At 69.4% G+C, this 57,296-nt stretch carries 45 protein-coding genes and 2 pseudogenes (2 of these 47 only partly in view); 28 read left to right on the top strand and 19 right to left on the bottom strand.

Annotated elements, in window-relative coordinates; translation table 11 throughout:
• Nucleotides 1-2,226, bottom strand: partial view of an excinuclease ABC subunit UvrA gene (uvrA, locus tag ACE3SG_RS11620; RefSeq protein WP_374565107.1) — the 5' portion only. The gene continues 768 nt to the left of window position 1, outside the view; only the first 2,226 of its 2,994 coding nucleotides appear in the window; the start codon lies at nt 2,224-2,226; the stop codon falls past the left edge of the window.
• Nucleotides 2,227-2,381: 155 nt separating this feature from the next.
• Here uvrA and ACE3SG_RS11615 point away from each other — a divergent pair, with 155 nt between their 5' ends.
• A complete protein-coding gene (locus ACE3SG_RS11615; protein ID WP_374565106.1) occupies nt 2,382-2,624 on the top strand; it encodes a hypothetical protein in 243 nt (80 codons plus the stop codon).
• A 198-nt stretch (nt 2,625-2,822) separates the two neighbouring features.
• Here ACE3SG_RS11615 and ACE3SG_RS11610 read toward each other — a convergent pair whose 3' ends face one another.
• Nucleotides 2,823-3,002 carry a hypothetical protein gene (locus ACE3SG_RS11610; protein WP_374565104.1) on the bottom strand — a complete coding sequence of 60 codons (180 nt, stop codon included), beginning with the start codon at nt 3,000-3,002 and terminating at the stop codon, nt 2,823-2,825.
• Between the two features lie 131 nt (nt 3,003-3,133).
• The gene (gene recQ, locus ACE3SG_RS11605) at nt 3,134-5,023 is read right to left on the bottom strand and encodes a DNA helicase RecQ (protein ID WP_374565103.1); all 1,890 of its coding nucleotides are present in this window, start codon (nt 5,021-5,023) and stop codon (nt 3,134-3,136) included.
• Between the two features lie 317 nt (nt 5,024-5,340).
• Here recQ and ACE3SG_RS11600 point away from each other — a divergent pair, with 317 nt between their 5' ends.
• Both ACE3SG_RS11600 and ACE3SG_RS11595 read left to right on the top strand, forming a co-directional pair.
• A complete protein-coding gene (locus ACE3SG_RS11600; RefSeq protein ID WP_374565102.1) occupies nt 5,341-8,211 on the top strand; it encodes a TonB-dependent receptor in 2,871 nt (956 codons plus the stop codon).
• A gap of 257 nt (nt 8,212-8,468) precedes the next feature.
• A complete protein-coding gene (locus tag ACE3SG_RS11595) occupies nt 8,469-8,756 on the top strand; it encodes a metal-sensitive transcriptional regulator (RefSeq protein ID WP_374565100.1) in 288 nt (95 codons plus the stop codon).
• 10 nt (nt 8,757-8,766) lie between these two features.
• On the opposite strand, the gene ACE3SG_RS11590 is transcribed toward ACE3SG_RS11595, so the two are convergent.
• Both ACE3SG_RS11590 and ACE3SG_RS11585 read right to left on the bottom strand, forming a co-directional pair.
• A complete protein-coding gene (locus ACE3SG_RS11590; protein WP_374565099.1) occupies nt 8,767-11,124 on the bottom strand; it encodes a putative bifunctional diguanylate cyclase/phosphodiesterase in 2,358 nt (785 codons plus the stop codon).
• Between the two features lie 8 nt (nt 11,125-11,132).
• On the bottom strand, nt 11,133-11,762 hold the full coding sequence (locus ACE3SG_RS11585) for a methylamine utilization protein (protein WP_374565096.1): 630 nt from the start codon (nt 11,760-11,762) through the stop codon (nt 11,133-11,135).
• A 160-nt stretch (nt 11,763-11,922) separates the two neighbouring features.
• Between ACE3SG_RS11585 and ACE3SG_RS11580 the strand changes: the two genes are divergently transcribed.
• The 6 genes from ACE3SG_RS11580 (at nt 11,923) to ACE3SG_RS11555 (ending at nt 18,350) form a co-directional block, all read left to right on the top strand.
• Nucleotides 11,923-12,330, top strand: coding sequence for a thioredoxin family protein (locus ACE3SG_RS11580; RefSeq protein WP_374565095.1), 408 nt, complete (start codon nt 11,923-11,925; stop codon nt 12,328-12,330).
• A gap of 19 nt (nt 12,331-12,349) precedes the next feature.
• A complete protein-coding gene (locus ACE3SG_RS11575) occupies nt 12,350-12,688 on the top strand; it encodes a hypothetical protein (protein WP_374565094.1) in 339 nt (112 codons plus the stop codon).
• Nucleotides 12,678-14,282: a GMC family oxidoreductase gene (locus tag ACE3SG_RS11570; protein ID WP_374565093.1), complete on the top strand. Its 1,605-nt coding sequence runs from the start codon at nt 12,678-12,680 to the stop codon at nt 14,280-14,282. The genes ACE3SG_RS11575 and ACE3SG_RS11570 overlap by 11 nt, the downstream gene beginning before the upstream one ends.
• A gap of 180 nt (nt 14,283-14,462) precedes the next feature.
• Nucleotides 14,463-17,024 carry a response regulator gene (locus ACE3SG_RS11565; protein ID WP_374565092.1) on the top strand — a complete coding sequence of 854 codons (2,562 nt, stop codon included), beginning with the start codon at nt 14,463-14,465 and terminating at the stop codon, nt 17,022-17,024.
• Nucleotides 17,025-17,079: 55 nt separating this feature from the next.
• Nucleotides 17,080-17,481 carry an MAPEG family protein gene (locus ACE3SG_RS11560; protein ID WP_374565091.1) on the top strand — a complete coding sequence of 134 codons (402 nt, stop codon included), beginning with the start codon at nt 17,080-17,082 and terminating at the stop codon, nt 17,479-17,481.
• Between the two features lie 101 nt (nt 17,482-17,582).
• Nucleotides 17,583-18,350 (top strand): carbonic anhydrase, encoded by a 768-nt coding sequence (locus ACE3SG_RS11555; RefSeq protein WP_374565090.1) that lies wholly within the window; start codon nt 17,583-17,585, stop codon nt 18,348-18,350.
• A gap of 38 nt (nt 18,351-18,388) precedes the next feature.
• On the opposite strand, the gene ACE3SG_RS11550 is transcribed toward ACE3SG_RS11555, so the two are convergent.
• Nucleotides 18,389-20,218: an ABC transporter ATP-binding protein gene (locus ACE3SG_RS11550; RefSeq protein WP_374565089.1), complete on the bottom strand. Its 1,830-nt coding sequence runs from the start codon at nt 20,216-20,218 to the stop codon at nt 18,389-18,391.
• A 130-nt stretch (nt 20,219-20,348) separates the two neighbouring features.
• On the opposite strand from ACE3SG_RS11550, the gene ACE3SG_RS11545 reads away from it, so the two are divergent.
• The 4 genes from ACE3SG_RS11545 to ACE3SG_RS11530 all read left to right on the top strand — a co-directional run bounded on the left by ACE3SG_RS11545 (nt 20,349) and on the right by ACE3SG_RS11530 (nt 22,698).
• Complete coding sequence (locus ACE3SG_RS11545) at nt 20,349-20,660, top strand: hypothetical protein (protein WP_374565088.1); 312 nt, start codon at nt 20,349-20,351, stop codon at nt 20,658-20,660.
• A gap of 62 nt (nt 20,661-20,722) precedes the next feature.
• On the top strand, nt 20,723-20,941 hold the full coding sequence (locus ACE3SG_RS11540; RefSeq protein WP_329716021.1) for a molybdopterin-binding protein: 219 nt from the start codon (nt 20,723-20,725) through the stop codon (nt 20,939-20,941).
• 13 nt (nt 20,942-20,954) lie between these two features.
• The gene (locus tag ACE3SG_RS11535; RefSeq protein WP_374565087.1) at nt 20,955-21,569 is read left to right on the top strand and encodes an RBBP9/YdeN family alpha/beta hydrolase; all 615 of its coding nucleotides are present in this window, start codon (nt 20,955-20,957) and stop codon (nt 21,567-21,569) included.
• Between the two features lie 121 nt (nt 21,570-21,690).
• Nucleotides 21,691-22,698, top strand: a complete 1,008-nt coding sequence (locus ACE3SG_RS11530) for a sulfate ABC transporter substrate-binding protein (protein ID WP_374565086.1) — start codon at nt 21,691-21,693, stop codon at nt 22,696-22,698.
• Nucleotides 22,699-22,721: 23 nt separating this feature from the next.
• On the opposite strand, the gene ACE3SG_RS11525 is transcribed toward ACE3SG_RS11530, so the two are convergent.
• A complete protein-coding gene (locus ACE3SG_RS11525; protein WP_374565085.1) occupies nt 22,722-23,330 on the bottom strand; it encodes a hypothetical protein in 609 nt (202 codons plus the stop codon).
• A gap of 184 nt (nt 23,331-23,514) precedes the next feature.
• Here ACE3SG_RS11525 and ACE3SG_RS11520 point away from each other — a divergent pair.
• Nucleotides 23,515-24,087: pseudogene (locus ACE3SG_RS11520) on the top strand (ABC transporter permease); the annotation flags it as partial.
• A pseudogene (locus tag ACE3SG_RS11515) lies at nt 24,017-24,571 on the top strand (sulfate ABC transporter substrate-binding protein); the annotation flags it as partial. The pseudogenes ACE3SG_RS11520 and ACE3SG_RS11515, both read left to right, overlap by 71 nt.
• 66 nt (nt 24,572-24,637) lie before the next feature.
• On the opposite strand, the gene ACE3SG_RS11510 reads toward ACE3SG_RS11515, so the two are convergent.
• A complete protein-coding gene (locus ACE3SG_RS11510; RefSeq protein WP_374565084.1) occupies nt 24,638-25,174 on the bottom strand; it encodes a hypothetical protein in 537 nt (178 codons plus the stop codon).
• Nucleotides 25,175-25,387: 213 nt separating this feature from the next.
• Here ACE3SG_RS11510 and cysT point away from each other — a divergent pair, with 213 nt between their 5' ends.
• The 3 genes from cysT to ACE3SG_RS11495 are packed head-to-tail and all read left to right on the top strand — an operon-like array spanning nt 25,388 to nt 28,288.
• The gene (gene cysT / locus ACE3SG_RS11505) at nt 25,388-26,257 is read left to right on the top strand and encodes a sulfate ABC transporter permease subunit CysT (protein ID WP_374565083.1); all 870 of its coding nucleotides are present in this window, start codon (nt 25,388-25,390) and stop codon (nt 26,255-26,257) included.
• A gap of 36 nt (nt 26,258-26,293) precedes the next feature.
• Entirely contained in the window at nt 26,294-27,208 is a 915-nt protein-coding gene (gene cysW, locus ACE3SG_RS11500; RefSeq protein WP_374565082.1) for a sulfate ABC transporter permease subunit CysW, read from the top strand.
• Nucleotides 27,209-27,226: 18 nt separating this feature from the next.
• The gene (locus tag ACE3SG_RS11495) at nt 27,227-28,288 is read left to right on the top strand and encodes a sulfate/molybdate ABC transporter ATP-binding protein (protein ID WP_374565081.1); all 1,062 of its coding nucleotides are present in this window, start codon (nt 27,227-27,229) and stop codon (nt 28,286-28,288) included.
• A 365-nt stretch (nt 28,289-28,653) separates the two neighbouring features.
• Here the strand turns inward: ACE3SG_RS11495 and ACE3SG_RS11490 are convergent, their stop codons facing one another.
• Nucleotides 28,654-29,598, bottom strand: a complete 945-nt coding sequence (locus ACE3SG_RS11490) for a CysB family HTH-type transcriptional regulator (RefSeq protein ID WP_374565080.1) — start codon at nt 29,596-29,598, stop codon at nt 28,654-28,656.
• Nucleotides 29,599-29,712: 114 nt separating this feature from the next.
• Nucleotides 29,713-30,540 carry an MOSC domain-containing protein gene (locus ACE3SG_RS11485; protein ID WP_374565079.1) on the bottom strand — a complete coding sequence of 276 codons (828 nt, stop codon included), beginning with the start codon at nt 30,538-30,540 and terminating at the stop codon, nt 29,713-29,715.
• A gap of 126 nt (nt 30,541-30,666) precedes the next feature.
• Between ACE3SG_RS11485 and ACE3SG_RS11480 the strand changes: the two genes are divergently transcribed.
• Both ACE3SG_RS11480 and ACE3SG_RS11475 read left to right on the top strand, forming a co-directional pair.
• Entirely contained in the window at nt 30,667-32,868 is a 2,202-nt protein-coding gene (locus tag ACE3SG_RS11480; RefSeq protein ID WP_374565078.1) for a prolyl oligopeptidase family serine peptidase, read from the top strand.
• 98 nt (nt 32,869-32,966) lie between these two features.
• On the top strand, nt 32,967-33,929 hold the full coding sequence (locus tag ACE3SG_RS11475) for a hypothetical protein (RefSeq protein WP_374565076.1): 963 nt from the start codon (nt 32,967-32,969) through the stop codon (nt 33,927-33,929).
• Between the two features lie 61 nt (nt 33,930-33,990).
• Here the strand turns inward: ACE3SG_RS11475 and ACE3SG_RS11470 are convergent, their stop codons facing one another.
• From ACE3SG_RS11470 to ACE3SG_RS11460, 3 genes are all read right to left on the bottom strand, one after another.
• Nucleotides 33,991-36,273 (bottom strand): ATP-binding protein, encoded by a 2,283-nt coding sequence (locus ACE3SG_RS11470; RefSeq protein ID WP_374565075.1) that lies wholly within the window; start codon nt 36,271-36,273, stop codon nt 33,991-33,993.
• 7 nt (nt 36,274-36,280) lie between these two features.
• A complete protein-coding gene (locus ACE3SG_RS11465) occupies nt 36,281-37,075 on the bottom strand; it encodes a substrate-binding periplasmic protein (RefSeq protein ID WP_374565073.1) in 795 nt (264 codons plus the stop codon).
• Nucleotides 37,076-37,276: 201 nt separating this feature from the next.
• Nucleotides 37,277-39,139, bottom strand: a complete 1,863-nt coding sequence (locus ACE3SG_RS11460; protein WP_374565071.1) for a phosphoenolpyruvate carboxykinase (GTP) — start codon at nt 39,137-39,139, stop codon at nt 37,277-37,279.
• A 404-nt stretch (nt 39,140-39,543) separates the two neighbouring features.
• On the opposite strand from ACE3SG_RS11460, the gene ACE3SG_RS11455 reads away from it, so the two are divergent.
• Both ACE3SG_RS11455 and ACE3SG_RS11450 read left to right on the top strand, forming a co-directional pair.
• Complete coding sequence (locus ACE3SG_RS11455; RefSeq protein WP_374565070.1) at nt 39,544-41,247, top strand: diguanylate cyclase; 1,704 nt, start codon at nt 39,544-39,546, stop codon at nt 41,245-41,247.
• 94 nt (nt 41,248-41,341) lie between these two features.
• Nucleotides 41,342-41,866 (top strand): EVE domain-containing protein, encoded by a 525-nt coding sequence (locus ACE3SG_RS11450; protein WP_374565068.1) that lies wholly within the window; start codon nt 41,342-41,344, stop codon nt 41,864-41,866.
• An 83-nt stretch (nt 41,867-41,949) separates the two neighbouring features.
• Here ACE3SG_RS11450 and ACE3SG_RS11445 read toward each other — a convergent pair whose 3' ends face one another.
• The gene (locus tag ACE3SG_RS11445) at nt 41,950-44,517 is read right to left on the bottom strand and encodes a S8 family serine peptidase (protein ID WP_374565067.1); all 2,568 of its coding nucleotides are present in this window, start codon (nt 44,515-44,517) and stop codon (nt 41,950-41,952) included.
• A 307-nt stretch (nt 44,518-44,824) separates the two neighbouring features.
• Here ACE3SG_RS11445 and ACE3SG_RS11440 point away from each other — a divergent pair, with 307 nt between their 5' ends.
• Nucleotides 44,825-45,406: an MOSC domain-containing protein gene (locus ACE3SG_RS11440; protein ID WP_374565065.1), complete on the top strand. Its 582-nt coding sequence runs from the start codon at nt 44,825-44,827 to the stop codon at nt 45,404-45,406.
• An 81-nt stretch (nt 45,407-45,487) separates the two neighbouring features.
• On the opposite strand, the gene ACE3SG_RS11435 is transcribed toward ACE3SG_RS11440, so the two are convergent.
• Together ACE3SG_RS11435 and ACE3SG_RS11430 are read right to left on the bottom strand one after the other, a co-directional pair.
• Nucleotides 45,488-46,984 carry an FAD/NAD(P)-binding protein gene (locus ACE3SG_RS11435; protein ID WP_374565064.1) on the bottom strand — a complete coding sequence of 499 codons (1,497 nt, stop codon included), beginning with the start codon at nt 46,982-46,984 and terminating at the stop codon, nt 45,488-45,490.
• 137 nt (nt 46,985-47,121) lie between these two features.
• Nucleotides 47,122-47,823, bottom strand: a complete 702-nt coding sequence (locus ACE3SG_RS11430) for an MBL fold metallo-hydrolase (protein ID WP_374565062.1) — start codon at nt 47,821-47,823, stop codon at nt 47,122-47,124.
• Nucleotides 47,824-48,093: 270 nt separating this feature from the next.
• Between ACE3SG_RS11430 and ACE3SG_RS11425 the strand changes: the two genes are divergently transcribed.
• Nucleotides 48,094-48,561: a BON domain-containing protein gene (locus ACE3SG_RS11425; protein ID WP_374565264.1), complete on the top strand. Its 468-nt coding sequence runs from the start codon at nt 48,094-48,096 to the stop codon at nt 48,559-48,561.
• Nucleotides 48,562-48,682: 121 nt separating this feature from the next.
• On the opposite strand, the gene ACE3SG_RS11420 is transcribed toward ACE3SG_RS11425, so the two are convergent.
• Nucleotides 48,683-49,792, bottom strand: coding sequence for an alkene reductase (locus tag ACE3SG_RS11420; RefSeq protein ID WP_374565061.1), 1,110 nt, complete (start codon nt 49,790-49,792; stop codon nt 48,683-48,685).
• A 133-nt stretch (nt 49,793-49,925) separates the two neighbouring features.
• On the opposite strand from ACE3SG_RS11420, the gene ACE3SG_RS11415 reads away from it, so the two are divergent.
• From ACE3SG_RS11415 to ACE3SG_RS11400, 4 genes are all read left to right on the top strand, one after another.
• Complete coding sequence (locus ACE3SG_RS11415) at nt 49,926-50,813, top strand: 23S rRNA (adenine(2030)-N(6))-methyltransferase RlmJ (RefSeq protein ID WP_374565059.1); 888 nt, start codon at nt 49,926-49,928, stop codon at nt 50,811-50,813.
• A 153-nt stretch (nt 50,814-50,966) separates the two neighbouring features.
• A complete protein-coding gene (locus tag ACE3SG_RS11410) occupies nt 50,967-52,064 on the top strand; it encodes a TIGR03118 family protein (protein WP_374565057.1) in 1,098 nt (365 codons plus the stop codon).
• Between the two features lie 72 nt (nt 52,065-52,136).
• Entirely contained in the window at nt 52,137-54,200 is a 2,064-nt protein-coding gene (locus ACE3SG_RS11405) for a M61 family metallopeptidase (RefSeq protein WP_374565056.1), read from the top strand.
• Complete coding sequence (locus ACE3SG_RS11400) at nt 54,197-56,212, top strand: M61 family metallopeptidase (RefSeq protein ID WP_374565054.1); 2,016 nt, start codon at nt 54,197-54,199, stop codon at nt 56,210-56,212. The genes ACE3SG_RS11405 and ACE3SG_RS11400 overlap by 4 nt, the downstream gene beginning before the upstream one ends.
• 15 nt (nt 56,213-56,227) lie before the next feature.
• On the opposite strand, the gene ACE3SG_RS11395 is transcribed toward ACE3SG_RS11400, so the two are convergent.
• Entirely contained in the window at nt 56,228-56,656 is a 429-nt protein-coding gene (locus ACE3SG_RS11395; RefSeq protein ID WP_374565053.1) for a PaaI family thioesterase, read from the bottom strand.
• Nucleotides 56,657-56,745: 89 nt separating this feature from the next.
• Nucleotides 56,746-57,296, bottom strand: partial view of a hypothetical protein gene (locus tag ACE3SG_RS11390; protein ID WP_374565052.1) — the 3' portion only. It continues 244 nt past the right edge of the window; the window shows 551 of its 795 coding nt (coding positions 245-795); its start codon lies off the right edge, out of view; the stop codon is at nt 56,746-56,748.

Raw genomic sequence — 57,296 nt, 5'->3', positions numbered from 1 at the left:
GTTGATCACCTTGTCGAAAGCATCGAGGCCTTCGATCGAATCGTGCGGTGCCGCCTCGGCGTGGCTGTTGTAGAGCTTGCGGGCCACCGCGGCATACAGCGTGTCGTTGACCAGCGTGCTCTTGCCCGAGCCCGACACCCCGGTGACGCAGGTGAACAAGCCCACCGGCACATCGACCGTGACGCCCTTCAGGTTGTTGCCGCGGGCATTGACGATCGTCAGCATGCCGGCGCCGTCGCCGCCGGGCGCCTGGGCCGTGCGCGGCGGCAGCTCGATGCGCAGCACCCGGCCCAGGTACTGGCCGGTCAGCGAATCGGGGTGCGCGGCCACCTCGTCGGGCGTGCCGGCAACGATCACCTGGCCGCCATGTACGCCGGCGCCCGGCCCCATGTCCACGCACCAGTCGGCGGCGCGGATCATGTCTTCGTCGTGCTCGACCACCAGCACGCTGTTGCCCAGGTCGCGCAGGTGTTTGAGCGTGCCGATCAGGCGCTCGTTGTCGCGCTGATGCAGGCCGATGCTGGGCTCGTCGAGCACGTACATCACCCCCGTCAGGCCCGAGCCGATCTGGCTGGCCAGGCGGATGCGCTGGGCCTCACCACCCGACAAGGTGTCGGCGCTGCGATCAAGGCTCAGGTAATTGAGGCCCACATCGTTCAGGAACTTCAGCCGGGCGCGGATCTCGCGCACCACCTTGTCGGCGATCTCGGCTTTCGCACCGGTGAGCACCAGCTGCTCGAACCAGGCCAGCGCATCGGCCAGCGTCAGGTGCTCGGCCTCGTAGATCGGCTTGCCGCGCTCGGCCTCGGTGCCGGGCAAGAAGACATGGCGCGCCTCGCGCTTCAAACGAGTGCCCTGGCAATGGGCGCAGGGCTTGGCGCTCTGGTAGCGCGCCAGGTCTTCGCGCACCGCGACCGAATCGGTCTCGCGGTAGCGCCGCTCGAAGTTCGGCAAGATGCCTTCGAACGGGTGCGAGCGCTTGACGACGCGCGTGCGGCCGCCCTTGCCTTCGGCCTCGTACAGGAACTCGATCTCGTCGTCGCCCGAGCCTTGCAGCAGCACCTGCTGGGCCTGCGCCGGTAAGACCTCGAAGGGCTGGTCGATGTCGAAGCCATAGTGCTTGGCCACGCTCTCCAGCAGCGAGAAGGTGTAGGCGTTGCGCCGGTCCCAGCCCTTGACCGCGCCCGCGGCCATCGACAGCGACGGGAAGGCGACCACGCGCTCGGGGTCGAACACCGTCTGCACCCCCAGGCCGTCGCAGTGCTGGCAGGCGCCGACCGGCGAGTTGAACGAGAACAGCCGCGGCTCCAGCTCGGGCAGCGAATAGCTGCAGACCGGGCAGCCGAAACGAGCCGAGAACAGGTGTTCGCGGCCCGAATCCATTTCGAGCGCCACCGCGCGGCCGTCGGCAATGCGCAGCGCGGCTTCGAAGCTCTCGGCCAGCCGCTGCTTGACGTCGGGCCGGCTTTTCAGCCGGTCGATCACCACGTCGATGTCATGTTTCTCGGTCTTCTTCAGCTTCGGCAGCTCGGTCGCCTCGACGACCTGGCCGTCGACACGAAAGCGCACGTAGCCCTGGGCCTGCCAGTCGGCGAACGATTCGACGAACTCACCCTTGCGGTCGCGCACCACCGGCGCCAGCACCATCAGCCGGGTGTCTTCGGGCAGCGCCAGCACCGCGTCGACCATCTGGCTGACGCTTTGCGCGGCCAGCGGCAGCTCGTGGTCAGGGCAGAACGGCGTGCCGGCGCGGGCGTAAAGCAGGCGCAGGTAGTCGTGGATCTCGGTCACCGTGCCGACGGTCGAGCGCGGGTTGTGGCTGGTGGCCTTCTGCTCGATGCTGATCGCCGGCGACAAGCCCTCGATCACGTCGACATCGGGCTTGTCCATCAGCTGCAGAAACTGCCGGGCGTAAGCCGACAGGCTCTCGACATAACGCCGCTGGCCCTCGGCATACAGCGTGTCGAAGGCCAGGCTCGACTTGCCCGAGCCGGACAGCCCGGTGATCACCACCAAGGCGTGCTTGGGGATGTCGAGGTCGATGTTCTTCAGGTTGTGGGTGCGGGCCCCGCGTACGCGGATGGCGGGCGCGTCGGGGCCGTTCAGCACCCGGATCGCGGGCGCATCGGCGGTATGGGCGCCGCCGGCGGGCGCGCCAGCGGCAGTTCGCGCACGCTTCGCAGCGGTGGCAGAAGGGGTCTTGCGGGTCGGCAGCGGGTCGGGCATGGGGGTTCGCGAGGGCAACCGGCCATGATACCGATGGGCGCCTCCGGCCGCACCCGGGGCGCCGGGGCCGGCCTCAGCAGGCTGAGCGCGGGCACGATCCGGGGCGAGGCTGAAGGTTCACAAATTTTTGCGTTCGTGCCTTTTGCTTGTCATCCATGACCGAGACCCCCGCGTTGACCCTGTACCTTATCCCCAGAACAAGGGGGAAACAGGTCCCAACGATGTCCACGATCATGCAGAAGTCAGCCCTCACCAACCGTCAACCTCATTTGCGCGACGCCAAGCACGTGCTGCCGCCGCCGGAAAAAGGCCAGAAGTTCGAGCCGTTCTGGACGGCCGCTTTCGGCAGCGACCGGCAAAGCCTGGCCCGCCAGCAGAAGTCGGACCAGAAGCGCTGAACGCGCGCCATCGGCCCCGCGCCGCCCGGGAGGGTGGCGCTCGGTCAGGCGTGGCGAACGGCGGCGGTCAGACCTGGCCGTCGTCTACGCGCATTGCGGGCACCCACGGCCGCACGGCCGCCCCGCAGCAACCCGGCCTTCACCGCCGGGTCACTCTCGGCAAACGCCAGCAGCTCGTCAGGTAACGCGCTGCCAGCGTCAGTGCGACGCCGGGTAGGTTTCCTTTGAATTGACCAGGTGGCAGCGCTTCAGGTGGCCGGATTCGACCGCCTCCTTGCAGACCGCGAAACTGTCGCGCGTGGTGCAGCGCCGCTCATCGGGCTTGCCGGGCAGCGGCGGGCAGCCGGCGGCCGTCAGGCGTTGCGGCCAATCGGCCATCAGGCGCCCGGTCGGCTCAGAAGCCGGCGCGCCGCCATCGGCCAGGGCATGAGCAGCCCAAAGGCCGAGCACCAGCAATCCGGCGGCCCGCGACCCCCGCTTGGCAAGAGAACGTAACGCCATCGTCGGCCTCACCCTTCGTTCAGTTGTTCCAAAACCCGCAGGATCTGGCGGCCATAGGCCTCCAGCTTCTTCGCCCCGACGCCGCTGATGCCGGCCAGCGCCGACAACGAGTCGGGCGCGTTGGCGGCCATCTGCGCCAGCGTCGCGTCGTTGAACACGATGTACGCCGGCAGGTTGTGCTCTTTGGCGACCTCGCTGCGCCAGGTCTTCAGCGCGGCGAAGCGGGCCTGGCCCTGGGCGTCCAGCGTGGCGGCGGCGCGCGGCACCTTGGGCGATGCGCCGGCCTTGCTGCGTGAGCTGCGCGAGCGCGGCGTCGGCTCACGGGCCTCGCGGAGTTCGATCTTGACCTCGCCGCGCAGCACCGCGCGGGCGCTGTCGGTGAGGGCCAGCGTGTTGTATTCGCCCTCGCTGGCCAGGTGGCCGAGTGCGATCAGCTGGCGGATCACGCCGCGCCACTGCGCCTCGCTCAGGTCAGCGCCGATGCCGAAGGTCGACAGCTGCTCGTGGCCACGCTCGCGGGTCTTGTCGGTCGACTTGCCGCGCAGCACGTCGATCAGGTGGCCGGCGCCATAGCCGATGCCCGAGTGCTGGCGGAAGCGGTAGATGCACGACAGCGCCTTGCGCGCCGCTTCGGTCGCGTCCCAGCGCTGCGGCGGGCTCAGGCAGTTGTCGCAGTTGCCGCAGCGGTACCCGGCCGGCTTGCCCTCGCCAAAGTAGGCCAACAGGCGCTGGCGCCGGCAGTCCAGGCTTTCGGCCAGCGCCAGCAACGCGTCGAGCTTGCCGACCTGCAGGCGCTTGAAGTCTTCGCCGGCGGTGCTCTCGTCGATCATGCGGCGCTGGTTCACCACGTCGGCCAGGCCGTAGGTCATCCAGGCGTCGGCCGGCTCACCGTCGCGGCCGGCGCGGCCGGTCTCCTGGTAATAGCCTTCGATGTTCTTCGGCAGGTCCAGGTGGGCCACGAAACGCACGTCGGGCTTGTCGATGCCCATGCCGAAGGCCACCGTGGCCACCATCACCAGCCCGTCTTCGCGCAGGAAACGGTCCTGGTGGCGGCGGCGCACGTCGGCGTCCAGGCCGGCGTGGTAGGGCAAGGCGGCCAGGCCTTCGCCGCTCAACCACTCAGCCGTCTCTTCCACCTTGCGCCGGCTCTGGCAATAGACGATGCCGGCGTCGCCCTCGTGCTCGTCGCGCAGGAAGCGCAGCAGCTGGGTGCGCGCGTTGTCCTTCTCGACGATGGTGTAGCGGATGTTCGGCCGGTCGAAGCTCGAGACAAAGGCGCGCGCCTCGGTCAGCTGCAGCCGGTCGAGGATGTCGGCGCGCGTGTGCTCGTCGGCCGTGGCCGTCAGCGCGATGCGCGGCACGGTCGGATAACGATCGGCCAGCTGGCCCAGCTGCAGATACTCTTCGCGGAAGTCGTGGCCCCACTGGCTGACGCAGTGCGCCTCGTCGATCGCGATCAGGCTCAGGCGCCCACGCTCGTGCAGCGAATCGAGCATCGCCAGGAAACGCGGGTTGGTGATGCGCTCGGGCGCCGCGTACAACATCACCAGCCGGCCCGACAACAGCTCGCGCTCCACGGCCTGCGCGCCGGCCGAATCGAGCGTCGAGTTCAGGAAGGCGGCATGCACGCCGGCCTCTTCGAGCGCCCCCACCTGGTCATGCATCAGCGCGATCAGCGGGCTGACCACCACCGTGACGCCCTTCCCGGCGCGGTGGCGGGCGATCGCCGGCACCTGGTAACACAGGCTCTTGCCGCCGCCGGTGGGCATCAGCACCAGCGCGTCGCCGCCGGCAATCACATGGTCGACGATGTCGGCCTGGTGGCCTCGGAACTGGGCATAACCGAAAACCTCGTGCAGCAGCGCGGCCGGGTCGACGGCGGGAGAAATCGAAAGCATCGGGCCGGATGGTAGCGGCTCGCCCTGACCGGGCCGGCCGCCCCTCACCCGGCCCTGCCTAGACAAGCCGCCGGATCGGCGCCGTTCGTCGCCACAGAAAGCAGTTCGTCGCATCCCCTGTGGCGAAAGCGCCAACTCGCGGGTTGGTCCCAGCAACCACACACTTGACACCACCAAACAATCACCGCCACTCGGTGTGCGGCGCCGGTGGCAGGCTTTTTGCATAGCGCTGCCGCCGTCGCTGCGCGACGTTAGGGGCGGTGCCAAGCCCACGAGGCTTCGCGGTGCCGCGGATTGAAGTGCTCTAGGAGGATGACTTGAAACACCACCGGAAAACCGTACTTTCCCGCGCCATCGCGCTGGCGCTCCAGGGCGCAGTCGCCGGGGGTGCCGCTCTCGCGCTGCCGGCCGCCGTGGCGGCCGATGCAGACCAGGCCCAGCCGACCCAGCGTGTCGAGATCACCGGGTCATCGATCCGCCGCATCGAGGCCGAGGGTGCGCTGCCCGTCACGGTGATTTCACGCGACGCCATCGAGAAGAGCGGTTCGACCTCGGTCACAGAACTGATCCAGGCCTTGCCGGCGATGACCGGCGGCAATTTCCAGCAGTCGTCGGGCTCGGTCAACGGCAACGGCTTTGGCACCACCACGGCCGCGATCCACGCGCTCGACCAGAAGTACACGCTGGTGCTGCTCAATGGCCGGCGTGTCGCACCCTTCGGCGGCTTCGGCGCCTCGGGCGGCGACGGCGCGGTGAACCTTGAGAGTCTTCCGCTCGATGCCGTTGAACGCGTCGAAGTGCTGACGGACGGTGCCTCGGCGCTCTATGGTTCGGACGCGATCGCCGGGGTGGTGAACTTCATCACCAAGAAGGACCTGACCGAGTTCGGCGTGTTCTTCAACGGCAGCGCGCCCCAGGAGAAGGGCGGCAACAAGTGGAGCGCCGGCATCAGCAAGGGCTTCGGAAGTCTGGACACCGATGGCTTCAACATCCTGGCTTCCTACAGCCACGACGTGCAGGAAGTGCTGTGGGCGAAGGACCGCGATGTCTCCAAGAAGGGCGGCCTCATCACCTTCAACCTCGACGGGAAACGGGTCGTCTTCGACCAGACGTCCAGCAATTCCTTGCCAGGCTCCATCTACCTCGACACCAGCTCATTCAGTCCGTACTTCGACCTGAACAACAACTGCGGGTCGGATCCCAACGTGTTCGCGGCCGGAAACAAGTGCCGGACGAACTACGCCGCGATGGTGCAGGACATCCCCGAATCCGAGCGCGACAGCTTCTACCTGAGCGGCCGTTTCAAGCTCGGCGGCGACCACACGCTGTTCGCCGAGGCGCTGTACTCGAAGTTCAGCATGACCTCGGCGTTCGCGCCGCCGGCCCAGCCGATGGGCCTGGGGACGAACGACCTGCCCGGCCGGCCGCTCGACATCCTCTGGAACAAGTACGTCGTCCCGTACCAGGACGCCACTGGCGACACCAGCACCGGCGGCCAGATGCGCTACCGCGCGATGGAGGCCGGCCCCCGCACTGACGAGTTCGTGACCGAAGCGCAGCACTACGTGCTGGGCCTCGAAGGCACCCTGATGGGCTGGGACTACGGCACCAGCGTGGTGTTCTCGTCGAACCGGGACCAGGACAAGCTCGCCGGCGGTTACATGGACTTCAACAAGTTCGTGGACCTGATCGCCACCGGCGCCTACGATCCTCTCGTCCCGATTGACGGCCAGAGCCTCGATTCCGCCTTGTTGAGCGGCACGTTCCTGAAGTCGACCAGCTCGCAGAACGTGTTCAACCTGCACGCCTCGAAGGACATGTTCGCGATGCCGGGCGGCAACTCGGTGCTCGGCGTGGGCTTTGACTACGCCAAGCAGACGCTCAAGCAAGAGACCAGCGACCTGGCGCAGTTCGGCAACGGCACCCCGGGCCAGGCCGGCAAGACCAACTACGCGGTCGGCGGCTTCTACGGCTATGTGCCGATGGAAGCGAGCCGGAACAACTACGGCCTGTTCGCCGAGTTGCTGATGCCGGTGGCAAAGAAGACCGAAATCACCGCCTCGGTTCGCTACGACCGCTACGACAAGGTGCACAACCAGATGCCCTTCACCCAGGAGGCCAACAACCTCCAGCCGCTGCCGGCCGAGGACGAAGGCAACACCTTCAGCCACGCCACCTACAAGCTGAGCTTCCGCAGCCAGCCGATGGATGGCGTGCTGGTGCGCGGCTCGCTGGGCACCGGCTTCAAGGCACCGTCGGTCAACCAGATCGCGGCACCACTCGCGTTCGCCACGAACACCTCGGGCTCCTACGTCTGCCCGTTCCCGACGGAAGCGGTCTGCATTGCGAACGGCACCGGCCCCCAGCAATGGGATCTGATCTCGGCGGGCAATCCGGCCAGTGGCAGCAAGGGCCTGAAGGCCGAGTCGTCTCGCCAGTGGACCCTCGGTGGACGCTGGGAGCCGGCGGACACAGGTATCTCGCTGGGCATGGACTATTGGTCGGTGAAGCTGAAGGACCAGATCCTGAACGGCATGCCCGAGGGCTACGCCTTCGCCAATGCGGGCTCGCTGGGAGATCTCTTCGTTCATCCCTACCAAGATCCCGCCGGATATCAAACTGTGGCCCTGATCCAGAAGCCGTTCAACGCCGGCAAGGCCAACTTCCAAGGTCTCGACTGGGAGTTCGATTACCGCACCACCACGTCGATCGGCAAGGTGTCGGCCAGCCTCGGCGGCACGCACATGCTCAAGGCCGACTACGAGCTGCCGGGCGGCAAGCAGTCGGACCTGGGCAAGTTCGGCGGCGACAACAACGTCGTCTTCCGCAACATCGTGCGCTTGACGCTGGGCCTGCAGTACGGCGACTTCACGCACACGCTGATCGCGAAGAACAAGTCCGGCTACAAGGACCAGGCGTTCACCGCGGAATCGGGCAACGTGTATGACGAAGCCACCGGCGACGGCGTGGCCTACAACGGCAAGGTCAGGTCCTACACGCTGGTCGACTGGCAGACGCGCTGGCAATACAGCCCGGCCCTGCGCTTCACGGTCGGGATCACCAACCTGTTCGACGAAGCGCCCCCGCGCTCGCTCAAGCTCGTGGGCGGCAACCAGGTCGGCTACGACGGCCGCTACGCCGACCCGACCGGGCGTGCGTTCACGTTCGGAGCGTCGTACAAGTTCTGAGGCCGCGGCCGCGAGGCTGACATCCGAGGGCGCCTGCCGAGCGATCGGCCGGCGCCTTTTTCGTTCTTGCCACAATCCAGTGTCCTGTCTCAGAGCGACGTGCCATTGAGATTCGTCCAGACGGTGATGATCGTGCGGCCGGGCGACGAGGCAGATACCGCGTGGTATCTGCCTTGGCGCACGGGCGCGCTGGCGCGCCGTCTGGCCGAACCCTTCGGGCGGGCCGAAATGGGGCGCTCTGAGACAGGACACAGACCATGGTCACCTTCACCGATGCCAAGACCCGCACCGATCTGCTGAACCGCCTGAAGCGCGCCGAGGGGCAGCTGCGCGGCGTGCAGCGCATGATCGAAGAAGACCAGCCCTGCCTCGACATCGCCGGCCAGCTGGCCGCCGTGCGCAAGGCACTGGACAGCACCTACGTGCGCCTGACCGTGTGCTACATGCAGCAAGAGCTCGGCGCCCGCCTGGCCAGCAGCGACCGCGGGCTGCGGCTGGTCGAGGTGATGGACGAGGTGCAGGCCTTGATGGCCAAGCTGCGCTGACGCGGCTTCTTCAGGCCGTGACGCGGCTGGCCGCCTCGAGCCGCGCGCGATGGGCGGCGGCCCAGGCCTCGAAAGCCTCGACCGGCATCGGCCGGCCGATGTGCCAGCCCTGCGCCTCGTCGCAGCCGAGCATCGCCAGCTGCTGCCAGATCGCCTCGTTCTCGACGCCCTCGGCCACCACGCTCAGGTCCAGGTTGTGCGCCACCTCGATGATCGAGCGCACGATCATCGCGTCCTTCGGCACCTTCTCCATCGCCTTGACGAACGACATGTCGATCTTCAGCTCGTCGACCGGCAGGTTGCGCAGCGTCGCGTACGAGCTGTAGCCGGTGCCGAAGTCGTCGATCGAGAGCTTGCAGCCCAGCGCCTTCAGCGCTTGCAAGGTCTGCAGCGCGCGCGCCGGGTCGTTCATGATCGCGCTCTCGGTGATCTCCAGGCACAGCGCCTGCGGCGGCACGCCGTGGCGCTGCAGGCGCGCGCTCAGCCGCTCGACCAGGTCGGCCTTCATCAGGTCGTGCACCGACAGGTTGACCGACAGCCGCGGCAGCAGCCCCGGCGCCTGCCAGCGCGCCAGCAGCCGCGCCGCCTCGTCGACCACCCACAGGCTCAGCTCGTGGATGAAGCCGGTCTCTTCGGCAAACGGGATGAACTCCAGCGGCGGCACCAGCCCACGCTCGGGGTGTTGCCAGCGCACCAGCGCTTCGGCGCCGACCAGCGTGCCATCCAGCAAATGCAGCTTGGGCTGGATGAACAGGCGCAGCTCGTTGTGCTGCAGCGCGCGGCGCATCTCGCCCAGCAGCGTCAGCGTGGTCGCGCTGCCGTGGTCGAACGCCGCGTCGTAGGTCAGGCGGCCGGCGCGGCGGTGCTTGGCTTCGTACATCGCGACCTCGGCCCGGCTCAGCAGCGACTCGGCGTTGCGCGCATGCTCGGGCGCGCAGGCGATGCCGATGCCGGCGGCCACGTCGACCACGCTGTCGTCCAGCCGCACCGGTTGCTCCAGCGCCGCCAGCACCGCCTCGGCGGCGGCCTCGGCCTCGGGCCGGCCGGCGCCCGGCAGCATCCAGGCGAACTCGTCGCCCGACAAGCGCGCGACGACGCAACCATCACCGCCGGTGAGGGCGGCCAGCGCGGCCAGGCGTTCGCCCACCCGCACCAGCAGCCGGTTGCCCATCTGGTAGCCCAGCTTGTCGTTGACCTGCTTGATGCGGTCCAGGTCCAGCATCAGCACCGCCACCGGGCCGGCCTCGAGCGCCTGGCTCAGGCGGCGGCTGAACTGGCCGCGGTTGGGCAGGCCGGTCAGGTCGTCCAGGTACAGGCGCCGCCGCGTGACCTCGCGCATGCCGTCGAACGCGGTGGCCAGCTCGCCCAGCTCGTCGTGGCGCTCGGGGTGCGGCACCGGGGTGTCGAAATCGCCCTGGCCCAGGCGCCGGCTGGCGTCGACCAGCGCACGCAGCGGCTGCGTCACGCGGCGCGCCGTCCACACGCTGCCGATCGCGAAGATCGCCGCGGCCGCCAGCGTGATGCCCAGCAGCAGCGCCTGCAGCTGGCGGTACGGTGCCACCGCCTCGTCGACCGAGCGGGCCAGCACGGCGCGCAGCTCACCGGCCGGCGTGCGCGCCAGCAGGCTGCTGCGGCCTTCGAGGGTTTCCCCGCCAGCGTCGAATTCGGCCAGGCCCTGCGCCGGCAGTTGCGTCAGGTGGGCGCTCACCGCGGCCGCCAAGGTGCTTTGCACCACCCGCGCCGCGGCGCCGGCCGGTTGCGCCAGCAGCGCCAGGTGCAGGCCGGACAACGCGCGCAGGTCCTGCCCCAGCGTGTGGTCGACGGCAAAGCCCATCACGACCCAGCCGATCTCCAGCGGCGCCTTCATCGGCACGACGACGAACTGGTACGGCCGGTCGCCCACCAGCACCAGCTGCCCGGCGGCCGGTGGCCGGCCGCTGGCGGCCGACGCGGCCAGGCGTTGGCGCAGCGGCTGCACCGCCTCGCCGCCGCGGCTGCCCGCCGCGCGCAGCGTGAAGTCACGTTCCAGCAGCACCGTGACCCCGGCACCGATGCGGGCGCCGTGGTTGTCGAGCGCCGAGCGGATGGTCTCGTCGTCGCCCGACAGCACCGCCTCGCGAAAGCCGTAGTCGGCGGCCAGCAGCGTGGCGGCCTGGGTCAGCGCCTGCGCGTTCTGGTCGAGCAGGCGGCCCAGCAGCCGCTCGCCGACCTGCAGCTGGTCGGCCAGCTGGGCCCGCGCGTTGGCGTCGATGCTGTGGCGGATCGTGAAGAAGCCGGCCAGCTGCACCACCAGCAGCAGGCCCAGAAAGATCGTGACGATACGGCCGGCCAGGCTGGCCAACCACGGGCGCGGGCGCATCGCGGTCATCGGGGGCCTCAGCGCCCGGCCACCGGCAGGCTGGCCACCAGGTCCAGCCCGGCCGCGCCCACCGTCACCGGCTGCTCGATGCCGGTCGAGCCGGCGGGCAGGTCGGGGTGCCAGCTGCGCAGCACATAGCTGCCGGGCGGCACGTCGGCCAGCGTCGCGCGGCCACCGGCCGGCGTCTTGGCGTACCAGGGCGTGTCGCTGACGACGACCCAGCCGACCATCGTGTCGTGGATGTTGCAGCCCAGTACCACCAGGCCGGCGCGGTCGAACTCGACCGGGTTCTCCGGCTTGCCGACGTAGAGCTTCAGCTCGAACTTCTTGGCCGGCGAGAACGAATAGACATGGTGGCGCACGGTGTCCTGGTTCGGGAACTGCACCTTGGTGCCGACCGGCACCACCGTCACCACCGGCACGAAGCGGCGGCCTTGCTGCGCGATCTCGACCTGGGCCAGCGGCTTGACCGCCGCCTTGGCGCCCTGCGGCTCCAGCAGCAGCACGACATCGGCCAGCGGCTGGCCCGCCTTGCCCTGCGCCAGCACCTGCAGCGTGGCCGCATCGGCGGCGGTGGCCAGCCCGGCCGAGGCGACAAGGGCCGCCGTCAACCGCCGGGGCGCACAACGCAAGCGTGAAAAGGTCATGGGGTCAGGGGCAGCAGGTGGGCAGGCTCGGGGCAGCGGCATCCGCCCGGCGGCCACGCCGGGGCGGCGGCCAGAAGGCCGTGTCGACCCGGTTTTCGGCAGCCCACCGGCCGGCTTGAGCCCGGCGGCGCCTGCGGCGGTGCAATGGCACACTGTGGCGATGCCCGATGCCGCACCGTCCCCGTCCCCCTGGCTGGTGGCCTGCCTGTGCGCGGCCTGGTGCCGCACCTGCGACGACTACCGCGCCGTGATGGCCGAGGCGGCGCGCACCCACCCGGGCCTGCAGTTCGCCTGGGTCGACATCGAAGACCATGCCGACGCGCTGGACGACGCCGAGGGCGCGGCCGAGGACATCGAGAACTTCCCGACACTGCTGCTGGCGCACGCCGGCACGCCGCACTTCTTCGGCACCTTGCTGCCGCATGCCGGCGTGCTGAACCGCCTGCTGGCCCAGGCCCTGGCCGGCGAGCTGCCGCCGCTGGCCGACGCCACCGCCCGCCGCATGGCCGAGGCGGTCGGCCGCCTGGTGCGCGACGAGCCGCAGCAGGTGCAGGTGCACGCGGGCTGAGCCCTGCCAGGGCCGCACCGTGCTGGTGCTGGTGCTGGTGCTGGTGCTGGTGCTGGACGATGCCGGCCCATTGACCCAGGTCAAGCTCGCCCCGGGTCGCTGTTCGGTCGGCACCCGCTACGGCGACCACGAGCGCACGCAGGCGGTCGAGGTGCGCGCCGGCGCGCCTTCAGAGCTGAACCTGCACGACCAGCCACCCGCCCAGCGAGCGTTGCCTCGCCCCGGCTTGAGACGCCTCTCTAAATTCCGCCGGGACTCGCCCCTATGGACGGGGGTGGGGCCAACGCATCCAATCGTCGCCGACCGGTGCTGCAACCCGCGCGCCGGCGCTGGGGGGATGCGAGCACATGGAGTTTGACTATCTGGTGATCGGTGCAGGCTCGGCGGGCAGCGTGCTGGCCGGGCGCCTGAGCGAAGACGCGAACTGCCGCGTCGGCCTGCTGGAGGCCGGCGCGCCGGACAAGAGCGTGCTGATCCACTGCCCGGCCGGGCTGGCGGTGCTGGCCAAGAACGGCCAGGCCAACTGGGCCTTCGAGACCGTGCCGCAACGCGGCCTGAACGGCCGCCGCGGCTACCAGCCGCGCGGCAAGGTGCTGGGGGGGTCGAGCTCGGTCAATGCGATGGTCTACATCCGCGGCCAGCACGAGGACTACGACCACTGGGCCGCCGCCGGCAACCCGGGCTGGGGCTTCAGCGACGTGCTGCCGTATTTCCTGCGTTCCGAGCACAACGAGCGCGGCGCCGGCGAATGGCACGGCGCCGGTGGCCCGCTGAACGTGATGGACCTGCGCAGCCCGAACCGCCACACGCCGGCCTTCATCCAGGCCGGCCAGCAAGCAGGCTTCGCGCTCAACCCCGACTTCAACGGTGCGTCGCAAGAAGGCGTCGGCCCCTACCAGGTCACGCACAAGAACGGCGAGCGTTGCAGCGCCGCCAAGGCCTACCTGACACCGGCGCTCGGCCGGCCCAACCTCGAAGTGCTCACCGGCACGCGGGTGCTGCGCATCGTGCTCGAAGGCGGCCGGGCGGTCGGCGTCGAGGTGCTGCGCGGCGGCCAGCGCGTGACGCTGAAGGCCCGGCGCGAGGTGCTGCTCGCGGCCGGCGCGCTGCAGTCACCGCAGCTGCTGATGCTGTCGGGCATCGGCCCGGCGGCCGAGCTGCAGCGCCACGGCATCGCCGTGCGGCATGCGCTCGAAGGTGTCGGGCGCAACCTGCACGACCATGTCGACGTGGTGCAGGTGGTCGACGCACCGGCGCAGAAGGATTTCTTCGGCCTCTCGCTCAGCGGCCTGGCCGCCGTGTGGAAAGGCATCGGCCAGTGGCGCCACCAGCGCACCGGCCTGTTGACGACCAACTTCGCCGAGGCCGGCGCCTTCCTGCGCAGCCGGCCCGAAGAGGCCCTGCCCGACCTGCAGCTGCACTTCGTCGTCGGCAAGCTGGTCGACCATGGGCGCAAAACCGTCTTCGGCCACGGCTACTCGTGCCACGTCTGCCTGCTGCAGCCCAAGAGCCGCGGCCAGTTGACGCTGGCCAGCGCCGACCCGCTGGCGCCGCCGCAGATCGACCCCAACTTCCTCGGCGACGACGACGACACCGCGCGCCTGGTGCGCGGCTTCAAGCTGATGCGCCACATCCTGCAGCAGCCCGCGATGGCCGCGCTCGGCGGGCGCGAGCTGGCGGCGTCGGCCGATGCGCGCAGCGACAGCGAGATCGAGGCCTTCATCCGCAGCCGGGCCGACACCATCTACCACCCGGTAGGCACCTGCCGCATGGGCCATGACGCCGCCGCGGTGGTCGACAGCCGGCTGCGCGTGCATGGTGTGCCGGGGCTCCGCGTGGTCGATGCGTCGATCATGCCGCGCATCGTCAGCGGCAACACCAACGCACCGACGATCATGATCGCCGAGAAGGCGGTCGACATGATCCGCGAAGACGCCCGCACCGCCGCCTGAGCACCCGGGGCCGCGCCGCCATTGGCGGCGAAAGCCCCCTTTGCACGGGCCGCGCGCCGGCCGATACTTCCTGCATCGACGCCAAACGGGGCGGTACAAGTCCCCGACGATCGAAAGGGAGATGGCCATGCCGGCGAGAACAGGCTTCGCACGCGCTCACCCGAACGAGGGCCGCGGCCCATGAGCCGGCGCGCGCGCGCCGTGGCCGCCGGCCTGGCGGTGCTGGCGTTGTTGCTGCTCGGCGTCGTCTGGCAGTGGGCCCGGCCACCGGGGCCGGCGGCACCGCGGGTGGTCAGCGTCGGGCTGTACGAGAACGCGCCGAAGGTCTTCACCGGGCCCGACGGCCGGCCCGCGGGCCTGTTCGTCGAGCTGCTCGACGCGATGGCCCGGGCCGAGGGCTGGCAGCTGCGCTACGTGGCCTGCGAATGGGCCAGCTGCCTCGACATGCTGGGCCGCGGCGAACTCGACCTGATGCCCGACGTGGCCTACACCGAGGAGCGCAGCCGCCGCTTCGACTTTCATGCCGTGTCGGTGGCCAGCAGCTGGTCGCAGATCTACTCGAGCGACAGCGTGCGCGTGCAATCGCTGGCCGACCTGGCGGGCAAGCGGCTGGCCGTGCTGCGCGGCGGCGTGCAAGAGCCCTATGTCGCCCGCATGATGGCCGAGGCCGGGCTGCGCTACGAGCCGGTGCTGGTGAAGTCGCTGGCCGAGGCCTACGAGGCGGTGGCCGCCGGCCGGGCCGATGCGATGGTGACCAACAGCTTCTCGGCCGCGCGCCGGGCCACCGACTACCGGCTGCGCGAAACGCCGCTGCTGTTCCAGGCCTCGAACCTGTACTTCGCCAGCCCCAAGGGGCGCAATGCCGACTTGCTGGCGCGCATCGACACGCACCTGGGCACCTGGCGGCGCCAGTCCGACTCGATCTATTTCGACGCCCTGCGCCGCGCCCTGTCGGCCCCGCCGCAGACCCTGTTCCCGGCCTGGGCCCGCTGGCTGCTGTCGGGGCTGGGCGCGGCCCTGCTGCTGCTGCTGTCGAGCAGCCTGCTGCTGCGCTGGCGTGTCGCCCAACGCACCGCTGCGCTGGCCCGCACGACCGAGCACCTGGGCGAGAGCGAGCACCGCTTTGCCACGATGCTGCGCAACAGCCCGGTCGGCGTTGCGCTGGTGCGACTGTCGGACGGTTGTTTCGTCGACGTCAACGAGGCCTGGATTCGGCTGCTGGGCTATGCGCGCGACGAGCTGGTCGGCCGCGCCGGCGCCGAGCCCGCGCTGTGGGTCGACCCCGAGGCCCGCGACAGCCTGTGGCGCGCCGTGGCCGATGGCCTGCCCGTGCGCCTGCGCGAGATCACCTGGCGCACCCGGGCCGGCAGTACCGTCGACCTGGGGCTGTCGGCCGACCGCATCGAGCTGGGCGGCCAGCCGCACCTGCTGCTGTCGGCGATCGACATCACGCTGCAACGGCAGGCCCGGCGCGCCCTCGAAATGCAGCACGCCGAGCTGGAAGAGCTGGTGGCGCAGCGCACCGCCGAGCTGACGGCGGCCAACCGCGCGCTCGAAGGTGCGCGCGACGAAGCCGAGGCGGCGGCGCGCAGCAAGAGCGCCTTCCTGGCCAACATGAGCCACGAGATCCGCACGCCGATGAACGCGATCCTCGGCATCGTGCACCTGATGCGCCGCGCCGGCGTGACGCCGCGCCAGGCCGGCCAGCTCGACACCATCCTGGCCTCGGCCCGGCACCTGCTGGGCATCATCGACGACATCCTCGACTTGTCGAAGATCGATGCCGGCAAGCTGACGATGGAGCAGGCGCCGGTGCAGGTCGAGCAGTTGCCGGCGCGCGTGGCCGCGATGCTGGCCGACCGCGCCGCCGAGAAGGGGCTGCAGCTGGTCGTCGACGCCGCGCCGTTGCCGCCCGGCCTGCAAGGCGACGCGACGCGCCTGACCCAGGCGCTGCTGAACTACGCGGCCAACGCGATCAAGTTCACCGAGCAGGGCACGGTGACGCTGCGCGTGCGGCTGGACGGCGAAGACGACGGCCACGTGACGGTGCGGTTCGAGGTCGAAGACACCGGCATCGGCATCGCGCCCGAAGTGGCTGCGCGGTTGTTCGAGTCGTTCGAGCAGGCCGACAGCTCGACCACCCGCCAGTACGGCGGCACCGGCCTGGGCCTGGCCATCACCCGCCGCCTGGCCCGGCTGGCCGGCGGCGACACGGGCTTGCGCAGCACGCCCGGTGCCGGCAGCACCTTCTGGTTCACCGCCAGGCTGCGCAAGGCCCCCGTGGTGCCAGCGGCCGACACCGCGTCGCCCGCACCCGGCGACGCCGAACAGCGGCTGGCCACCGAGTTCGCCGGCACGCGCATCCTGCTGGCCGAAGACGAGCCGGTCAACCGCATGGTGACGCTGGAGATGCTGGCCGACACCGGGCTGGTGGTCGACACCGCCAACGACGGCGCGCAGGCCGTGCAGATGGCCACCACCACCGCGTATGCGCTGATCCTGATGGACATGCAGATGCCGCGGCTGGACGGCCTGGAGGCCACGCAGCGCATCCGCCGGCTGCCGGGCCACGAGACCACGCCGATCATCGCGATGACGGCCAACGCCTTCGCCGAGGACCGCCAGCGCTGCCTGGCGGCCGGCATGAGCGACTTCCTGAGCAAGCCCGTCCGGCCCGAGACCTTGTTCTTGCAGCTGTGGCGCGGCCTGGCCCGCCAGCCCCCGGCCACCGCGGTGGCCTGAGCGCCGGCTGCGACACTGCGCCCTTCCCCACCCCGCCGCTTCGACGGACTGTTGCATGACCAAGCCGCTGACTTTGCTCGTTTGCATGACCGTGTTCACCTGGGTCCTGCTGATCCTGGCCAGCCTGGCCAAGGCCCGCGCCTGGACGCCACGCGGCCTGCTGCTGGCCTTCGGCAACCGGGCCGACCTGCCCGAGCCGTCGCCAGCCGCGGCGCGCCTGGACCGCGCCGCGCGCAACACGCTGGAGAACCTGCTGCTGTTCGCGGTGCTGGTGTTGACGGCGCACGCCGCCAACGTCGACACGCCCCGGGTCGTGCTCGGCGCCCAGCTGTTCGCCTGGTCGCGCCTGGTCTACGTGCCGGTCTACTGGGCCGGCATCGCCTACCTGCGCACGGCCGTCTGGGCCGTCAGCGTGGCCGGCATGGGCCTGATCGCGGCGGCGCTGCTGGCGCGCTGAAGCCCCACGCGCCAAGACCCTGGGCCGGACGCGGCCTCGGGGCCGGGGCAGTACAGGTCGGTGTTAGGGTTCGGCCCCCGAAACCCGCCCACCCCTTGCCCATGACCTCGTCGACATCGAAGGCCTCTACGTTGGCGGCCGCCACGCTCGCGATCGCCGGCTTTGCCCCGGCATACGCCGCCGACGCAGCACACTGGACCTACGAGGGCCATGGCGGTGCGGCCCACTGGGCCGAGCTGGACCCGGCGTTCAAGACCTGCAAGCTCGGCACACACCAGTCGCCGATCGACATCGACAACCGCAAGGTCTCGAAGGCGCCCAGCGCTCCACCGCTCGCCATCCACTACATCAGCGGCCCCGGCACAGTGGTGAACAACGGCCACACGATTCAGGTGAACCTGGCGTCACCCGGCGCCATCACGCTGGGCGGCACCGAGTACAAGCTGCTGCAGTTCCATTTCCACACGCCCAGCGAAGAGAAGATCGACGGCCGCGACTACCCGCTCGTCGCACACCTGGTGCACAAGAGCGCCCAAGGGCAGCTCGCGGTAATCGCGGTGCTGTTCGAGCTCGGCAAGGAAAACGCCGCGCTGAAGCCGGTCTTCGACCTGCTGCCGCCCAACGAAGGTGCCAGCGTCCAACTCGAAGCCGGCATCGACCCGGCCAAGCTGCTGCCCGCCGATCGAAGCCACTACAGCTTTGCCGGCTCGCTGACGACGCCGCCGTGCAGCGAGGAAGTCCGCTGGCAGGTACTGAAGACGCCGGTCGAGTTCTCCAGCGCCCAGTTCGCCTCGTTCAAAAAGCTCTACGCAATGAACGCACGCCCGGTGCAACCAGTGAACGGCCGCAGGGTCGTCGTCGGCCACTGAAGCCGGCGGGCTGAGCGCAGCCCGGACCAGGGGGCGAACTATTCCTCGCCGAGGAAGCCCCCGCTCTGGTGCGCCCACAGCCGCGCGTACAGCCCCCCTTGCGCCAGCAGGCTGCGGTGGTCGCCCTGCTCGACGATGCGCCCACCGTCCATCACGACCAGGCGGTCCATCGCGGCGATCGTCGACAGCCGGTGCGCGATCGCGACCACCGTCTTGCCCTCCATCAGCCGGTACAGGCTTTGCTGGATCGCCGCCTCGACCTCGCTGTCGAGTGCGCTGGTGGCTTCGTCCAGCAGCAGGATCGGCGCGTCCTTCAGCATCACCCGTGCGATCGCGATGCGCTGGCGCTGGCCCCCCGACAGCTTGACGCCGCGCTCGCCGACATGCGCGTCGTAGCCGGTGCGTTTCTTCGGGTCGACCAGCGTCTCGATGAAGGCATGGGCCTCGGCGCGCCGTGCCGCGTCGAGCATCTGCTCTTCGGTGGCGCCGGGCCGGCCGTAGACCAGGTTGTCGCGCACCGAGCGGTGCAGCAGCGAGGTGTCTTGGGTGACCATGCCGACATGGGCCCGCAGGCTGTTCTGCGTCACGCCGGCGATGTCTTGCCCGTCGATCAGGATGCGGCCGGATTCGAGGTCGTAAAAGCGCAGCAGCAGGTTGACCAGCGTCGACTTGCCGGCGCCCGAGCGGCCGACCAGGCCGATCTTCTCGCCCGGCTTGATGGTCAGCGTGAAGTCGTCGATCACGGCGCGGCCGGCCTGGCCGTAGCCAAAGCGCACCTGCTCGAAGCGCACCTCGCCGCGCGGCACCTGCAGCTCGGTGGCGCCGGGCTTGTCGACGACCGCGGCGTGCTTCGTCAGCGTGTTGATGCCGTCGGCCACGGTGCCGACCTGCTCGAACAGCGTCGCCATCTCCCACATGATCCAGTGCGAGATGCCGTTCAGCCGCAGCGCCATCGCGGTGGCTGCGGCAACCGCCCCGATGCCAGCGCCGCCCTGCGTCCACAGCCACAGCGTGGCGCCGGCGGTGGCCAGCACCAGGCCCATGCTGAGCAGGTGGATCACGATCTCCAGCCCGGTCACCAGCCGCATCTGGCGGTAGGCGATGCCCATGAAGTCCTGCATCGCGCTGCGCACATAACCCGACTCGCGCCCGGCATGCGAGAACAGCTTGACGGTGGCGATGTTGGTGTAGGCGTCGGAGATGCGGCCGACCATCAGCGCCCGCGCATCGGCCTGCTCGCGCGCCACCTTGCCCAGCCGCGGCACGAAGTAGAACAAGGCCGCGACATAGAGCGCCAGCCAGCCGAAGAACGGCAGCAACAGCTTGGCGTTGACGCCGCCGACCACCGCCATCATCGTGACGAAGTAGATGATGATGAAGACCAGGATGTCGGTCACCGTCATCACCACGTCGCGCACCGCCAGCGCCGTCTGCATCACCTTGGTCGCCACGCGGCCGGCGAACTCGTCCTGGTAGAACGACATGCTCTGGCCGAGCATCTGGCGATGGAAGTTCCAGCGCAGGCGCATCGGAAAGTTGCCGTTCAGCGTCTGGTACTTGGCCAGCGCCTGCCAGGCCACCAGCAGCGGGCTGGCCAGCAGCACCGCGGCCAGCATCAACAGCCGCTCGCGCTCTTGCGGCCACCACTTCGCCGGCTCGATCGTCGACAGGCCATCGACGATCGAGCCGAGGAACGCGAACAAGATGGCCTCGAACGCGCCGATCAGCGCGGTCAGCAGCGTCATCACAACCACGTAGCGGCGCACCCCGGTGGTGTTGGCCCACAGAAAGGCCCACAGGTTCGTCGGCGCGGGCGGTGGCACGGCCTCGGGGTAAGGGTCGACGAGGCGCTCGAAATAGGCGAACACGGTGGCGGCGGTGGCAAGCAGCGGGGCCGGCCAGGGTAGCCGATATGCGGCCGCCGCATATGCGATGGGCCGATATGGATCGCCGTTTTCCTTCCTTCTCTTTTGGGGGGGTGGCGCCCACCATCGGCACATGAGCCACGCCACCCTCACCTCTGTGCAGGTGCCCGCCACCCCGGCGCTGGCACTGCCTTGCACCGGCCAAGCCCTGCGCACCGCGCTGCAAAAGCGCGACCTGCGCACGCTGGACGAACTGACCCGCCACCTGCGCGTGGCCGGCTACCGCTTCGAGCCACTGCAGCTGGCGCTCGAGCTGCTGCAAAGCGGCTGCGCCTCGGTCGCCGATGCCTTCGGCCACCGTGTGCCGGTGCATGTGCGGGTGCCGCCGCGTGAAGCCCCGCCCATGCCGCGCGACGAGTCGCAGGCGTTCACGCTGGCGCTTTGAATTTCCCTCGGTGGCCCGCGCTGGCCACCACGTTGTCCCGCAACCCAGAAAGCGAACACACCATGAGCATCCTCGCCGTCAACGCCCGTAACCAGTTCCGCGGCAAGGTCAAGGAAATCATCGAAGGCCCGGTCGTCTCCGAGGTCGACGTCGAGACCCCGGCCGGCCTGATCGTGACCTCGGTCATCACCACCCGCTCGGTGCACGAGCTGGGCCTGCGTGTCGGCCGCGATGTCGTCGCCCTGGTCAAGTCGACCGAGGTGTCGATCGCCACCCTCTGAACCAAGGAGCCCCATGCTGAGTCTCGTGAAAACGCCCGCCTCGGACCCACCGCAGGTCCGCCTGCTGATCGTGCCCGGCCTGCATGGCAGTGGGGCCGACCATTGGCAGACCTGGCTGCAGGCCCAGCAGCCCGGCGCGGTGCGCATCGGTGTCGAAGACTGGGGCCATGCCGACCTGGACCGCTGGGCCGGCGCGATCGACGACACGCTGCAGCGCCACCCGGCCGATGCCTGGATCGCCGTTGCCCACAGCTTCGGCTGCTTGGCCCTGGCCCACCACGCACGGCGCGGCGGCCGCGGCGTCAGCGGTGCGCTGCTGGTGGCCCCGGCCGCGCCCGAACGCTTCGGCGTCGACGAAGGCGCGCTGAGCCACGCGCTGCCTTTTGCGTCGACGCTGGTGGTCAGCGCCAACGACCCGTGGATGTCGCACGCCGACGCGTTGTACTTCGGCCGCCGCTGGGGCAGCGAGGTGGTCGAGCTCGGCGAGGCCGGCCACGTGAACCCGGCCACCGGCTACGGCCCCTGGCCCGCCGCGCTGGGCTGGGCGCGCCAGCATGTGCAGCGCGTAGCCGCCACGCTGCGCCCGCGTGCGCGAGCCGCCGCGCCGGCGCTGGGCTTCGCGGTCTGAGCGGCGCCGCGCCGAACGCATAAGCAGCGGCGTTTTGATTCGTTCCTCGTGGGGTGTGGCTTTCCTAGCATCGGTGCTGGCTGCCCCTCGGCGGCCCACCACCACAAGGAAGATGCCCACCATGCTGTACCGCCTGCTGACGACCGCTGCCGCCAGCCTCGCCCTGCTGACCTCGCTGGCCGCCCAGGCCAAGGACGTGACCTTGCTCAACGTCTCGTACGACCCGACGCGTGAGCTGTACCAGGACTTCAACAAGGCCTTCGCCACCTACTGGAAGGGCAAGACCGGCGACACCGTCACCGTCAAGCAGTCGCACGGCGGCTCGGGCAAGCAGGCGCGCTCGGTGATCGACGGGCTCGAAGCCGATGTGGTGACGCTGGCGCTGGCCTACGACATCGACGAGCTGAACGACAAGGGCAAGCTGATCCCGGCCGACTGGCAGAAGCGCCTCGCGCACAACGCCAGCCCCTACACCTCGACCATCGTGTTCCTGGTGCGCAAGGGCAACCCCAAGGGCATCAAGGACTGGAACGACCTGGTCAAGCCGGGCGTCGAGGTCATCACGCCGAACCCGAAGACCAGCGGCGGCGCACGCTGGAACTACCTCGCCGCCTGGGGTTATGCGCTGAAGCAACCGGGTGGCAGCGAGGCCAAGGCGAAGGAGTTCGTCAGCGCGCTGTACAAGAACGTGCCGGTGCTCGACAGTGGCGCGCGGGGCTCGACCACCACCTTCGTCGAGCGTGGCATCGGCGACGTCTTCATCAGCTGGGAGAACGAAGCCTTCCTGGCCGTGAAAGAGCTGGGGCCGGACAAGTTCCAGATCGTCGTGCCCTCGGTCAGCATCCTGGCCGAGCCGCCGGTGGCCTGGGTCGACAAGGTGGTCGACAAGCGCGGCACGCGCGAAGTGGCCAAGGCCTACCTCGAGTACCTGTATTCGCCCGAGGGCCAGAAGATCGCCGGCGAGAACTACTACCGCCCGATCGACCCGAAGGTCGCCGCGCAGTTCGACAAGCTGTTCCCGAAGATCAGCCTGTTCACGATCGACGAGGTCTTCGGCGGCTGGGCCAAGGCCCAGAAGGCCCACTTCAACGACGGTGGGCTGTTCGACGCGATTTACGCGAAGAAGTAGCGCGCGCCGAACCGCATTCCGCGCTACTTCTTCTTCAGAAAATTGACCAGGCCAAACACGTTGTAGGTGAAATTGGTGTCAAACAAGGTCGGCGTGAACACCGCGCCGTTCAACAGCACGAAGTTCTGCTTGAAGTAGACCTTCTCGCCGACGGCTGCCGAGTAGAAGTTGAAGCGCGGCTGGCCGTACCAAGTTTCGTCGTTCGAGATCACCGTGGTGTAGCCCTTGAAGATACCCTGGGTCGAGCCAGCCTTGGCGACCAGCACGATGGCCTTCGGCGCGCCGAGCACGCCCTGGGCCGAGTGTTCTCCGCTGTCGTAGTCGGTGTTCTGGAAGAGGATGCCGCCCTCCGGCCGATCGAACACGTACCGGATGTAGTCGCCGTCGATCACGACCTTCTTCAAGCTAGCGTAGGTAGTTGAGTGCGAGCCCGCGCCCGAATCCCAGGTGGTGCCATCGCTGAGCAGGTAGTAGTCGGCCTTCGGGAAAATCATGAACGGCTGGCCAACCTGGTGATCCTGCTCGTAGTGGCCGATCGTGGCCGTGAACATCTTGTCGATCGTGGCGGCGTGGGCGCCGGCCGACGCGATCGCGAAGGCCAACAAGGCAAACAGACGGTTGAAGAACTTCACGGTGTCGATACTCCAATAGGTCGCTAATGAGGCGGGGGCGCATGGTGCGCGAGCCGGATTGTTGCGACACGCCAAGCGGTCGCCATCAACAAATGTTGAGATCCCCAGGGATCGCCCGACCCCGACGCCGGGCGCATATGCAGCCTCTATTTGCTTCGTTCCTTGCAGAAGCGGTCGTGTCCACATTCACTCAACGTTCCTCTCCCGCACCCTCCTCAAACGCCACAGCGTGCTGCCCGGCTTCGGCCTTGCGCTCGGCTTTGCCCCGATGTACCTGTGTCTGGTCGTTCTGATCCTGCTGTCGGCGGTGTTCCTGAAGACCTTCACGCTGACCTGGGCCGCGCTCGGTGACTCGGTCACCTCCGACCGCGTCGTCGCCTCGCACCATCTGACCTTCGGCGCCTCGTTCGCAGTGGCGCTGGTCAACGCGGCGTTCGGGCTGCTGGTGGCCTGGAGGCTGGTGCGCTACACCTTCCCGTTCAAGCGCGTGATCGACGCGCTGGTCGACCTGCCGTTCGCGCTGCCCACGGCCGTGGCCGGCATCGCGCTGACCTCGCTGTACGCGGCCAACGGCTGGATCGGCCAATACCTGCCGTTCAAGGTGGCCTTCAAGCCGCTGGGCGTGTTCGTCGCGCTGACCTTCATCGGCCTGCCCTTCGTCGTGCGCACGGTGCAGCCGGTGCTCGAAGACCAGCGGCGGCGCACGCTGGAACTACCTCGCCGCCTGGGGCTATGCGTTGAAACAACCAGGTGGCAGCGAGGCCAAGGCGAAGGAGTTCGTCAGCGCGCTGTACAAGAACGTGCCGGTGCTCGACAGTGGCGCGCGGGGCTCGACCACCACCTTCGTCGAGCGTGGCATCGGCGACGTCTTCATCAGCTGGGAGAACGAAGCCTTCCTGGCCGTGAAAGAGCTGGGGCCGGACAAGTTCCAGATCGTCGTGCCCTCGGTCAGCATCCTGGCCGAGCCGCCGGTGGCCTGGGTCGACAAGGTGGTCGACAAGCGCGGCACGCGCGAAGTGGCCAAGGCCTACCTCGAGTACCTGTATTCGCCCGAGGGCCAGAAGATCGCCGGCGAGAACTACTACCGCCCGATCGACCCGAAGGTCGCCGCGCAGTTCGACAAGCTGTTCCCGAAGATCAGCCTGTTCACGATCGACGAGGTCTTCGGCGGCTGGGCCAAGGCCCAGAAGGCCCACTTCAACGACGGTGGGCTGTTCGACGCGATCTACGCGAAAAAGTAAACCGGCGGCCCCAGCAAAAACGCGCCCGAAGGCGCGTTTTGTTCTTGTGGCGAGGCGCCGTGCAGGTCAGTTGCTGCCGGTGGCCGGCGTCGACTTGAAGATCGCGACGATCTGTTCGTAGCTGCGCTTGCCGACCGTCTCGCTCAGGCTGTTCATGCCCTGGATGATGTTGGCCGAGGAGTCGTCAGCGCTCGCATCCTTGCCGCGGTACTTGATCTTCACACCGAGCTTGTCCTTGCCGGCAAAAAGGCCCAGCGTGACGCGCACCGCCGGCGGTCGCTGGCGGAACTCGACGATCGTGACCTCGGCCACGTCGCTGTCGGACACCGCGTAGCCGTTGGCCTGCGCGGCCTTGGCATAACCCTCTTCGATCAGCGGCGGCACCTTGTCGTTGGCGGTGCATTCTTCCTTGCATTGCCATTTGATCGACAGCTTGGGCAGCGTGCCCTTGGTCGCCGCGGCCGGCGCCGGGGTGGTGGCAGCAGAGGCCGCGGTGTCGGCAGCCGACGCGGCCGCGGGCGCTTCGGGCGCCGTCTGCGCCTGGGCCAAGCCGGCCAGGGTCCAACACAGCGCCGCGCAGACCATCGAGTTCTTCATTGGCATCACATCCCTTCCAGGGGTCGTTGTGGAAAAGCGAGCCTTTTAGCACTGCGCCTGCGCCTCTAACATCCCGAATGCACGGTGATGTGCGTCCATTCGTTGCCAGCAGTGGCCCGCGGCCCGCGGGGGTGGCGCGCCGCAGCCGCATAAGCAAGCGCGTTTTGCTTCGTTCCACGAAGCCGCAGCGCTGCCTAGCATCGCTGCACGCTGATCGACATGCGCTCTCGTCCTGAAGAGCCCGGCGCCACCACCGTGTTCCTCTCCCGCACCCTCCTCAAACGCCACAGCGTGCTGCCCGGTTTCGACCTCGCGCTCGGCTTTGCGCTGATGTACTTGTGCCTGGTCGTCCTGATCCCGCTGTCGGCGGTGTTCCTGAAGACCTTCACGCTGACCTGGGCCGCGTTCTGGGACACGGTCACCTCCGACCGCGTCGTCGCCTCGTACCGGTTGACCTTCGGCGCCTCGTTCGCGGCGGCGCTGGTCAACGCAGTGTTCGGGCTGCTCGTGGCCTGGGTGCTGGTGCGCTACCGCTTCCCGTTCAAGCGCGTGATCGACGCGCTGGTCGACCTGCCGTTCGCGCTGCCCACGGCCGTGGCCGGCATCGCGCTGACCTCGCTGTACGCGGCCAACGGCTGGATCGGCCAATACCTGCCGTTCAAGGTGGCCTTCAAGCCGCTGGGCGTGTTCGTCGCGCTGACCTTCATCGGCCTGCCCTTCGTCGTGCGCACGGTGCAGCCGGTGCTCGAAGACCTGCAGAAAGAGTTGGAAGAGGCCGCGGCCACGCTGGGCGCGTCGCGCCTGCAGACCTTCTGGCATGTGATCCTGCCGACGCTGATGCCGGCGCTGCTGACCGGCTTTGCACTGGCCTTCGCCCGCGCGCTGGGTGAATACGGCTCGGTGATCTTCATCGCCGGCAACATGCCGATGGTCAGCGAGATCACGCCGCTGCTGATCATCACCAAGCTCGAGCAATACGACTATGCCGGCGCCACCGCGATCGCGGTCGTGATGCTGGTGATCGCCTTCTCGCTGCTGCTGGCGATCAACCTGGTGCAGGCCTGGGCGCGCAAACGCCAAGGCCGCTGAGCACACCGCACCCGCCCTTTTGAAGCAGTACCCGCCATGACCGCCGTCGCCTCCTCCACCCTGCCTTCGCCGGCCGCCCGGGCCCAGCGTGCACCCACCCGCTCGGCCCTGGCCGCCACCACCGAATCCGCCTGGGTGCGCTGGGTGCTGATCGGCATCGCCGGCCTGTTTCTCGCGCTGTTCCTGTTCGTGCCATTGGCCGCCGTGTTCCACGAGGCGTTCAAGAAGGGCGTCGAGGTCTACCTGGCCGCGATCATCGAGCCCGACGCCGTCTCGGCAATCCAGCTCACGCTGCTGGCCGCCATCGTGTCGGTGCCGCTGAACCTGGTGTTCGGTGTCTCGGCGGCCTGGGCGATCGCGAAGTTCGACTTTCGCGGCAAGAACCTGCTGCTGACGCTGATCGACCTGCCGTTCTCGGTCAGCCCGGTGATCGCGGGCCTGATCTACATGCTGGTGTTCGGCCTGCAGGGCTGGTGCGGCGAATGGCTGCGTGACCACGACCTGAAGATCGTCTTCGCGGTGCCGGGCATCGTGCTGGCCACCGTGTTCGTGACCTTCCCGTTCATCGCCCGCGAGTTGATCCCGCTGATGCAGGCCCAAGGGCAAGAGCAGGAAGAAGCGGCGCGGGTGCTCGGCGCCTCGGGCTGGCAGATCTTCTGGCGCGTCACGCTGCCCAACGTGAAGTGGGCGCTGCTGTATGGCGTGATCCTGTGCAATGCGCGGGCGATGGGTGAGTTCGGCGCGGTGTCGGTGGTCTCGGGCCACATCCGCGGCGCGACCAACACGATGCCGCTGCACATCGAGATTCTCTACAACGAATACCAGTTCGCCGCGGCCTTCGCCGTGGCCTCGTTGCTGGCCGGCCTGGCGCTGGTGACGCTGGTGCTCAAGTACATCGTCGAACAACGCGTCAAGCGCGTGAAGGCCGCCGCCGGCGCCGACCACGAGTGAGCCCAAGAGGGATCCATCATGAGCATTGAAGTCCGCAACCTCGTCAAGCATTTCGGTTCACTGGCGGTCTGCGACCACCTGAACCTCGACATCCCTTCGGGCGAGCTCGTCGCGCTGCTCGGGCCCTCGGGCTCGGGCAAGACCACGCTGCTGCGCATGATCGCGGGGCTGGAGCAACCGGACTCGGGCTCGGTGCTGTTCCACGGTGAAGACGCGACCTTTGCCGACGTGCGTGAGCGCAACGTCGGCTTCGTGTTCCAGCACTACGCGTTGTTCGGGCACATGAGCATCTTCGAGAACATCGCGTTCGGGTTGCGGGTGCGCCCGCGTGCGACCCGCCCAAGCGACGAGGCGATCAAGAAGAAGGTGACCGAGCTGCTGAAGCTGGTGCAGCTGGATGCGCTGGCCGGCCGCTACCCGCACCAGCTGTCGGGCGGCCAACGCCAACGCGTGGCGCTGGCGCGTGCGCTGGCCGTCGAGCCCAAGGTGCTGTTGCTGGACGAGCCCTTCGGTGCGCTCGATGCCAAGGTGCGCAAGGAATTGCGCCGCTGGCTGCGCCGCCTGCACGACGAGATGCATGTGACCAGCGTGTTCGTCACGCACGACCAGGAAGAGGCAATGGAGGTCGCCGACCGCATCGTCGTGATGAACGAGGGCCGCATCGAGCAGGTCGGTGCGCCGGACGAGGTCTACGATCACCCGGCCACGCCGTTCGTGCTGAAGTTCCTGGGCGACGTGAACCTGTTCCACGGCCGCGCCGGCCTGGCCCCGGGCCATGACGAGGCGGTCAGCTATGTGCGCCCGCACGAGCTGGACATCGTCGCTGAAGCGGGTGAAGGCACCTGGGCGGTGACGCTGGCGCAGACCTTGACGGTCGGCCCGAACACGCGCATCGAGTTCCGCCGCGAGGAAGATGGCTCGTATGTCGATGTCGAGCTGTCGCGCGAAGCCTATCTGCAGCTGCGCGATTCACTCGGCCTGGCCAATGGCCGCCAGGTCTTTCTGCGGCCCCGGCGCGTGACGCGGTTCGCGGTGCCGGCGCCCCACGTGGGCGTGCTGGCCGAAGTGGCGGCGGGCTGACGCCTTCTGCTGGCGAACCGAAAGGCGCAGCCGGCCCTTTCGAGTAGCGCCGGTGGAGCGGCCGGAGGGGGCTGGGTGACTGGTTCCGCTCATGTCCCCCGGCGTTGGCCTGACGGCCATCGCCTCCTCCCAATACTTTGCTGCACCAGTCACCCAGCCCCCTCCGCAGTCACCGTGGTCTGCCTTGCGGCGTCAAACAGCCGCGACGGTGACGGATCAGGCCGATGGGGTGTTTTGCAGAGCGAAGTAAAGGAGGAGGTGTCGGCCCGAAGGGGCGGCGCCGGGGGACATGAGCGGCGCAAAGCGCCCCGTCGGCCTGATCAAGCGCCCACACGCTGCCCCGCCACCGGCGGGGTCGTTCAAAGTCAAAGCGGCGCCGACGGCGTGCCTGCCGGCGACGCCTGCGCCTGCTGCACGATGTCCGGCGTCAGGTGCGGGGCGAAGGTCTGGATGAAGTCGTAGGCGAAGCCGCGCAGCAGGCCGCCGCGGCGCACCGCGACGCTGGTGGTGTTGATCGAGAACAGGTGGCGCGCGTCGAGCGCGCGCAGGTGCTGGTCACGCTGTTCGTCGAAGGCGATCGAGGCCATGATGCCAACGCCCAGGCCCAGTTCGACATAGGTCTTGATCACGTCGGCGTCCATCGCGGTCAGCACCACACGTGGGCTCAGGCCCGCGCGGGCGAAGGCATCGTCGATCGTGCCGCGGCCGGTCAGGCCGGTGTCGTAGGTGATCACCGGGTGCTCGGCCAGGCGGTCCAGCGTCAGGTCGCCGTCGAGCAGCGCGTGGCCGGCCGGCACCACCACCGAGTGGGTCCAGCGGTAGCAGGGCAGCGCGACCAGGTCGGGGTTGTCGGCCAGCACATGCGAGGCGATGCCGATCTCGGCCGCACCGGTCAGCAGCATCTGCGCGATCTGCTGCGGCGAGCCCTGGTGCATCTGCAACTGCACCTTCGGGTGCAGCGCGCGAAAGTCGTGCACCGTCTGCGGCAGCGCATAACGGGCCTGTGAGTGGGTGGCCGCGACGCTGAGCACGCCGCTGTCGCCGAGGCGGAAGTCGTCGCTGGCGCGCTGCAGGTTCTCGACGTCCAGCAGCGTGCGTTCGACCCACGGCAGCACGCGCTCGCCGGCCGGTGTGAGCCCGGTCAGGCGCTTGCCGGCGCGCACGAAGATCTCGACGCCGAGCTCGTCTTCCAGCTCGCGGATCTGGCGGCTGATGCCGGGCTGCGAGGTGTGCAACGCGTCGGCCACCGTCGTCAGGTTGAAGCCTTGGCGCACCGCTTCGCGCACCGAGCGCAGTTGCTGGAAGTTCATATAGGTTCTTTGCCCGCTTTCGAACAGTACTTCATTGTTTTTCGCATTATCGAAAGCCGGGCCGGGTACGCCAACGATGATTGCCGACCATGCTTGTGCGGTGGCCGAATATGGCTAGAAGGCCAGTTCGAGCCACAGCCTCTCGCCGAGCCGGATCTGCGTGCCCGGCGTGGGCGCGGCATAGACACCGAAGATCGACGGGCTACCCGGAAAGCGCTGGCCGCTCAGTTGCGCCACCGCGGGCGGCAGGGCGCCGTTCACCTCGCCGCTGACCGGGCTCACGCCGGGCACCACGCAGCGGATGCATGGCGCCGACACCGGCATCTGCCAGCGGCGCTCGCCCTCGCCGCCGTGCAGCCGCGTCACCTGCTCTTCGATGAACGGCAGCAGGGGCTCGGCCGCCGCGCCGAGCAGCAGGTTGGGCCGGAAGCGCAGGGCTTCGGCCTCGGCGAGCCCTTGCCCGGCGAGGTGCGCGTTCAGCTCGCCGAGCGAGGCGGCGTTGAGCAGGTGCAGCGGGTAAATGCCGCGCCGCGCCAGCGCCTCGGGGCCGAAGCGGACGAGGCGCAGCGGCGCGCCGGTGGTTTGCTGCAGCAGCGCCGCCGCCGCGTCGCCCGCGTCGAACGCGGCAAAGGTCTCCATCATCTTCACGCTGTCGTTCCACATCTGCACCGGGCGTGGCCGTTCGGCCGCGGCGAGCACGACGGCCTCGCCAGGCGCCGTCAGCCGCAGCACGCCACCGTCCAGCGTCGGCCGGACCAGCGCCAGCCGCGGGTGCGCGCCCTGCCAGGTCACCTCGCCCTTCTCGTCGACCACCGCCCATTCGCGGTCACCGGCGATCAGGCCGCTCGGTGCGATGTCGAGCCGCTCGACGCGCAGCGCGCCGCAGGCCTTGACCGGGTAGATGAACAAGGCGTCGACGCGGGCTTCGAGGTGGTCGGGCATGGTGGGCAGCAGCGGCAATGGCTACGGATGCTAGCTAGCCCGCAGGCCCCAAGGCGACCGACGTAACATCCGGCGCCTGGCCCACCGGCCGCGTTGTTTTCCACGGCACTCACTCGGGAGACCCCCATGCCGCTTCGCAAGATTCCCCTGGCCGCCACGCTGCTGGCCGCCACCCTCAGCGCCCTCGCCGGGCCGCCGCCGACCCCCGTGCACGATGTGACCCAGGTGCTGCATGGCGTGACCGTGCACGACCCCTACCGCGACCTCGAAGACGTCAAGAGCGCGGCCACGCAAGACTGGCTGAAAGCGCAAGGCAGCTACGCCGACAGCGTGCTGGCGACGATGCCCGAGCGCGACGCGCTGGCCAAGCGCATCGACGAGCTGGGCCGCGCCACCGGTGACCTGATCCGCGAGGTCGTGCGCCTGCCGGGCGACCAGCTGTTCTACCTGAAGCGCGAAGCCGGCCATGCGCAGTTCAAGCTCGTGACTCGCAACGGGCTGAGCGGCGCCGAGCGCGTGCTGGTCGACCCCGAGCAGCTGGCGCAGGCCAAGGGCGTGCCGCACGCGATCAACTACTTCGTGCCGTCGTGGAACGGCAAGCTGCTGGCCTACGGCATGTCGGCCGGCGGCTCGGAGGACGCGTCGCTCTACGTGATGGACGTGGCCAGCGGCAAGGCGCTGGGCGAGCCGGTGCCGCGGGTGCACGAGGGCCTGGTGCACTGGACGCCGGACAGCCGCGCGCTGAGCTACAACCAGATCCGCGACCTGCCGGCCGGCAGCCCGCCGACCGAGACCTTCCTCGACACCACGGTCTTCCTGCTGCAGGCGGGCGCCGAGGCGAAGACCGCCAAGCCGCTGTTCGGCCCGCTGGTCAACAAGGCGCTCAAGCTCGACCGGCTCGACGTGGCCGGCGTGACCTTCGACCCCAGCAGCCGCTACATGCTGGCGCGCACCACCGACACCACGGTGCAAGAAGGCAAGCTCTTCGTCGCGCCGGTGGCCGACCTGGGCAAGCCGCAGATCGGCTGGCGCCAGGTCAGCGCGTTCGACGACGGCGTCACCGATGTGCGCCTGTTCGGCAACACGCTGTACCTGCGCACGCACAAGGGTGCGCCGCGCGGGCGCTGGCTGTCGCTGGACCTGGCCAAGGGCCAGACCGTGGCCAACGCCAAGACCGTGATCGACGAACCCTCCGAAGGGGTGCTGAAGGGGCTGGTGATCGGCAAGGGCGGCACGCTGTACGCCGAGCTGTCACGCGGCTTCAGCACCCGCACCTGGCGCTATGCGCCGGGCCAGGCGCCGGCAGACATGGCCCCGGGCCGCGTCGGCAGCACCTTCACGATCGACGACCCGGCCCATGCCTTTGCCGACGTGTGGCTGCTCAGCAGCGCCTGGACCGAGCCGGCGCGCGTGCTGCGCAGCATGGGTGCCGACAAGCCGCCGGTCGACACCGGTTTGCTGCAGATCCGCGTGCCGCCCGGCACGCCGGCGCTGACGGTCAGCGAGGTGATGGTGCCCAGCCACGACGGCGTGCAGGTGCCGCTGGCGATCATCCACCGCGCCGACATGAAGCGCGACGTGCCGCACCCGACGCTGCTGGTGGGCTACGGCGCCTACGGCCTGTCGATGGAGGCCTTCTTCAACCCGCGCAGCGTGGCCTGGCTCGAGCGCGGCGGCGTGCTGGCCTATGCCAACGTGCGCGGCAGCGGCGCGCTGGGTGAAGAGTGGCACCGCGCCGGCTTCAAGACGACCAAGCCCAACACCTGGAAGGACGGCATCGCCAGCGCGAAGTACCTGATCGACAAGGGGTACGCGACGACCAAGACGCTGGGCATCTGGGGCACCAGCGCCGGCGGCATCTTCGTCGGCCGCGCGGTCACCGAGGCGCCGGACCTGTTCGCCGCGGCGATCTTCGATGTCGGCATGATGGACACCATCCGCTCGGAAGAGTCGGCCAACGGCATCACCAACATCAGCGAATTCGGCACCGTGAAGGATCCGGTCGAATTCAAGGCGCTGCTGGAGATGAGCACCTACCACCAGATCAGGGACGGCGTGGCCTACCCGGCCGTGATGCTGATCCACGGCATCAACGACCCGCGCGTCGACGTGTGGCAAAGCGCCAAGGCCGGCGCCCGCCTGCAGGCCGCCAGCACCAGCGGCAAGCCGGTGCTGCTGCGCCTGGACGGCCAGGCCGGCCACGGCGTGGGCAGCACCGCGACGCAGCAGGCGAGCAAGCTGGCCGATGTCTATGCGTTCATGCTGTGGCAGTTCGGGCAGGCGACGTCGACCACCGCGGCCGCCACGCCGGCGCCCAAGTCGCCCTGAACTTTTTGACTGGGGGCGGTGAAGGCCGCCCCCCGAAAATCACAAACACCCGCCGGGCCACCGCCCGGACGGGTCAACATCCATCGAGGGATTCTTCCGTGACCTACCCATCATTCGGCCGTGCCCTGGCCGCTTGGGCCCTGTGCGGGCTTGTCTCCAGCGGCGCAGTCGCAGCCGCCGCCCCATCGCCCGCCGAGATCATGGCGCTGTCGAAGTCGCAGTACGAGCAACTGGTGAAAGAGCGGGCCAAGATCCGCGGTGCGGCGCACTCGGTTCAAGGCGACGTTCAGTACGACAACGCCGGCCCGGTCGTGACCCGCCTCGACCTCGCCCCGCTGGTCGACGCCAATCGCTCGGACGCGCAGATCGTCTACAGCTACGCCGCCAAGGACGACCTGTCCGGCGTGCGGTGGCTGGGCTTCGTGCTGCGCGGGCCTTCCGGCCAGGAGCGCACGACCTTCGTCGGGCTGGGGATGCCCCGCACCAAGGTGTCAGGTCGCGGCGCGATGTTTCCCGGCTACACCATGCAGGCCGGCGACTGGAGAGTGACCGAAGTCCGCGGCGAGGATCAGGCCCACAACCTGTTCCAAGTGCCCCCGGACCTTGACGCTCTGGGCAACATGAATGTCGCCGTGAAGAACGACCGTGCCTACGACGCCAAGGCGCCCAAGCTCATCAGCGGCCAGATCCTCACCCCGGTCGTTTCACTGTCGACGCCGCCCAAGGGCCAGGCCTACGGCGGGCCGTTGATCGGCGCATCGGTGGAGCTGGCAGACGTCGGGTCCGCCGGCGTGAACCAGATCGGCTTGACCTTCTGCCTGGACAAGTGGACCTGCAAGAGCACGAACTTCCTGGACAATGAGCTGCTGGGTGCCAAGCGCCTGACCCTGCAACCCTATGTGCAGGTGGAAGAGGATTCATCGCTGGGCGTCTACGAGCTGAAGGAGATCTACCTCTCCGACCTGGCCGGCAACTACACCACGCTGACCAGCGTGCTGTTTGGTGGCAGCACCGATTTCAGCCAATACTTCCCGTCGACGACGATCGAGCTCAAGCCTTGATGCATTGGCGTTGAGCGGCAAAGGCCACCTCGCGGTGGCCTTTTTTTCTTGCGCAGCGCTCTCAGGCGTCCAGCTCGGCCACCTCGTAGGTCCACTCCACGCCGAGTTGCAGGCGGATCTGCTCGAGCAGTTGGTCCTGCTCGATCGGCTTGGTGATGAAGGCATTGACGCCGGCGGCCAGCGTGCGCAGTTGCTGGTCGTGCGAGGCGGTGGCCGACAGCGCGATGATCGACACCGATTGCTGCGCCGGCAGCCGGCGCAGGCGGCGCGTGGCTTCCAGGCCGTCCATCACCGGCATCACGATGTCCATCAGGATCAGCGCGGGCTGCCACGCCTGGGCCAGCGCGACGGCCTGCTCGCCGTCCTCGGCTTCGGCGGTGTCGAAGCCGAGCGAGTTCAACAGGTCGACCAGCATCGCGCGGTTGGTCTCGACATCGTCGACGATCAGCACCTTGCGCCGGGCGCCGAGATAACCGTCGATCATGCGTGTCACCGGCGCCGCGGGCAGGCCCGCCTCGACGGGCAGCGCGATCTCGAAGCCGAACACGGTGCCCTCGCCCAGCGCGCTGCGCAGGTGGATGTCGCCGCCCATCAGCCGCACCAGCTGGCGGCTGATCGCCAGGCCCAGCCCGGTGCCGCCGACGCGCTTGCGCACATCGCCCACCTGCTCGAAGGGCTTGAAGATCGTCTCCCACTGCTCGCTGGCGATGCCGCAGCCGCTGTCCTCGACCTCGAAGTGCAGCCAGGCTTCCGCGCCATCCTTGGCGAAGCCGCGCACACGCAGGCAGACGCGGCCACGCTCGGTGAACTTGACCGCGTTGCCGAGCAGGTTCAGCAGCACCTGGCGCAGGCGCTTCTCGTCGGCGCGCACGACGCGCGGCAGGTTCGGCGCCAGCTCGCTGACGAAGAACAGGCCCTTCTCCTCGACCTTGACGCGGATGATGTCGGCAATGGTCTGCAGGAAGGCCGGCAGGTCGATCGCGGTCGAACACAGTTCGAGCTTGCCGGCCTCGATCTTGGCCAGGTCGAGCACATCGTCGATCAGCATCAGCAGGTGCTTGCCGCTCTGCTCGATCACGTTCAGCCCCGCCAGGTCGCGCCCGGTGAAGCTGCGAAAGCGCTTGAGGATCTGCGCGTAGCCGAGGATGCCGTTCAGCGGCGTGCGCAGCTCGTGGCTCATGTTGGCCAGGAAGCTGCTCTTGGCCTGGTTGGCCACCTCGGCGCGCTCCTTGGCGGCCTGCAGCTCGGCGGTGCGCTCGCGCACCAGCTCTTCCAGCCGCTCGCGGTGCAGCGCCAGGTCGGCCTCGCTGCGCTTGCGCTGGGTGATGTCGCTGGCCAGGCCCTCGATGAACAGCGGCTCGCCCTGCTCGTTGCGCACCACCCGCGCGGTCATCGCGACCCAGATCGTCTGGTTGTCGCGGCGCTGGAACTCGACCTCCCAGCCGACGACCTGGCCGTGCTCGAGCAGCGCGGCGACGAAGGCATCGCGGTCGTCCGCCCGGACGTAGAGCTGGCGGCGGACGTCGGTCATCTGGTGCACCAGCTCGTCCGGGTGGTCGTAGCCGAGCATGCGCGCCATGCCGGGGTTGGCGCTGATGGTGCGGCCGTCGATCGAGGTCTGGAAGATGCCCTCGAGCGCGTTCTCGAAGATGCTGCGGTACTTGGCCTCGCTCTCGCCCAGCTCGCGGGCCTTGGTCTGCAACGCGTTGAACAGCGACTGCAGCGCCTGGCGCGCGGCGTCGAGGCTGTCGCCGAGCTGGCCGAATTCGTCCTTGCGCCGCCACTCGAAGGGCTTGTCGAGTTCGCCGCGCGCGATCATCGTCGACTCCTGCATCAGGCGGCGGATCGGCGCGAGCATGCGCAATTGCAGCAGCGCCACGATCAGCAGCAGGCTGAAGACGAGCTGGCCCGACAGCGTCAGCGCCAGGGCCTTGCGGTTGCTGGCCACCGCGGTGTCGAGCTGGGCGCTGTCCATCTCGACCGTGACCTCGCCGATCACCTTGCCGCGGTAGCTGATCGACCGCGTCATGGTGCGCTGCGTGCCGGTGCGCCGCTGCGGGTACTCGCGCGACAGGAAGACGCCGAACTTGGTGTCGCGGGCAACGACCGAGACCACGCGCTCGTCGGACAGCACCACGTCGAACAGCGGCACCTCGGCCGCGTTCATGTGCCACATCGGCGGCGCCATGTCCAGGCTCATCACCTCGGTGATGCGCTCGAGGTCGGCGTTCAGCTGGCGACTCAGCGCCCGCTCCTGCTGACGCAGCGTGAACACGCTGACGATCGTGGCCGGGACCAGCAGGCCGGCCACCACGGCCAGCACGATCGTCGCGCGCAGCTTCATGAGGGCGTCATCTCGGCGTGGGCACCATGTCGGGCTCGGCCTCGATGCCGGGCGGCGTGTCGCTGGGCAGCCAGCGCGTGTAGATGCGGGCGAAGCTGCCGTCGCGCTTCATCTCGTTCAGCGTCTGCTGCCATTGGCGCACCACGGCATCGGGCGTGCCGCGCGAGAAGGCGATGTAGCTGCTCGTCTTCATGAAGGTGTAGTGGCGGTCGACCTGCGCCATCGTCGCGTCGACCTGCGCCAGCTGGGCCGGCAAGGTCTGGTTGTCGGCCACCATCAGCTGCGCGCGGCCGGTGAGCGCCATGCGCACCATCACATCGGTGTTGGTGACCGCGTCGAGGTTGGCGAAGCCGAGCGCGCGCAGCACCTGGTGCGAGAACCATTCGCGCGGCACGGCGATGACCTCGACCTTGCGCGCGTCGTCGAGGCTGGCCACCTTCAGGTCGGCACCACGGCGGCTGTAGAAGCTGGTGCGCACCGTGGTGACCGGCCCGACCCACTTGAACAAGGGCTCGCGCTCGGGCGTGCGCATCGTGACGAAGAGGCCGACGTTGGGCTCTTCGAGCGCGCTGCGGTAGCCACGCGCCCAGGGCACCACCGTGATCGGCACGCGCGTGCCGGTTCGGCGCAGGATCTCTTCGACCACCTCGGTCGACAGGCCCGCGGCCTGGCCGTCGCGGCTGAAATTGATCGGGGGGTATTCCTCGGTATAGAGGGTGAGATCGGCGCATAGGGCAGCCAGCGGCAGCGCGGCCAGGCACAGCGCAAACACGCGGCCCAGGATCCGGCGCAGCTGGTTCATCCTATCCCCCAGAAGACAAAACGGCCCGTCTTCGGTGGCCGGCACTCCCTGGCTCTGACACAAATCGTAGCACCGCGGGCCAGGCCGTGCCGCCCGGGCCTGCCCCAGGTTCACGGGTCAGAGCCCCAACGACAAAGGCCACCTCGCGGTGGCCTTTTTCTCTTTGTGCGCGCCGACGACGGCGCGCCAGCGGTCAGGGGCTTACTGGCCCAACGCCGTTTCCATCCGCGCCTTGGTGTCTTTCAGCGCTTGCGGCAGGTGGTAGGCCAGCTGCGTGAACAGCTCGTCGTGCAGCTTGAGCTCGTCGCGCCAGGCGGCCGGCGCGGCGTCGATGATCGACTCGAACTTCTCGCGGCTGAAATCCAGGCCGGCCCATTCCAGGTCTTCGTAGCGCGGGCTGATGCCGAAGAAGTGTTCTTCGCCGCCGGCCTTGCCTTCGATGCGCTCGATCATCCACTTCATGACACGCATGTTGTCGCCGTAGCCCGGCCAGACGAACTTGCCGTCGGCACCCTTGCGGAACCAGTTGACGCAGTAGATCTTCGGCAGCGTGTGGCCGGTGGTCTCGAGCTTCTTTTCCATGTCCAGCCAGTGCTGGAAGTAGTCGCTGACGTTGTAGCCTGTGAACGGCAGCATCGCGAACGGGTCGCGCCGCACGACGCCCTGCTGGCCGACGGCCGCGGCGGTCGTCTCCGAGCCCATCGTGGCGGCCATGTAGACGCCTTCCATCCAGTTGCGCGCCTCGGTCACCAGCGGCACGGTGGTCGAGCGGCGGCCGCCGAAGATGAAGGCGTCGATCGCGACACCCGCGGCATCATCCCAGGCCGGGTCCAGCGCCGGGTTGTTGGTGGCGGCCACGGTGAAGCGCGAATTCGGGTGTGCGGCCTTGCGGCCGGTTTCCTTGGCGATCGCCGGTGTCCAGTCCTGGCCCTGCCAGTCGATGCAATGCGCCGGGGCCTCGCCCATGCCTTCCCACCAGACGTCACCGTCGTCGGTCAACGCGACGTTGGTGAAGATCACGTCACGCGTCAGGCTGGCCATGCAGTTCGGGTTGGTCTCGAAGTTGGTGCCCGGGGCCACACCGAAGTAGCCGGCTTCGGGGTTGATCGCGTACAGGCGGCCGTCGGCATGCGGCTTGATCCAGGCGATGTCGTCGCCGATCGTCGTGACCTTCCAGTCGCCCAGGGCCTTGGGCGGGATCAGCATCGCGAAGTTGGTTTTGCCGCAGGCGCTGGGGAAGGCCGCCGCGACGTGGTATTTCTTGCCCGCCGGCGATGTGACGCCGAGGATCAGCATGTGCTCGGCCAGCCAGCCCTGGTCGCGGCCCATCGTCGAGGCGATGCGCAGCGCGAAGCACTTCTTGCCCAGCAGCGCGTTGCCGCCGTAGCCCGAGCCGTAGCTCCAGATCTCGCGCGTCTCGGGGTAGTGGACGATGTACTTGGTCTTGTTGCAGGGCCAGGTCACATCCTTCTGGCCGGCTTGCAGCGGCGCACCGACGGTGTGCACGCAGGGCACGAATTCACCATCGGTGCCCAGCAGCTCGATCACGCGCTTGCCCATGCGCGTCATCGTGCGCATGTTGACGGCCACGTAGGCGCTGTCGGAGAGTTCGACGCCGATGTGGGCGATCGGCGAGCCCAGCGGGCCCATCGAGAACGGCACCACGTACAGCGTGCGGCCCTTCATCGCGCCCTTGAACAGCGCGTTGTCGCCGGTCTGCAGCAGCGCGCGCATTTCGGCCGGGGCCATCCAGTTGTTGGTCGGGCCGGTGTCTTCCTTCTTCTGGCTGCAGATGAAGGTGCGGTCTTCGACCCGCGCCACGTCCGACGGGTCGGAGCAGGCCAGGTAGCTGCCCGGGCGCTTGGCCGGGTTCAGCTTCTTGAAGGTGCCGGCATCCACCAGGCGCTGGCACAGGCGGTCGTACTCTTCTTGGGAGCCGTCACACCAATAGATGTCGGCGGCTTCGGTCAGGGCGGCGATCTCGCTGACCCAGGCGATCAGGCGAGCGTTTTTGACGTAGGCAGGCGCGTTCAAGCGCAGCCCCTCCATGGCGGGACGGTTCACAGGCAATGCTCCAATTTTCAAGACAAGACAAAAGCGAAGACGGAATTGGGCGAGCCTCGTGGCCGGCGCGGCATGCTGCCTGGTCGCCGCGGGGCTCGCCCAATGCCGTGGGCGCGAGGTGTCTTGGCCTGCAAGAGCAACCTTCGGGCCTGGTTACGGCCGGTTTCTCTGCCGGCGCGCTTCACGCGCGCGTCGTGTCGAGGTGGATCACCTGTCAACCCAGTGTAATGGGGCCGTAACCCTGGCGCCTGCCCAATCCATGCAAATCCGGAATAAGGCGATGCGCAGAATGTCTCGATCCCGGGCAGCCTGGGTTTTGCAACACACCGCCACCGGCCCGATCTCAGGTTCGCCCCGGATTGGACGAAAAGCCGAGAGCCCCTTGTTCTGCGGCCCTGCCCCTGATGCTGTCTTCGTTCCGCGCCCGTGTGGCCCTGATCTTCGGCCTGCTGGTCGCCACCCTGAGCGTGGCGATCTCGCTGCTGCTCGGGCAGTCGATCGCCGGCACGGTGCTGCACGAGGAGTCCGACACGCTGGCGACGCTGGGGCGCAACACCGCGATCACCCTGGCCGACGGCCTGGCGGAGCGCATGCGCGAAGTCGAGCTGTTGGCCGCGACGCCACCGGCCGGCGACCCGGCCGGCCCGGACCGCGCCGCCTGGCAGCGCACGCTGGACAACATGCAGCGCTCGCGCCCGCAGTATTCGTGGATCGGCGTGGCCGCGCCCGGCGGCCAGGTGCTGGTCGCGACCGGCAGCCTGCTGGTCGGGCAGGACGTGGCCGGGCGGCCCTGGTTCAAGGCCGGCCAGCAGGGCCTGTTCACCGGCGACGTGCACCAGGCGCTGCTGCTGGCCAAGCTGCTGGGGCCCTCGGCCTCGGGCGAGCCGCTGCGCTTCATCGATTTCGCCGCGCCGCTGAAGAACGCGCAAGGGCAGCTGCAAGGCGTGCTCGGCGTGCACGCCACCTGGGACTGGGGCCGCAGCGTGGCCGAATCTCTGGAGAGCCCGGCCCAGCGCAGCAAGGGCGTCGAGCTGATCATCACCGACAAGAGCGGCCAGGTGATCCACCAGCCGCGCGAGCCCGGCAGCGACGTCAAGCTCGACCTGGCGCGGCAACTGCCCAACGGCAGCGCCGTGGACATGGCCTGGCCCGATGGTGAGCACTACCTCACCGTGGCCACGCCGGTGCCCGCGCGCTCGGCCGCCACCGACCTGGGCTGGACCGTCATCGTGCGCGAGCCGATGCAGGCCGCCACGGCCAGCGCGGCCCAGGCCCGGCGGACGGCGCTGGCGGTCGGCGCACTGGCCGCGCTGCTGGCGATCGCCGTGGCCTGGTGGGCGGCCGGGCGCGTCGCGCTGCCACTGTCGCAGGTGGCGCAGATCGCCAAGCGCATCGAGCAGGGCGAGCTCACCTTGCACATCCCGGCGCTCGGCCCGACCCGCGAGTTGCACGCGCTGTCCACAGCCCTGGAGGGCATGAAGCAGTCGCTGCAGCAGCGCGGCGATGCGCTGGCGCGCGCCAACGCCGAGCTGGAGGCCCGCGTGGCCGCCCGCACGCAAGACCTGGAGCTGGCCAATCAGGAGCTGACCCGCCTGGCCAGCCACGATGCGCTGACCGGCCTGTGCAACCGCCGCGCCGCCGACGAACGCATCGCCTACGAGCTGGCGCGGCACCGCCGCAGCGGCGCACCGCTGGCGCTGCTGCTGATCGATGTCGACCACTTCAAGCGCATCAACGACCAGCACGGCCACGATGCCGGCGACCGGGTGCTCGAAACCGTGGCCGGGCGCCTGGCCCAGCACTGCCGGGCGAGCGATTTCGTCGCCCGCTATGGCGGCGAAGAGTTCTTGCTGCTGCTGCCCGACACCGACGCCGCCGGGGCCGAGGTGGCCGCCAACAAGTTGCGGCTGGCGTTGGCCGAGCCGCTGCCGCCCACGCTCGCCGCGGTCGGGCGCTTGACGGCCAGCATCGGCGTCGCGGCGCCGGCGCAGGACTTCGGCGACGCCGCCGGCGTCTTCAAGGCGGCCGACCAGGCCTTGTACGCGGCCAAGGGCGGTGGCCGCAACCGGGTGGTGCTGGCCACCAAGCACGCGCTCGCCGAGGCGTGAAAGCCCCACGCTGCCGACACTGCTGACACCAGGTTGTCAGCAGGGGGTCGCGAGACTGCCAGGCATCCCCAATGCCTTTCAGAGGAGCGCCCCGATGCAACAGCCGCTGGCCTTGTCGCCCACCCCCACCGCCGGCCGCCCGGCCCCGCAACGCAGTGCCGAGCGTCTGGCTCGACCCGCGTCGCACCAAGGCTGGGTCGGCGTCGTCTCGCGCGAGCATGTGCTGCGCGGCGTGGCCGGCAGCTTCATCCAGCTGAACCACGGCAAGAAGGCGCCGCTGCAGAAGCTGCACGCCGGGGACCGGGTGGCGATCTACTCGCCGCGCACCGCCTACCCCGACGGCGCGCCGCTGCAGTGCTTCACCGCGATCGGCGTGGTGCGCAGCGGCGAGGTCTACCAAGTCGAGATGGCGCCCGATTTCCACCCCTACCGGGTCGATGTGGACTTCGCCACCTGCCGCGAAGCACCGATCCAGCCGCTGATCGAGCGGCTGTCGTTCATCAAGAGCAAGACGCACTGGGGCGCGGCGTTTCGCTTCGGCTACCTGAAGGTGCCGGCCGACGACTTCGCGCTGATCGGCAGCGCGATGAAGGTCGAGTGGCCGAGCCCCGTGGCCTGAACGCCAGAGCGCCGGGCTCAGAAAAAAGCCCCTGCCGGGCCGCGGGGCCTGGCAGGGGCTTGGCTGACGCCTGAAGCCGAGGCTTACGGGCGCGAGATGGTCACGGCCGGCGAGGTCCAGGTTTCCCAGTCCGCCGCGTTGTTGGCATCACCCAGCGCCTTCAGCACCGACACCTTGACCACGTAGGTGCCGTTGGGCACGGGGGTCGGCGTGCCGCCCTTCTTGAAGGTCGTGCCGTCCCAGGTGTAGCCGAAGAAGCCGGTGGCGGTGGAGCTGCGGCCCAGGTAGTTCTCGAGGCTGACGAAGTGCATGCTCTTGTTCGTCACCGCGTCGAAGGCTTCCAGCTTCATCTGGCGCGACTGATGGTCCAGGTGGATCAGGAAGTACGGGATGTCCGTGCCGGCCATCGTGTAGGTGGCGCCGCCCGGTTGGTTGGTGTAGTTCGTGCCATCGAACTTGGCCAGCCACGGGAAGCCGTTGGCCGTCGGGGCCAGCACCTGGATCGACTGGTAGTCGCCCTTGAAGCCGGCGTAAGGCACGCGCAGCGCCTTGCCGTCGGCTTGCGAGGTGGCCACCACGTAGCCGCCGAACAGGCCCTTGTCGGCCAGGCCCGCCGGTGCGGTCACGGTCACGTCGACCGTGGCCGAGCCCTTGGCCGGCACGACCACACTGGCGGCGCTGAAGGCCACCGTGGCGGGCGCGTCGAAGGCCGACACCGTGAAGGTGTTCGGGCCGGTCGCCAGCGCGCTCGAGTGGCTCAGGTCGTAGGTGACGGCGGTGTTGCTGCTGTTCTTGAACGTCAGCGTGCGCGTCACCGGGCCGGCCTGGCTTTCGCCCAGCGCCAGCTCACCCGGCTGGATCAGCGTCGTGGCCTGCGAAGCCTGCACCAGGTCCAGCATGCCGGCGCCTTGGCGGTGCACCTCGTCGAGGTAGCCGAGGTTCGGGTTGCCTTGCCAGTTCTTCGGATCAGCGCTGTTCTGCATGCGGTCACGCATGGTCTTGGCGGTGATCTTCGGGTTGGCCTGCAGCAGCAGCGCGGCGCCACCTGCGGTGTGCGGCGACGACATCGAGGTGCCCGACAGCGTGGCGTAGCCGCCCAGCTCCAGCGGGTAGGTCGAATAGATCGAGCCGCCCGGGGCGCCGATGTTCGGCTTCACGCTCAGGTCGGCGGCCAGGCCGTACGAACTGAAGCTGGAGATCAGGCCACCGGTGAGCTGCGGGAACGAGCCCAGGTCGGCCGACCAGGTCATGTCGACGGCGCCTGCGGCCAGGCGGCTGTCGATCAGCGCGCCTTCGGTGTCGCTCACCGAGACCACCGGGATCGTGATCGCCGGCGTGCCAACGACCGTCGGGCTGATGCGGCCCGGCACGTTGTTGTAGAGCACCACGCCCGCGGCACCGGCCGTCTGGGCGTTGAAGGCCTTCTGGTAGAAGCTGCAGGTGCCGCGGCGGATCAGCGCCACGGTGCCGGTCAGGCTGCCCGGGGTCAGCGCGGTGCAGGCGTCGGCCGTCGAGGCGACGGTGCCGGTGCGCGACATCGGCTGGGTGCCCGAGGTCGGGGCAGCCGGGGCGCCGGTGGCGGGGATGTAGCCGATCGGCGTGCCGTCGGCCGACACCATGAACTCGTTCAGCTTGGCGTGCGTGTTGTCGAACGACGCGACGCCGATCACCTTCTCGCCGACACCCGGCGCGCCCGCGGCGTACAGGCCGCTGGTGCCGCTGTTGCCGATCGAGGCGACCATCACGACGCCAGCCTTGACCAGGCGGTCGGCGGCCTTGGCGCTCGGGTACTCGGGCCACTGGAACGACGAGCCGATCGACTGGTTGACGACCTGCATGCCGTCGGCCAGTGCGCGCTCCATCGCCGCGATCATGATCGCGGAGTCGGTCGAGCCGGTGCAGCCGAACACGCGGTAGGCACCGAAGGTCACCTTCGGTGCGACGCCGGTGACGCCACCATCGGCGCCGACGATGCCGGCGACGTGCGTGCCGTGGCCGGCGCAGTCATCGGGGTTCTCGTCGGGCACCGGGAACGGGTTGGTCACGGCGTCGTAGGCGTCGCCGACGAAGTCGTAGCCGTACTTCACACGCGACGACGGGAACGGCGTGCTGCCCGGGGTGCCGTTGCCGCCCAGGGCCGGGTGGTCGATGTCGACGCCGGTGTCGATGATGCCGACCTTGATGCCTTCACCCTTGATGCCCTGGGCTTGCAGCACGTCGGCACCGGTCATCGCCAGCGCGGTGTCGAGCTGCGGCTGTTCGTCGCCCAGTTGGCGGATCGGCTTCGGCGCCTGGATCACTTCGACCGGGTACATCGCCTTCACGCCGGGCAGGCGGGCGATCTTGGCCCGCTCGGCCGGGCCGGCGACCAGCGACACGCCGTTGAACAGCACGTCGAACGAGTGGCTTTCCTTGAACTTGATGCCGGCGGCCTGAGCGGCCTTGCGGAAGGCGGCCTTCTCGGCGCGCACGGTGGCGAGCTTGGCGCCTTCGATCGTCGGCACGCTGTTGAACTCGACGAACCAGTGGTTCGTTTGCTCGGCGGCCTTGGCCGGCACGGATTGCAGCTGCGCCGCGTGGACTCCCCCCACAACCAGCGTCAGTGCGGCTGCGGCGGCAGTGGCCAGCAGCGTTTTACGAATTTGCTTCACTCACTCGCTCCTCGAAATGCATGGCGGCGGCGGGTGGCCGGACGCCAGCGATGAACAACACGGTCAGACTCGCCGCGGCTTCTGGCCGCAGCGGCCACCAACACGCAACAAGCAAGCCAGCCCGGTGCGCAGAGACAAACGCCCGAGACTTGGCCGTTGGCAAGTCAGAGGCACCGATGCTGGAGACACCCTGTTACCGCGTCGATCGGGCAATCCCATGGCGTTGATGGTTCTTGAAGATTCAGGCAAGCGCCTTGCCATCACCCCACGCCGGCGGCCCCACGCAGCGCCCCGCACAATGGGCCGGATGAAAGTCGTCAGCGTCAACACCGCCCTGGCCCAGAAGGTGCAGATCAACGGCCGCGAGGTGCTCACCGCGATCGGCAAGCGCCCGCGCAGCGGCCCGGTGGCCTACCGGCCGATGGGGATGGAAGGCGACGAGCAGGCTGATCTGTCGGTGCACGGCGGCCTGAGCAAGGCGGTCTACGCCTACCCGCTGGAGCACTACGCGTTCTGGCGCACGGTGCGGGCGCAGGCCCGCGCCGCCGGCTGGGACGACGAGCTGCCGCCGCCCGGCGCGATGGGCGAGAACCTGACCCTCGACGGCCTGAACGAGCGCCACCTGTGGATCGGCGACCAGCTGCGTTTTGCAGACGGCGGCGTGCTGGTGGTCAGCGAGCCGCGTTTTCCCTGCTTCAAGTTCAACGCCGCGATGGGCTTCTCGAAAGCGGCCAAGCTGATGGTCGAGTCGGGCTACTGCGGCGCCTACCTCGCCGTGCTGGAGCCGGGCTCGGTGCAGGCGGGCGACAGCTTCACGCTGCACCCGGGCCCACGCGAGCTGGAGCTGCTGGCGTTGTTTCGCGCCCGCACCAGCGGCAAGAAGTTCTGACCTGCCCCGGCGCGCGACCTGTGCAGCCTATGGGCGGCGAGGCCGCCGGCAAACGCTGAGCTTCACCGTCATGCCCACCGCTCAGGCCGCCGCAGTCACCGGGAGCGCCCGCACCACCTGCTCGGCCACCGAACGGGCGTGCACTCGCAGCTCGGGGATCGCCACCGCTTCCCAGAACTGCGCCTTCAGCATCGGCCCGACGTAGTGCAGACCGGCTTGCGGCCGGCCCTGGGCATCGAGCAGGCGGTGCCGGTCGTCAACGCGCAGGCCCAGGCCCATCGCGTCGACCGCGAGCCGCCCTCGCGCCTGCAGCGCGGCCAGCAGCGAGCCGGGCGGCGTCTGCGCGGCATGGCCGACGCGCGCCGACGGGCCGGTGCAGTTGACGATCGCCGCCACGTGGCGACGCTCGAGCACGCCGGCCGCCGCGCCACGCGGGCGCCACGCCAGGTCCAGGCGGCCGTCGGGGCATGGCGTGATCGCCTGCAGGCGCCCGGCATGCAACTCGACCTGGCCGGCCCGCAGCGCCGCTTGCAGGCGGGTGTGGATGCCGGGGGCGAGGCGGTGGCGGTGGGTGTCCCACCAGGGCTGCAGGTGGCGCAGAAACTGGCGCCGCTCGCGCGCCGACAGGCGTTGCCACAGGCGCGGTGTGCAGGCCCGCAGATTGGCCATCACGTCGCGCCAGTCGTGCCCTTCGGCCTGCGCCAGGGCGGCCCAGCCGCGCACCGCCCGCAGCATGCCGACCAGGCCTCGCGCGTCGGCCAGCGCCTGCGACGGCACCAGGCCCGGCCGCGGGCGGGCTTCCAGGCTGCGGTGCGGCTGCGGCAGCAGGCCGCGGCGCGACAGCATCGTCACCCGGCCGGCGTGGCCGCGGTCTTGCAGCCAGGTCAGCATGTCGATGGCGCTCAGGCCGCTGCCCAGCAGCAGCACCTCGCCGTCTTCGGGCAGCGCGGCCAGCGCGGCGTCGTCCCAGGGCTGGTCGATCAGGCCCGGTGAACCCCAGGCCGGGGCGCCGGCGATGCGCGGCGACTCGGGCGCCAGGTGGCCGGTGGCCAGCACCACCACATCGGCCCGGCAGACACCGCCACCGGCCAGGCGCAGCAGGCTGCCGCCGCGGGCCGTGCGCTCCAGAGCGCTCACGCGGTCGGTCACCGTCTGAACCTGCACGCCGCGGGCGGTGGCCACCTGCTCGGCCGCGGCCAGTGCCTGGGTCAGGTAGTTGCCCAGCAGCATGCGCGGCACGAAATCGGACGCGCTGTAGGCGCCGTACTGGGCGCACAGCCAGTCGATGAAACCGGCTTCGTTGTCGGCGTCCCAGCCCAGGCGGCCGGCCGGCACGTTCAACCAGTGGCTGGCGCAGCGGGTGCCATAGGCCAGGCCGCGGGCGCGGCGGGCGTCAGGCTCGATCAACAGCAGGCGGGCACCGCGGGGCAGCTGGCGCATCAGCTGCATCGCGGTGGCGGCGCCGCTGAAGCCCAGGCCGACGACGGCGACGCAGGGCGACGGGTCGTCGCCGCGGCGGGCGGGCTCGGTCGGCCGCACGGGTTCGGCGGGCGACGCGGCGGGTGTGGAAGCAGGCATGTGGTTCTCCCCAAGCGGGCCCCGCGCCAGTCGCGCCGGGCCCATGGCGGGCATCTTGGCGAGCCCGCGCCTGGGGTCGAACTTATATTTCCGAATAACTATATGCTTATAGTCAACTGCATATAAACAGCTCTCGGTCAGCCCTGCTGCAGCAACCCGGCTTGCTTGTTGGCCGGCACCGCGATGTCGATCAGCTTGGGCCGCGGCAGGTTCAGCCCGGCCATCAGCGCGATGAACTCGTCGCGCGACTTGCCGGCCAGGCGCGGGTTGCCCTCGCGCTCTTCGGCGATGCACGAGACGCGCCGACCCTTGTAGTCATGGCCCGGATAGACCAGCGTTTCGCCCGCCAGCGTGAACAGGCGCTGGGTGATCGCGTCGTACAGCTGGCCGGCGTCGCCGCCCTGGAAATCGGTGCGGCCACAGCCGCCGATCAGCAGCGCGTCGCCGGTGAACAGCTTGTCGCGCCACAGAAAACTCATGCTGCCGGGCGTGTGGCCGGGCGTGGCGATGACGTCCAGGTGCTCGTCACCGAAGCTCAGGTGTTCGCCGTGTGACAGCGCCCATTCATAGCCCTCGGCTTCGCAGGCCAGGCCGACCGCGGTGGTGATGGACGGCCCGTCAGGCAGCGCAGCCTTCAGCGCCGACACGGCAGTGACGTGGTCGGCATGCACATGGGTGTCGAGCAGCCAGCGCAGGCGCAGGCCCAGCTCGGCCAGCAGCGCCAGGTCACGCCCGCGCTGCTCGAGCACCGGGTCGATCAACACCGCCTCGCGCGTGCGATCGCAGGCCAGCAGGTAGGTGAAGGTGGACGAGGTGGGATCGAAAAGTTGACGAAACATGGCGCACCGCACAGGGGGATCGGATGGCGAAGCGTAAACCCGGCGGCGGGCCGGCCGCGAGCGGCGATGCGGCGAACGCCAAAGCAGGTCACGCCCCCTGGTCGGCGCCGATCGATTGAACCGGCCGCCGCCGCAGCGGCACCCACCGCCATCGGGGGCTGACGAATTCACAGCGCAATCCTCAACGATCATCGCGTCGGCCTACCCACCCCCCTAATTTGAGGTACTCTGCAAGCGCTCACAAAACACAAGAGGGATGCCGTGAGTCTGATGAGTTTCGATCGGGAGGCCGGCACCGATTTGCTGGCTGCGAACGCCGCCTCGGCCGCAGGCGATGAGGTCGCTGCCGTGGTCACGCCGGCGGCGCTGTGCCGGGCCATCGAGGCCCGCCTGGGCGCGCTGGGCCTGCGCGCCGAGCATCTGGAGGTGGCCTTCGACCCAGCCCGCTCGACGGTGCGTGTATCGGGCTGCGCCGCCAGCCAGGACACCCGCGAACGCATCCTGCTGTGCTGCGGCAATGTGCGCGGCGTGGCGGCGGTCGACGACCGCATGACGGTGGTGATGCCGTCCGAAGTGTCACGCTGGCGCTTCGTGCAGCCCGGCGACACGCTGGCGCGCATCGCCAGCGATTTGTACCGCGACGCGCGGCGTGAGCAGCATCTGCGCGCCGCGAACCAGCCGCTGATCGGCGAGACCGACGAGTTGCAGCCTGGGTGGTTGTTGCGGGTTCCGGGGTGATGTAGCCCCCACGGCCCTTCCAGGGCTTGCCCCCCGAGGGGGCTCGCGCAGCGGAGTGGCAAAGCCAGATCCGCGCACGCCACTTGGGGAAGGCGGCCCCTGCGGGGCGCCTTGTTGGCTGTCAGTCCACCAATGCGGGGTAGTCGGTGTAGCCGTGTGCGTCGCCGCCGTAGAGCGTCGCGGTGTCGAGCGGGTTCAGTGGGGCGCCTTGGCGCAGGCGGCGGCCGAGGTCGGGGTTGGCGATGAAGAGTTTGCCGAAGGCGACGAGGTCGGCGGTGCCGTTGTGCACCGCGGCTTCGGCCATCGGGCGGTCGTAGGCGTTGTTGACCATCCAGGCGCCGCGGTGGTGGGCGCGCAGCGCGGCGTAGTCGAACGGGGCGACGCCTTGCGCGCTCAGGTCGCGCGGCCCGCCGGTGGCGCCTTCGACCACGTGCACATAGGCCAGGCCCAGCGGAGCGACGCGCTCCAGCGCGCGGCCGTAGGTGGCTTGCGCATCGCTGTCCTGCCCGGCGTCGTTGGACGGGGTGATCGGCGACAGGCGCACGCCCGTGCGGCCGCCGCCGATCTCGGCGGTGATCGCCTGCAGCACCTCGGCCAGCAGCCGGGTGCGGTTCTCGACCGAGCCGCCGTAGTCGTCGCTGCGGTCATTGATGCTGTCGCGCAGGAACTGCTCGATCAGGTAGCCGTTGGCCGCGTGCAGCTCGACGCCGTCGAAGCCTGCCTGCATCGCCAGCCCGGCGGCGCGGCGGTAGTCGGCGATCAAGCCGGGGATCTCGTCGGTGCGCAGTGCGCGCGGTGCCGACACCGGCGCGAAGCCGCCGGCGATGAAGGTCTTGCCGTTCGCCGGGCGGTTGGTCGACGACACCGGCTGCGCGCCCCCGGGCAGCAGCGACACATGCGAGATGCGGCCGACGTGCCAGAGCTGGATCACGATCTTGCCGCCTTCGCCGTGCACCGCGTCGGTCACGCGCTTCCAGCCCGCCACCTGCTCGGGAGAATAGATGCCCGGTGTGTCGAGGTAGCCCTGGCCCATCGGGCTGATCTGGCTGGCCTCGGTGACGATCAGGCCGGCGCCGGTCTCGGGGTTGGCGCGCTGGCGGTAGTACTCGGTCATCAGTTGCGTCGGCACCTGGCCGGCGCCGGCGCGGTTGCGGGTCAGCGGCGCCATCACGATGCGGTTGGCCAACGCGATGTCGCCCATGCGGAGCGGGTCGTAGAGAGAAGCGGTCATGGGCACGCAGCCTATCGAATGCGGCGCCGGCTACAGTGCGGGCTGAATCAAAGCCCCACACGATCCGGGCCCTCCGGCGCCCCCGCCGGCGGCCTGCCGCGATTTGGGGTTCAGCCCAGAAAGAAGACCCGCCATGCTCGCCTACCGACACGCCTTTCACGCGGGCAACCACGCCGATGTGCTGAAGCACCTGGTGCTCGACCAGGTGCTGCGCTACATGACGGCCAAGGACAAGCCCTTCCGCTACATCGACACCCACGCCGGCGCCGGCGGCTACCTGCTCAAGGGCGCCCAGGCGCAGAAGAAGGCCGAGTACCGCGAAGGCATCAACCGACTGTGGAGCCGGCCCGACCTGCCACCGGCCGTGGCCGACTATGTGCATCTGGTGCAGCAGTTCAACCTGCCGCCGGCCGAGCCGGGCCAGCCCGCGCCGGTGCTCGAGAAGGGCATGACGCCGCCGCTGGCGCTGTACCCGGGCTCGCCGTCGATCGCCCGCATGCACATGCGGCCGGGCGACTCGATGCGGCTGTTCGAGCTGCACCCCAGCGACGCGCGCACGCTGGCCGCGCACTTCAACAGCCGCCACGTGCAGATCCTCAACGAGGACGGCTTCGCCGGCCTGAAGGGCCAGGTGCCGCCCAACCCGCGCCGCGCGCTGGTGCTGATGGACCCGTCGTACGAGCTGGTCGGCGACTACGGCAAGGTGGTGGCCACGATGCGCGAGGCCATCGCGCGCTATGCCGAAGGGGTCTACGTGATCTGGTACCCCCAGATCGCCCGCGTCGAGGCCGCGCAGCTGCCCAAGCGCCTGATGGCGCTGGCGCCCAAGGGCTGGCTGCATGTGCGCATGACGGTGGCGCAAGCCGACGCACAAGGCTTCGGCCTGGCCGGCAGCGGCCTGTTCGTCGTCAACCCGCCCTACACGCTGCACGAGACGCTGCAAAGCGTGATGCCCTACCTCACCGAGGTCCTGGCGCAGTACGACGGCGCGAGCTACCTGATCGAAGAACAGCCGGCCTGACGCGTCGCCGGTCGGCGACGCCGGCGCGGCTTTCGGCGCGCTGCAACCTTGCGCGCTCCACGCAGCACCTACCGACGGTGACTGCGGGGCTTCTGCCTCGTCACCCCGCGCAGCGCCACGCGCGCGGCCACCATGGATGCGAGGAGAACCCTGATGCAACGACGTTTCCTGATGCGCGGCCCGCTGGCCGCGCTGCTGGCGCTCGCCCTCGGCGCGGCGTTCAGCCCGGCCGCGCTGGCTGAGCACAGTGCCTACAGCGTGCACAACCTGGTGTCGGACGGCAGCGTGCCGGCCGACCACACCGACCCTAACCTGAAAAATCCGTGGGGTGTGGCGTTCAACCCGAACGGCTTCGTCTGGGTCGCCAACAACCACACCGGCACCTCGACGCTGTACGACGGCGCCGGCGTGCCGCAGACGCTGGTCGTCGCGGTGCCGCCCGCACCGGGTGGGGACATGGGTTCGCCGACCGGCATCGTCTTCAGCGGCTCGAGCGATTTCGTCGTTGGCGCCAACGGCCTGAGCGGCCCGAGCCGCTTCATCTTCTGCACCGAAGACGGCACGATCTCGGGCTGGGCGCCGAACGTCGACCTGCACAACGCGATCGTCGTGGTCGCCACGCCGAATGCCAGCTACCGGGGCATGGCGATCGCCGCCACGCCGAGCGGCAACCGGCTGTATGCGGCCGACTTCGTCAACGGCCGCATCGACACCTTCGACGCCAGCTTCGCGCCGGTGGCCACCAGCGGCGGCTTCGTCAACCCGAAGCTGCATCACGACTACGCGCCGTTCAACGTGCAGGCCTTCGGCGACAAGCTCTACGTGGCCTACGCCAAGCGCGACAAGGCCGGCGAAGACGAGCACGCCGGCAAGGGCCAGGGCTTCATCGACGTGTTCGACTTCGACGGCCACTTCGTGCAGCGTCTGGTCAAGCACGACGGCATGAACGCACCCTGGGGCTTCGCGATGGCGCCGGACGATTTCGGCCAGTACAGCGGTGCGCTGCTGGTCGGCAACTTCGGCAACGGCACGATCGCCGCCTACAACCCGCGCACCGGCCACTTCCGCGGCTACCTGCACGGCGACGACGGCAAGAAGCTGCACATCGACGGGCTGTGGGGCCTGGCCTTCGGCAACGGCCTGTTCGGCCAGCCGAAGAACACGCTGTTCTTCGCCGCCGGCGTCGAAGACGAAGAGGGCGGCCTGTACGGCAGCATCTCGCTGAGCGCGGGCGCGTCGCCCCAGCACTGACGCCGCAGCCCTCGCGGGTTAGGGGCCTTGGCGCCCCTCGTGTATGGTGCGGGGCTTTTGGAGAACCGACCCATGCAGCGTACCCACCGCCAGGCCCACCCGGCCGGCTCGGCGTTCGCAGCGGGCGGCCGGGCGGGCCTGATCGGCGCCGCCCGGACCGGACTCGCTGGGCTCGCCTGTTTCACCGCCACCACCTGGCCCGTCGCCGCGCTGGCGATCACCCCTGTCACGCCGGTGGCCGACGTGGCCGCGATCCCGCAGCCGACACCGCGCGATGCACCCTACCCCGGCGTGATCACGCTGGCCGTCGATGCGACCGACCTCGACCACCGCGTGCTGCGTGTGCAGCAGACGGTGCCGGTGGCACAACCCGGCCGCCTCACGCTGCTGTACCCGCGCTGGCTGCCGGGCACACACGGCCCCTACGGTGATGTCGACCGGCTGGCCGGCCTGCAGGTGCGCGCCGGTGAGCGCAGCGTGCCGTGGCAGCGCGACATGGTCGACCCCTACGCCTTCCACGTCGACGTGCCGGCCGGCGTCAGCACGCTGACGCTGAGCTACGAGCACCTGACCCCCACCGAGCGCGGCCAGGGCCGCGTGTCGATGACGCGCGCACTGCTCGGCGTGCAGTGGAACCAGACCGTGCTCTACCCGGCCGGCCACTACGCCAGCGCGATCCGCGTTGCGGCCAGCGTCAGGCTGCCTGGTGGCTGGCAGCAGGCCAGCGCGCTGCGCGCGGCCGATGGCAACGTCGCCCAAGCCGGCTCGGACGGTTGGGTGCGCTTCGCGCCGGTGTCGCTGGAGACCTTGGTCGACTCGCCGCTGTTCGCCGGCCCGAATGCCAAGCGCATCGAGCTCGACCCGCCCGGCACGCCCAACCCGGTGGCGCTGAACCTGCTGGCCGACGAGGCTTCGCAGCTCGAGGCCAGCCCCGCGCAGCTCGACGCCCACAAGGCCCTCGTGCAGCAGGCCGACAAGCTCTACGGCTCGCGCCCGTGGCGCCACTACGACTTCCTGCTGTCGCTGTCGAACGCGTTCGGCGGCATCGGGCTCGAGCACCACGAGTCGAGCGAGAACGGCGTGCGCGGCAACTACTTCAAGGACTGGGACAAGGCGATCCGCGCCCGTGGCCTGCTGCCGCACGAGTACACCCACGCGTGGAACGGCAAGTTCCGCCGCCCGGCCGACCTGTGGACGCCGCAGTACAACGTGCCGATGCGCAACCCGCTGCTGTGGGTCTACGAAGGGATGACCCAGTACTGGGGCCAGGTGCTGACCGCGCGCAGCGGGCTGGCCACGCCCGAGCAGGCGCGTGACGCGCTGGCCTCGCTGGCGGCCCACCTGGACGCGCGCAGCGGCCGCAACTGGCGCAGCCTGCAAGACACGACGACCGAAGGCACCCTGGCCTCGCAGCGCGACAAGATCTGGCGCGACTGGCAGCGCAGCGCCGACTACTACGACGAAGCGGTGCTGATCTGGCTCGACGTCGACACGCTGATCCGCGAAAAGAGTGGCGACACCAAGTCGCTCGACGACTTCGCCCGCGCCTTCTTCGGCCCGACGATGCAGCCACACGACGACGGCAGCCCGAAGAGCCTGACCTACGGCTTCGACGACGTGGTCAAGACACTGAACAGCGTGCAGCCGCACGACTGGGCCAGCTTCTTGCGCGCCCGGCTCGACCGCACCGGCGCCGGCGCCCCGCTGGACGGCCTGGCACGCAGCGGCTGGAAGCTGGGCTGGTCGGAGACCGAGAGCGAATTCGCCAAGCACAACGAAGGCCGCGGCGGCCCGAGCGGGCACGAGCGGCCGGACAACTTCCTGTTCTCGCTCGGCCTGCAGATCGCCAGCGACGGCGAGCTCGACCAGGTGCTGTGGAACAGCCCCGCCTTCCAGGCCGGCGCCGCCACGGGCCAGAAGCTGATGGCCGTCAACATGCAGGTCTACAAGCCCGAGCGGCTGGCCGCGGCGATCAGCGCCAACAAGAACGGGGAGGCGCCGATCGAGCTGCTGGTCAAGGACGGTGATGTCTACAAGCTGATGCGCATCGACTGGCGCGGCGGCCTGCGCTACCCGAAGCTCGAGCGCACCGACGGCACGCCCGACCGGCTCAGCGCAATCTGGGCGGCCAAATGAGCGCGGCAGCGTCGCTTCGGCACCGCGCGTTCGGCCTCGCGCTGTGGGCTGCGCTGGCCGCCTCGGCGCTGCCGGCCCACGCCCACGGCGACCACGACGGCCACGCCGAGCCGGCCACCGGCGCCGCGGCCGGCGTCGTGGTGCCCCCACCCGCCAGCTGGCCCGGCGTGATGACGCTGGCGGTCGACGCGACCGACCTCGACCGCCGCGTGCTGCGTGTGCAGCAGACCCTGCCGGTGGCCACGCCTGGCCAGCGCCTGGCGCTGCGTTATGCGCGTTACCTGCCGGGGGCCCACGGGCCGTATGGCGACGTGACGCGGCTGGCCGGCCTGACGATCCAGGCCGGCAACCAGCGCCTGGCGTGGCGGCGCGAGGCGGCCGATCCGTTCACGTTCCTGGTCGACGTGCCGGCCAACGCAACGAACCTGACCCTCAACTTCCAGTACCTCGCGCCGGTGCGCGGCAGCAACGAACGCATCAGCGTGACCCGCGAGCTGCTCGGCGTCGAGTGGGAGAACGTGCTGCTGTACCCGGCCGGCCCGGCGGTGCAGGCGATTCGCGTGCAACCGCGGCTGAAGCTGCCGCCCCATTGGCAGCAGGCCAGCGGGCTGCGCGGGCCGGCAGGGGCCGTGGTGCAGGCGGGCGCCGACGGCTGGATCGACTTTGCGCCGGTGTCGGTCGAGACGCTGGTCGACTCGCCGGTCTTTGCCGGCCGCCATGTGAAGCAGGTGCCGCTGGACGCCACCGGCGCCGCGCACCCGGTCACGCTGACACTGCTGGCCGACGAGGCCTCGATGCTCGACGCCAGCAAGGCCCAGCTCGACGCGCACCGCGCGCTGGTCACGCAGGCCGACAAGCTGTTCGGCGGTGCGCGCCACTATCGCCACTACGACCTGATGCTCGCGCTGTCCGACGAATTCGGCGGCATCGGGCTCGAGCACCACGAGTCGAGCGAGAACGCGCTCAGGACCGACTACTTCAAGGACTGGGACAAGGCGATCCGCGGCCGCGAACTGCTGGCCCACGAGTACGTGCATTCGTGGAACGGCAAGCACCGCCGCCCGGCCGACCTGGCCACGCCCGACTACCACCAGCCGATGGGCAACAGCCTGCTGTGGACCTACGAAGGCCTGACCGAGTACTGGGGCCATGTGCTCGCCGCGCGCGCTGGCCTGAGCACACCCGAACAGGCGCGCGACCGGCTGGCCAATGTCTACGCCGAAGTCGCCGCGCGCAGCGGCCGCAGCTGGCGGCCCTTGCAAGACACGGTGATCGACCCCGCGATCGGCCCCGGCCCGACGCGCGAGTGGGACGAGTGGCAACGCAACGCCGACTACTACGACGAGGCGCAGCTGGTCTGGCTCGATGTCGACCTGACGCTGCGAGCGCTGAGCCACGACCAGCACTCGCTCGACGACCTCGGCCGCAGCTTCTTCGGCGGCCCCACGCAACACCGCGCCGACGGCGCGATCGCCCCGCTGACCTACACCGAAGACGAGCTGCTGGCCGCGCTGAACGCGATCCACCCGCACGACTGGCGGCGTTTCCTGCACGAGCGGCTGGACCGTGTCGGCGGCCCGACGCCGGGGCTGGCGAACAGCGGCTGGCGGCTGGCCTGGGCCACCGAAGAAAGCAGCTTCGAGACGAATGAGCGCGGCTGGGAGGGCGACAACGGCACCGAGCGGCCGCAGAACCTGGCCTATTCGCTGGGGCTGCGATTGATCGGCGACGGCCGCGTGACCCAGGTGTTCTGGAACAGCCCGGCCTTCGGCGCCGGCCTGACCAAGGGCATGTCGGTGCTGGCCGTCAACGACCTCGCCTACAAGGCCGAGCGGCTCGAAGCGGCCGTGCGCGCCAACACCAAGGGCGAGGCGCCGATCCGGCTGCTGGTCAAGGACGGCGAGCTGTACCGCACGGTCACGATCGACTGGCGCGGCGGCCTGCGCTACCCGCGGCTGGAGCGCGCCGACGGCGCAGTCGACCGTTTGAGCAAGGTCTGGAAGGCGCGCTGAGGACAGCGCGCCGAATCACGGGCCGCTGGCGCCGGCCACGACCGACAACAGCGTCTCGCCGGTGGCCACCAGCGTCTCGTCGGCGCCGATGCAGGCGTAGAGCTCGCAGGCCGTGAACACCTGCGAGCGCCCCGGCTTGACGACCCGGGCCCGCGCGATGAAGCGTTCGCCGGTGGCCGGCCGCAGGCAGTTGACCGCGTAGTGCGCGGCCAGCACCGGGCCCACCAGCGTGGCCGCAGCAAAGCCGCAGGCGGTTTCGATCAGCGCACCGGCCAGGCCGGCATGCAGCAGGCCCGCGTACTGCCCGGCCTCATGCCGCCATGGCATCACGATCTCGACCTGGCCCGGCGCTGCGCTGAGCACCTCGAACCCGCACCAGCGGTTGAACGCCGACGTCTCGTTCACGGCGCGCAGCTGCGCCAGCGGTTCGTGGAGCGCGCCCATCGCCGTCCCTTGCAAGTGACCTGTGCAGCCACTCTAGCCACGGCGGTCGGCGGCGGCTGTCAAGGGGGCGACAGGGGCTGAACGACACCCTAACAAGGCACCAGCACTGTCGCCGAGCCCACCACGTCCAGCAGCACATTGAGCACGGCCGTGATGCAGCGGGCCCGATTGAACGCCACATCGGCCAACAGGGCGAACGCCCCGCCGAGATAGGCGACGTAGCCCATCCCCACATACTCGCTGAAGACGATCGTGTGCAGCCAGTTCTGGTTGAACAGGTACAGCCCGCCGGTGAGGCCGGCCGCGCCCAGCAGCACCAGCGCCGGCACCACCAACTGCACCGAGGCCCGGCGCCAGAACCACGTCACCAGCGCCAGCAGGCCGAACACCCCGGCGTTGCTGCCGCAGAAGATGCGGAACTCGCGCATCAGGTCTTGCGTGACCGACGCATAGGCGGTTTCGATCAGCCCCAGCAACCGGGCCCGCACCTGGTCCAGCGTGCCGATCCGTTCTTCAGTCGCCCGCGTCGCGTTCTCGCTCATGCGGCGCCGGCATTCGCAGTCGACATGCAGCATGTCGGCCACCACCTGCGCCGTCTTCGCCGGCACGCCCTCTTTCAGCGCACGCCGCTGGGCGTCGA

Origin of the sequence: Ideonella sp. (genome assembly GCF_041914305.1) — a bacterium.
Taxonomy (GTDB): Bacteria; Pseudomonadota; Gammaproteobacteria; order Burkholderiales; family Burkholderiaceae_C; genus Ideonella.
Note: the sequence above shows the minus strand (reverse complement) of the source record. Positions and strands in the feature narration are given on the sequence as shown.

Coding starts and splice junctions, on each gene's coding strand:
- ACE3SG_RS11615 (WP_374565106.1), top strand. CDS start 2,382: ATGACCGAGACCCCCGCGTTGACCCTGTACCTTATCCCCAGAACAAGG.
- ACE3SG_RS11610 (WP_374565104.1), bottom strand. CDS start 3,002: ATGGCCGATTGGCCGCAACGCCTGACGGCCGCCGGCTGCCCGCCGCTG.
- recQ (WP_374565103.1), bottom strand. CDS start 5,023: ATGCTTTCGATTTCTCCCGCCGTCGACCCGGCCGCGCTGCTGCACGAG.
- ACE3SG_RS11595 (WP_374565100.1), top strand. CDS start 8,469: ATGGTCACCTTCACCGATGCCAAGACCCGCACCGATCTGCTGAACCGC.
- ACE3SG_RS11590 (WP_374565099.1), bottom strand. CDS start 11,124: ATGACCGCGATGCGCCCGCGCCCGTGGTTGGCCAGCCTGGCCGGCCGT.
- ACE3SG_RS11585 (WP_374565096.1), bottom strand. CDS start 11,762: ATGACCTTTTCACGCTTGCGTTGTGCGCCCCGGCGGTTGACGGCGGCC.
- ACE3SG_RS11580 (WP_374565095.1), top strand. CDS start 11,923: ATGCCCGATGCCGCACCGTCCCCGTCCCCCTGGCTGGTGGCCTGCCTG.
- ACE3SG_RS11570 (WP_374565093.1), top strand. CDS start 12,678: ATGGAGTTTGACTATCTGGTGATCGGTGCAGGCTCGGCGGGCAGCGTG.
- ACE3SG_RS11565 (WP_374565092.1), top strand. CDS start 14,463: ATGAGCCGGCGCGCGCGCGCCGTGGCCGCCGGCCTGGCGGTGCTGGCG.
- ACE3SG_RS11560 (WP_374565091.1), top strand. CDS start 17,080: ATGACCAAGCCGCTGACTTTGCTCGTTTGCATGACCGTGTTCACCTGG.
- ACE3SG_RS11555 (WP_374565090.1), top strand. CDS start 17,583: ATGACCTCGTCGACATCGAAGGCCTCTACGTTGGCGGCCGCCACGCTC.
- ACE3SG_RS11545 (WP_374565088.1), top strand. CDS start 20,349: ATGAGCCACGCCACCCTCACCTCTGTGCAGGTGCCCGCCACCCCGGCG.
- ACE3SG_RS11540 (WP_329716021.1), top strand. CDS start 20,723: ATGAGCATCCTCGCCGTCAACGCCCGTAACCAGTTCCGCGGCAAGGTC.
- ACE3SG_RS11535 (WP_374565087.1), top strand. CDS start 20,955: ATGCTGAGTCTCGTGAAAACGCCCGCCTCGGACCCACCGCAGGTCCGC.
- ACE3SG_RS11530 (WP_374565086.1), top strand. CDS start 21,691: ATGCTGTACCGCCTGCTGACGACCGCTGCCGCCAGCCTCGCCCTGCTG.
- ACE3SG_RS11510 (WP_374565084.1), bottom strand. CDS start 25,174: ATGCCAATGAAGAACTCGATGGTCTGCGCGGCGCTGTGTTGGACCCTG.
- cysT (WP_374565083.1), top strand. CDS start 25,388: ATGCGCTCTCGTCCTGAAGAGCCCGGCGCCACCACCGTGTTCCTCTCC.
- cysW (WP_374565082.1), top strand. CDS start 26,294: ATGACCGCCGTCGCCTCCTCCACCCTGCCTTCGCCGGCCGCCCGGGCC.
- ACE3SG_RS11495 (WP_374565081.1), top strand. CDS start 27,227: ATGAGCATTGAAGTCCGCAACCTCGTCAAGCATTTCGGTTCACTGGCG.
- ACE3SG_RS11490 (WP_374565080.1), bottom strand. CDS start 29,598: ATGAACTTCCAGCAACTGCGCTCGGTGCGCGAAGCGGTGCGCCAAGGC.
- ACE3SG_RS11485 (WP_374565079.1), bottom strand. CDS start 30,540: ATGCCCGACCACCTCGAAGCCCGCGTCGACGCCTTGTTCATCTACCCG.
- ACE3SG_RS11480 (WP_374565078.1), top strand. CDS start 30,667: ATGCCGCTTCGCAAGATTCCCCTGGCCGCCACGCTGCTGGCCGCCACC.
- ACE3SG_RS11470 (WP_374565075.1), bottom strand. CDS start 36,273: ATGAAGCTGCGCGCGACGATCGTGCTGGCCGTGGTGGCCGGCCTGCTG.
- ACE3SG_RS11465 (WP_374565073.1), bottom strand. CDS start 37,075: ATGAACCAGCTGCGCCGGATCCTGGGCCGCGTGTTTGCGCTGTGCCTG.
- ACE3SG_RS11455 (WP_374565070.1), top strand. CDS start 39,544: ATGCTGTCTTCGTTCCGCGCCCGTGTGGCCCTGATCTTCGGCCTGCTG.
- ACE3SG_RS11450 (WP_374565068.1), top strand. CDS start 41,342: ATGCAACAGCCGCTGGCCTTGTCGCCCACCCCCACCGCCGGCCGCCCG.
- ACE3SG_RS11440 (WP_374565065.1), top strand. CDS start 44,825: ATGAAAGTCGTCAGCGTCAACACCGCCCTGGCCCAGAAGGTGCAGATC.
- ACE3SG_RS11435 (WP_374565064.1), bottom strand. CDS start 46,984: ATGCCTGCTTCCACACCCGCCGCGTCGCCCGCCGAACCCGTGCGGCCG.
- ACE3SG_RS11430 (WP_374565062.1), bottom strand. CDS start 47,823: ATGTTTCGTCAACTTTTCGATCCCACCTCGTCCACCTTCACCTACCTG.
- ACE3SG_RS11425 (WP_374565264.1), top strand. CDS start 48,094: ATGAGTTTCGATCGGGAGGCCGGCACCGATTTGCTGGCTGCGAACGCC.
- ACE3SG_RS11420 (WP_374565061.1), bottom strand. CDS start 49,792: ATGACCGCTTCTCTCTACGACCCGCTCCGCATGGGCGACATCGCGTTG.
- ACE3SG_RS11415 (WP_374565059.1), top strand. CDS start 49,926: ATGCTCGCCTACCGACACGCCTTTCACGCGGGCAACCACGCCGATGTG.
- ACE3SG_RS11410 (WP_374565057.1), top strand. CDS start 50,967: ATGCAACGACGTTTCCTGATGCGCGGCCCGCTGGCCGCGCTGCTGGCG.
- ACE3SG_RS11405 (WP_374565056.1), top strand. CDS start 52,137: ATGCAGCGTACCCACCGCCAGGCCCACCCGGCCGGCTCGGCGTTCGCA.
- ACE3SG_RS11400 (WP_374565054.1), top strand. CDS start 54,197: ATGAGCGCGGCAGCGTCGCTTCGGCACCGCGCGTTCGGCCTCGCGCTG.
- ACE3SG_RS11395 (WP_374565053.1), bottom strand. CDS start 56,656: ATGGGCGCGCTCCACGAACCGCTGGCGCAGCTGCGCGCCGTGAACGAG.